The following is a 44,134-nucleotide window of genomic DNA, read 5'->3' on the forward strand; positions in this document are numbered from 1 at the left end:
CCACTAGGAGCGGAGCCATCAGTCAGATTTGTTTCAGAAAGGGTTACGCTTGGAATAACGTCAATCGTAGGGTTATCACCATCAGTAATCGTCAGCGTTACGGTAGAAGTCAGAGAATCGTTATCGAAGTCACTTGAAGTCACCACAATCGACTTCACGATGTCTTCGCTCGTTGTGTGGTCTAAATTACGATTTGGCTCAAAGCGTACTTCTCCTCCAAGAGTGATATATAGCTCGCCTTCCGTGAAGCTAAATTGCTGTTCGCCTGAAATGCTTTGATCCAGTGTGTTTACGACACCGTCATAAGTAAACTGAGTGATTGTCGCGCCGTCAGCACTTTGCGTTGGCATCACATCGATCATATTGGTCGTTACAATACCACCAGCCAAATCAGCAACATTCGGTTCAACGATATCTAATGTGCCGTCTTGCATGATTTGAACATCATCACCGATGGTCACATTCAGTTGCGAAACCAATGAATCATCGCCGTCTGTGTCAACCGCATAAACAGGTAGATCGAAGCTCAGATCGTTATTATCTAAACCATCCGCATGGTCTAACGCTTCAAGCAAAGTAAAGGTATATTCGCCCAAAGCACTTGTAGAGAAAGCAATCGTGAATACAGGAACTTCAGCGTTCAAGCCATCAGTAATAAAGCCTATGTAAGTACCTGGATTAGCCGAATCTTCTTTAATCTCTACCGTAAACCCATTGGACGTCAGAGCACCACCGACATTGAACTCGGCTGGTTCAATACGGAAACTCGCCACATCATCACTGCCTGCAGTAAAGCTAACCGTCTCGGTAGCGCTGACCGCACTTCCGCTTGGAGAAGATCCATCAGCAAGGTTGGTTTCTGAGAGAGTAACAGGCGGGATCAAATCAATGATTGGATCTTGGCCGTCAGTGATACTTAGCTCAAGCGATGAAGTGTCAGTGTCTCCATCACCATCTTCAGCTAAAAACGAGAACTGTTTGACGAGAGTTTCACTGCTTGAGTGGTCGATATCACGAGCGACTTCAAAACTAAAATCGCCATTTAGTGAGATGGTTACAACACCCTCAGTAAAACTGAATGTTTGAACAGCATCTGGCAGCAAGCTCTGATCTAGTGAGTAATCAACACCATCATAGTTAAACGATTGAATTGTCGAGCCATCAGCGCCTTCGAAGTTGAACAGATTATACGAAACAATGGTATCGCCCGCTAAAGTCGGTTCCGTGACTGACTCAACTTTATCAACTAGCTCAACAACATCATCTGTGACATTAACGAGAATCTCTGCGGCTTCTGGTGTACTCGAACCGCCAGATAGTGCAGAACGATCTCCATCTGCATCAACGGCATAAATAGGCAGAGCAAAGGTCAACAACGCGTCTTCAGCACCTTGGTGAGAAAGCTCTTCGTACAGAGTGAATTCATAGTTCCCCAATGACGGACTATCAACTTTAACGTCAAAGACCGTAATTCGAGAACCATTGACTTCAACATAGCCTTCGTAAGTTCTTACACCGTTAGTTTCACCAATAAGCTCAAGCAATACGGCTTCGCCACTAGACGTTAAAGAACCAGCAGTATTAAACTCCGTCGGCTCAAGCTCGTAATGATCGATGATGTCGCTTTCGAAAATATCGGCAGTGATACTTCCGCTCCCCGCTACAGGCGCTGTTCCCTCTTGTGAGCCACCAATGATGCCTGCTTCATCGACACTAATACTGTCGACATTGGTAATAACTGGGCTATCGCCATCAGTGATAACAATATTGATGTTATTGGTTACGACATCTTGGTCAAAATCGGTAATCGTGATCGGTAAATCGAACGTCAGTGAATCGGTACCCACTTGTTCGATTGGATTAAATTGCTCGAATTTATAAGTACCATCGGTATCTAGCGAGATAGTAAGAACAACCTCACCTCGGCCTTGAATGGACAAAGTGATCGTTGTCCCATCATCAGATAGCCTTGCAAGCGTATTTTGATTATCGCTGAGCAACCCATCAAACTTGTCCAGTGCACCAGCATCAAATACAGCTGATTGAAGATTATCACTACCAATATTGGAGAACGTTCCTTCAATTGCTGCACTGCTAGTTTCTACGTTACTGATATTCACACTTTCAGCAGACGGATCGCCCCCATCAACCACGGCAACTTGCGCATTAATTGGTGTTGCTAATGGGTTTCCGGCGGTGTCTTCACCTTGAATATCAAAAGTGATGTTAATTTGATCGCCTGTATAGGAAACCTGACCGCCACCAACAGACGTTACGTGATCAATTGGTTGAGAAATCGTTGTGGTCAATGAAAGCTCAGCGTTGTTTCCAACACTAACAACATCGATGTCGATGCGTAATACTTCATCGGTGCCTTGAACACCAATGATAGAGTTCGTCGCCGCATCATAAGTAAACGTAACGGGTTGACCACTTGAAGTAATATCACTGTTTAGCTCTGTGAGTAGCGAAGCGAGAGACAGTGCTTCTGGAACAAAAGAATCAGGGGAGAGCGCTAAACTACCAGCAATGATAGTTTCTGTCGTCGTGATAGATTGAGGATAAGTATTATCAGATATCGAGCCTTCAGTAAGAGCTTCACTGATTGATTGGTCGCCTGATGAACGAGTGATCGACCTGAACTCTTCTCTGTCTTCATCAACCGTTTGTTCTGCTAGACCAGCGGTTTCAAAGAATGTCGATGGCTGAGTCTGTGTGTAGTTGTAATCAATAGTGACAAAGCCGGAGTTTGCAGAACCTTGTCCAGCACCAGCGGCCGTTGCCTCTAGGATTTGAGTCGGATCGGCACCACCTAAAATGGCTTCTTGAATTGCAGCAAGGTCGTCTTCGGTGAAGGTTTCTGCGTCCGCTTGCTGTAAGTCAAAATTAACCTCACCGGCTATTGGGGCGTCTACCCATGCAGCATTTTCATCAATACAACCGACACAATTCTCTGCAACTGGAATTGAATCATTCTGCACACCTAATACAAGTTCTGACTTGTTGGCCGTAATCACGATCTCATTTTCACGGATGATATCGCCAATTGAAATTTTTCTTGCGCTGCCGTCTGGCTTAACGACCACAACATGTCCACTAACTGCCTCAACTACAGCAACCTGGCGTGAAACTTCGATATCCATATATCCCCCGTAGTCACAAAACACTGCTCTCGAGCGCTGTGAAAATTATTGGTAATAACAATTTCAGGTTTCACTTGAATACATACTTAGCTCTCATCAATGACAATCCATTGTTACGCCTAACTGGCCTGAAATGAGAAAGTATTTCACCTGTTTTTTTATAGTTTACTTACTCTTAAGACTAGTCTTCCCCATAAAAAATGCCATGTCTGTGCTAAGAGGCGCCTTTTCACAAACCGAGGGATTCTTGTTGGAGTTTGAATAACTTAGTTAAAAGTTAGTATGGTATTGATTTATATGCAAATAAATTCACAATGTAATTACACCTCATTATTTATAATATATACAGCAATAAAGTTGATAAATCATTAGCAAATATGGGGTATTGATTGAGGCTTTCTATACGTCCACAGTAAAGCAGAAGTAATTACCATTTGTGAGACAATAACCAGAGGATAGGTGGTGGAGTTTGTATCAAAAACAATAAAATAAGTTGCATAAAATGTATATGTCGGAATTTTAACCAACTGATAAACAACAGCTCCCCTCTTCAATTTGGTCACAGGTTGTTTTCTGGAAGTGACAAAAAAAGCCCACTAAGTTGAAACTTAGTGGGCTTTAAAATCAGTATGTAGCGTTACGCTTTTAACAATCAAACACTATGATTTAGCGAGGCGATTTGCCGTCCAAACATAAAGCAGCTCAAGTGCGATAGTTGCACCAGCCAGTGCTGTAATCTCGCTTTGGTCATACGCTGGAGAAACTTCTACAACGTCCATACCAACCATGTTGATGCCCTGCAAACCACGGATAATTTTCAGAACTTTATCTGAATTCAAACCGCCGCATACCGGAGTACCTGTACCCGGAGCAAAAGCAGGATCCAGACAATCGATATCAAACGTTAGGTAAACTGGCTTATCACCAACAATGCCTTTCACTTGAGCAATGATCTCGTCCACGCTCATGTCGTTCGCTTGCATCGCGTTAATAACGTTAAAGCCGTGTCCTTCCTGCTTGTACTCTGTACGAACACCAATTTGCACTGAATGTTCAGGCGAAATTAAACCTTCATTTGGCGCATGGTAGAACATAGTACCGTGATCGTAACGACTGCCCTGACTGTAAGTGTCAGTGTGCGCGTCGAAGTGAATCAGAGCCATCTCACCGAACTTCTTGCCGTATGCTCTTAACAAAGGCAGTGTAATGAAGTGATCGCCACCTAATCCAAGCAATGTTTTACCGCTATTTAAAATCGCATCAGCCGCCGCTTCTAAACGTTGAGTTAGGTCTTCTGCATCACCGCAATCAAACACAAGGTCGCCAGCATCAATGACCGAGGTGTGTTCAAATACATTGAAGTCCCAAGGGAATTTTTTACCTTCCCACGCCAAGTTTACTGACGCACGACGAATCGCATCAGGTCCCATACGAGCACCCGGACGACCAGACGTCGCCATATCTAACGGCGCGCCCAACACAACCACATCAGCATCGTTATCAATTGGGTTCTGTACCAATGGACGACGCATAAACGTCATCGCATTGGAATACAGCGAGTAATCTGGTTTGGTAAATAGATCGTTCATTAAAAATCCTCAAGATAGGTGTAACCCATCAAGCCTTGCTCTAACTCTTCAAGTACGCTTTGCTGCTCTTGCGCTGGTACTTTCGCCGTTACTAATTCTTTGTAGTTCTGACGAATTAGATCCATATCGATATGAACGTAACGCATCATGTCTTCTACTGTGTCGCCTTCGTTGATGTAGTCAATGTTCGCTTCTCCGCTTTCATCAACATTCACCACAACACTGTGCGTATCACCAAATAGGTTATGCATATCGCCCAAGATCTCTTGGTACGCGCCTACTAGGAAGAAGCCCATTAGGTATGGTTCATCTGGGTTCCACGCTGGCACTGGCAATGTTGTTTCAATGCCTTGACCATCAACATACTGGTCAATCGTACCGTCAGAGTCACAAGTGATGTCCAACACCACAGCACGACGCTCATCCGCATTATCTAAACCGCTCAGTGGCAATACAGGGAACACCTGATCAATACCCCAAGCATCTGGCAATGACTGGAATAGTGAAAAGTTCACGAAGAACTTGTCCGCTAAACGCTCGCTCAACTCATCCAAAATTGGACGGTGGTAACGGTTCTTTGTGCTCATGCGAGTGCTAAGCTCGTAGTTAATACGCAAAGACATTTGCTCTGCCCAAGCACGATGCTGAAGATTCAGCATACCGGTCGCAAATTGGTTGTGCGCTTCTGCAATATCGCTCTGAGTGTCGTTATAGATCTCAATCAACGCACGGTCATCATTGCCCGCATCTAGCTCTAAGAAGTTCTTCCACATGTTGTTGAGCAACATTGGCGCGTCAGCTTCTGGAGCCGCCATGTCTTCCGGAGAATAGCTTTCTGTACCAATAACATTGGTTACAAGCACAGCGTGATGCGCTGTCAGTGAGCGACCAGATTCTGAAATGATCACAGGTTGTGGCTGATTGTAGAGCTTACAGATATCCCCTACTGTCATCACAATATTGCGAGCGTACTCAAGCAAGCCGTAGTTCATTGAGTTTGAAGATTGACTGCGTGTGCCGTCGTAATCAACCGCCAAACCACCACCAACATCTAAGTACTTCAATTGAGCACCGGTATCGCGCAGTTCACAGTAGAAACGAGCTGCTTCACTCACACCATTTCGCACATCACGAATATTCGCCATTTGCGAGCCAAGGTGGAAGTGTACTAGCTCTAGAACATCCAGCTGGTCTTCTGCTTTCAAGCGTTCAATAACGGTCAATACTTGTGATGCAGACAAACCGAATTTCGACTTCTCGCCACCACTTGCTTGCCATTTACCTGCACCTTGAGATGCAAGACGAATGCGTAAACCTAAACGAGGTTTCACGCCAAGCGCTTTCGCTTCAGAAAGAACAAGATCAAGCTCAGATAGCTTCTCTAGAACGATAAATACTTTATGACCCAGCTTTTCGCCAATAAGAGCAAGACGGATGTATTCTCTGTCTTTGTAACCGTTACACACGATCACCGAGCTCGCTTTTTGAGCCAGTGCCAATACCGCTAATAGTTCAGGCTTGCTGCCCGCCTCTAAACCAAGCTGCTTCTGCTCTAATTGAGCTTGGCTCGCTAAGATCTCGTCAACCACTTCTTTCTGTTGGTTAACTTTAATCGGGTAAACAAGTAGGTAACGGTTATCGTACTGATATTCGTCGATCGCTTGGTTGAATGCGTTACAGATATTGTGCACACGTTGATGCACGATTTGAGGAAAACGCACAAGAGCAGGTAAACCAATATTTCTTTGCTCTAACTGTTTTACGATCTTACTTAGTGGGACTTGATGATCCGTCTCGCTCGGTGAAACATACACCTCACCGTTATCATCAATTCCATAAAAACCTTGGCTCCAGTGCTTTACATTATACTCAGCACGGATGCGTTCCAAATTAACCGAATTTTCCAATTCTAGAGACCTCACACTATAGGGCCATCGACAGAAGATACCTCTTTGGAATAGCGAGGTATAACCCAACAAAAAGCGTTCAAAAACGATTTGTTGGCTGCATTAACCGATATTATTAAGATCGAGTCCAACCATTGATATTTGTGGTGACGATTACGTTTTTTTATCGACAGATCGACTTAAAATGACAGGTAAGGAATTACAAGGTTTTAGGGTAAAAAACAGGCTGAAGCGCATTAAATATAAAGCAATTTCTCACATTAAATTAGGGAGAAAAAATGTGCAGAAACCAAAAGATTTTTAGTAAATTGAGTGAGGTTAAGTCAGAGTTGTGACAAATATAAGCACTTCACAATCTGAACTCTCGCTATCACCAACACAGCTTGTGTCCCGCGATTCGATGCCGATAAACACTTCATTCTTCCTACTAGAACTCGCTCACTTCAATGTTGTAACCGCTCAATTTTTGAACTTTTCTCGCGCATATCTTGTATTCGGTTCAATCTTCTTGTAATTTTAACTGACCAACCAATCGGTCAGCCTTCGAATTTAGGGGATACTATGAGCCATAATCTAGACCTTGAACCAAACACGTCGAGCACCAACGACATGGATCAAATGTTCAACCGACAAAAAGATCACTACCGCAATAACGTTAATCCTACGCTTGAGCAGAGAAGAGAAAACCTCTCAGTATTAAAAGCGTTGTTAATGCGCTATCAAGAGCAATTGATTGAGGCAGTATCTGAAGATTATGGCCATCGAGCAAAGCACGACAGCTTGATTGCTGATATCACCCCTTCTCTTCACCAGATCAATTACAGCGTGAAGAACCTTAAGAAGTGGTTGAAGCCATCGCGCCGCAAAGCTGGTTTGATGCTAACGCCAGCAAAGATCACGGTTCATTATCAACCTGTGGGCGTTGTGGGCATCATTGTTCCTTGGAACTTCCCAGTCATGCTCTCTTTAGGCCCTCTGATCACAGCGTTAGCAGCGGGCAACACGGCGATGCTCAAGATGTCGGAGTTTACTCCAGCGACCAACCGAGTTTTAAAAGCGATGTTGGCCGAAGGCTTTAGTGAAGATCAGGTTGCGATTATCGAAGGCGAAGCTGACGTTTCCGCTAAATTTAGCCAACTGCCGTTTGACCATATCCTTTTCACAGGCTCAACCGCTGTGGGTAAACACGTTATGAGAGCAGCGGCTAACAACTTAACACCAGTTACCTTGGAATTAGGCGGCAAATCTCCAACCATCATTGCCCCTGACTTTGATGTAGCTGACGCTGTTGAACGTATCTTGTTTGCCAAGAGTCTAAACGCTGGCCAGATATGTGTAGCGCCTGATTACATCTTATTGCCGCGAGAAAAATCAGACGAGTTCATCACAGCCTATAAGCGTTATTTCAAGAAGCTTTATAAAGCCGGTATTGAGAGCAAAGACTTAACCTCAGTGATCAACATGCGCCAATACAATCGCTTGAAAGGTGTCATTGAAGACGCACAAGCCAAAGGCGCGGTTATTCACACGGTAACCGAACAAGCACAAGACGATGTAAACCACAGAATGACGCCGCACCTTCTCACCGAAGTGAACGATGAGATGCTCGCGATGCAAGAAGAGCTGTTTGGTCCTGTTTTGCCTATCGTGCCTTATGATTCCATCGAAGAAGCAATCAATTACATCACAGAGAGAGAACGCCCACTGGCTCTGTACCTAATGAGCCATAATAAAGAAACCCAAGACAAGCTTTTATCAGACACGCACTCTGGCGGCGTGTGTATTAATGATTCTTTGGTGCATGTGGCTGCAGAAGACGCACCATTCGGTGGCATCGGCCCTTCAGGCATGGGACACTATCACGGCATTGAGGGCTTCAAGACCCTTAGCCATGCCAAAACCGTTCTAAGTAGAGGAAAAATCAACTTCACCAAGTTAATGCATCCTCCTTACAACAACCCAATCAAGAAACTGATGTTCAAAGTACTCAATAGATGATCACCAAAAGACAAAAAATCCTAGATGCTGCACTCTTGCTATTCTCTCAACAGGGGCTAGAGGGCACATCTACTGGACAAATAGCGAAAACAGCTGGTGTGGCGAAAGCGACGCTGTTCCACCACTTCGAAAACAAATCTCTATTGATTGATGAACTGTTTCGCGAGCTGAAGTTAGAGCTATTCTCGACCCTTCAACCGCACACTGATGTGGCAGTAGAAGATCGCTACCAAGCCTTTAAGTTCATGTGGTTCTCAGGGATTGAGTGGGCATTAGAGAATCCAGTTGCGATGAAGTTCTTCACCAATGTTCATTTCGACCCAACGACTCAAACTCGAGAAATGATTGTTTCACAGATGTTCGCATCGTTAGACGAGATCATTTTGAAAGGGCAACAAGATGGTGAATTGATGGTGTTGGACATTAACCTTGTTAGACACTTCATTCATAGCCACTTTCTGATTTGTGCAAACTGGCTGATTGAACAAAGCGAGTCTCCACCAGAGCAAACATCGAAGTACATCAACGATAGCTTTGATATGTGTTGGCGCGCCGTTGGTGGGCAAACCAAGTAGCTTTAAGCCCAAGGCCCTAAGCTCTAAGCTCTAAGCTCTAAGCTCTAAACCCAAAGATATAAGTTCTAGACTCAACTGATTTCCAATAATGATCACTAAAGCGCCACAAAGGCGCTTTAATTATTTGAACACAATTTAATCACTTGGACATCGACTCAAAGCAGATATTGGCGTCAGCTTTACGTGAATACCAAGGAGCTTTTATCTTAGTCAGTCATGACTTGGATTTTGTTGAGGAGGTCGGCGTTAGCCAAAATCGTATTCAGCTTTAACCTTGATATCAACAGCCACTGAGCGTAGATAGGCGAGTATTGTTGCGGATACTCGCCTTTCTCGGTTGAGACAAGTAAACTACGCGCCTCGAACATCTATTCATAAGGCTAAGGTTTGCATACTCTAGAACAATTAAAATCAGGGCAACTTAAAGGTATTAAGCGTCTAAAACTATCAGAAGGTCTCACAGAGTTCCCTCTAGAAATCATAGAGCTTGCAGATTCTCTTGAGATCCTAGACCTTTCAGGTAATCAGCTGTCAGACCTACCAGCCGAGTTATCAAAGCTAACTAACCTGCGTATTATCTTCGCGTCGAATAACCTGTTTACGCACCTGCCTGATGTTCTAGGGTCACTTCCTAAGCTCGAAATGGTTGGCTTCAAAACCAACCAAATCAAAACCGTTAGCGAACAATCTCTGCCGACTCAACTACGTTGGTTAATCCTGACCGACAATGAGATTGAGGCCCTGCCTAGCTCACTAGGTGAAAGACCGCGACTACAGAAACTGGCATTGGCGGGTAACAAGATTCGCGTGTTACCAGAAAGCATGGAAAACCTATCCAACCTTGAGCTAGTTCGCCTGTCTGCAAACCAGTTGACTGAATTCCCAGAGTTCCTTATCAAGCTACCAAAACTGGCTTGGTTAGCGTTTGCGGGTAACCCGTTTTGCAAACACCCTAGCAGCTTAGATAGCGTGCCTGCGGTTAGCTCTCAAAGCTATTCACTGAATCAAGTACTTGGCCAAGGCGCATCTGGCGTGATCTCGCATGCAAGCTGGCTAAACAGCGACTTCGATTTTCCACAGGAAGTGGCGGTTAAAGTGTTTAAAGGCGAAGTCACCAGTGACGGCTACCCACATGATGAACTGGAAGCGTGCTTGCAGGCTGGACACCATAACAACTTGGTAAAATCTATCGCCCAAGTAGAGGAACAAGATTACCTAGCTTTGGTGATGGAACTCATTCCAAACAGCTACTACAACCTAGGGCTACCACCAACACTCGAGACTTGCACGCGTGATACTTTCCCAGAAGGTTTCGAACTTTCAATTGCTCAAATCAATAGCATTACAGAGCAGATGATTGATGTGTTTGAACACCTTCATGCCAATAAAGTCTCTCATGGTGATCTATACGCTCACAACACTTTAGTGAACGAACAAGGTCAGATGATCTTTGGTGACTTTGGCGCTGCGACTATCTACGGCTACCTAACTGAAGAACATCAACAAGGTATTCGCCGAATTGAAGCACGTGCATTGAAGTACTTTATTGAAGACCTACTGACGATTTGTGCAAAGCAAGATCAAGACAGCGAGCTTTATACTCGATTGGCGAACTTCGAAGCTTAATAGAAGTATTCAGTCAGATTGAAGACAACAAAGCCAACATCACTGTTGGCTTTTTTATATGCTAATTAAACGAACCAGCGTTTAGCTTTCAACTTGAACAAGCTTCAAGTACGAATGCAGCTCTCCGCTCTTATACTCAACCGCAGAGTGAATATTAAGGTCAGCACGAGCCACAACAGCAAACTGGTAGCAGTTCTCACCCTTCAGAATCTCGACGTGTAACAAACCGTCTTTTAGTTGCCACTGCCCTGTTGTTTCAAATCGGTCGAACAAACGATATTCAATCAAAGAACCGTCAGCATTGAAGTGCACTTCAGTGATGTAACCGCCGGGACAGCTCTTCACCCAAACTCGATTCTCGATATCACTGACAATGAAGTCACGCTTGGTATCACGCCACGCTAGAAAGCCTTCGCTATCATAAAGAGCAATGTCGAGATCAGTTCTAGAGATTAACGGCTGCTCATTTTGCTCACGACAATAAAGTTGAAGCAAAATTTGCTGAACTGTTTCGCTCTGTAATTCACTCATTGTGGCTTCCCTTTATCATTGCTCTGCGTTAGACGCAGTATTGATCAACAAATTCTATTTAAAGCGGGCTACACAAGCTCGTAAGAAACCACATACAGTTGAGAGATACCCGGGTAGATATCTTGAATCACGTCTTTCAGTACTTGCAGCGTCATGTTCTCTTGCTGAGCATGGAACTCACCTAAGTCATCAAACAAAATTGGCTCAACGCTGATGATCTTAAGATTACAGAACACACGGTCTTGCTCTAGCGTCGATACTTCCACAACACTGCCTGGCTGGTAGTCTCGCTCAGATTCATCACGAATAGTAATCGTCTTCTTGCCAGATAGGATGTCAGTTTCAAAACGTTCGAAGAACGTCATAGTGGTCGGTGCGGTCATTTATTTCGGTCGCTTTACATTTAAAGGTTAGGTAAATGTTTATATACCAGAATGCGTGTTCAAGCGAATAAAAATTAGATGCGAGATGCGAGATGCGAGATGCGAGATGCGAGATGCGAGATGCGAGATGCGAGAGAGTATGGCAAAGCCAAATTACAGGCAATAAAAAAGGAGAACCGAAGTTCTCCTTTTCTTAAACCTTTAAGCTAACTCTAAATTATAGAGATGCTTTCGCTTTTTCAACTAGAACAGCAAATGCTGCTTTGTCGAATACTGCGATGTCAGCAAGAATCTTACGGTCGATCTCGATAGATGCTTTCTTTAGGCCATTGATGAAACGGCTGTAAGATAGACCATTTTGACGAGATGCCGCGTTGATACGTGCAATCCAAAGTTGACGGAATTGACGTTTCTTGTTGCGACGGTCACGGTAAGCGTATTGACCAGCTTTGGTAACTGCTTGGAAAGCTACGCGGTAAACACGTGAACGTGCTCCGTAGTAACCTTTAGCTTGTTTTAGAACTTTCTTATGACGTGCACGAGCTTGTACACCACGTTTTACGCGAGGCATTATGCTTCTCCTAAACTAAACGAATTTATAAACTAAAAAGAATTAAGCGTATGGCATCATACGTAGAACTTGAGCAACTTCACATTTAGGAAGGATCGAGTTCGGACGTAGCTGACGCTTGTTCTTAGTAGTACGCTTAGTCAGGATGTGACGTTTACCAGCGTGCTTAAACTTAATACCACCAGCAGTTTTCTGGAAACGCTTAGCAGCACCTTTGTTGGTTTTCATCTTAGGCATGATGAATAACTCCGCATTGTTGAGTTGTTAATAACATAGTAATTAGGGCGAATAAAACCCCGCAACCTGAGGCTGCAGGGTTCAATTACTTGCAAAGCCGTTAATTACTTCTTTTTAGGGGCCAACACCATGATCATCTGGCGACCTTCAATTCTCGTTGGGAAAGATTCGACTACTGCAAATTCTTCAGTATCCGCTTTCAAACGATTAAGAACGTCAACACCGATTTCTTGGTGAGCCATTTCGCGGCCACGGAAGCGAATTGTTACCTTCACTTTGTTGCCGTCTTCTAGGAAACCAGTCAGGTTGCGTAGTTTTACCTGATAGTCTCCAATATCAGTTCCAGGTCGGAATTTAATTTCCTTGATCTGAACCTGCTTTTGCTTCTTCTTCTGCTCTTTCGCAGCTTTGCTCTTCTCGAAGAGGAACTTACCGTAGTCCATCACACGACAAACTGGCGGCTCGGCGTTAGGGCTGATCTCTACAAGATCCATACCAGCTTCATTTGCAGCTTCCATCGCTTCAGCGATTGATACTACACCAACAGCTTCGCCGTCTGCGCCAGTTAGACGCACTTCACGAACGCCACGAATGTCACCGTTTAAACGGTGCTGGTTTTGTTTGGCCGGTTGTTGGCCACGTCTTCCGCCTTTAATAGCTATTCCTCCAGATTGAGCTTACGGCTTGAAACCTCGGCTTGGATGTATGAAATAAAGTCATCCACTTTAAATTTGCCAAGGTCCTTACCTTTACGTGTACGTACTGCAATTTCGCCGGCTTCCATTTCTTGGTCACCACACACAAGCATGAACGGTACACGTTTCAAAGTATGTTCGCGGATTTTAAAGCCAATCTTCTCATTTCTCAAGTCTGCTTTGACTCTAAATCCACTTTTTTGCAGTTTTTTCGTAATTTCTTGTACATATTCAGACTGTTTGTCTGTAATGCCCATTACAACTGCTTGTTCTGGCGCCAACCACGTTGGGAAGAAGCCAGCGTATTCTTCAATAAGAATACCAATGAAGCGTTCTAGTGAACCTAAAATCGCGCGGTGGATCATAACTGGCGTGTGACGCTCGTTATCTTCACCTACGTAAGTAGCACCTAAACGTTCTGGTAATGCAAAATCGAGCTGCACTGTACCACATTGCCAAGCGCGGTCCAAACAATCATGCAAAGTAAATTCAATCTTAGGTCCGTAGAACGCACCCTCGCCTTCTTGAATCTCGTATGCAATGTCCATTGCCTCTAGCGCTTGCTTAAGGTCAGCCTCTGCACGGTCCCACATTTCGTCTGAACCTACACGCTGTTCTGGACGAGTAGATAGCTTAACAACGATGCTTTCGAAGCCGAAAGTTGTGTAAGTATCGTAAACCATTTCAATACAAGCTTTAACTTCTTGTTGAACTTGGTCTTCAGTACAGAATACGTGAGCATCATCTTGAGTGAAGCCACGAACACGCATAATGCCGTGAAGTGCGCCAGACGGCTCGTTACGGTGACATGAGCCGAACTCAGCCATACGTAGCGGTAGATCACGGTAAGATTTCAAACCTTGGTTGAAGATTTGAACGTGACCAGGACAGTTCATTGGCTTGATAGCGTATTCACGGTTCTCTGAAGAAGTAGTGAACATCGCTTCAGCGTACTTATCCCAGTGACCAGAGCGTTCCCAGAGAACACGGTCCATCATTAATGGGCCTTTAACTTCTTGGTAATCGTACTCAGTCAGTTTTTGACGAATAAATACTTCTAGCTCACGGAAGACAGTCCAACCGTTGTGGTGCCAGAACACCATGCCTGGTGCTTCTTGCTGCATGTGGAATAGGTCAAGCGCTTTACCGATTTTACGGTGGTCACGTTTAGCCGCTTCTTCTAGGCGCACAAGGTGAGCTTTAAGTGCCTTCTTGTCGTGGAATGCAGTGCCGTAGATACGTTGAAGCATCTTGTTGTCACTGTTACCACGCCAGTATGCACCCGCTACGTTAAGTAGAGTGAAGTGCTGGCAGAAGCTCATGTTAGGCACGTGTGGACCACGACACATATCGATGTATTCTTCGTGATGGTACAGGCCTGGACGATCGTCTTTAGAGACGTTCTCGTCCAAGATTTCAATCTTGTAAGTCTCGCCGCGAGCTTCGAATGCGTCGCGCGCTTCCTGCCAGCTAACTTTCTTCTTAACAACCTGGTATTTGGTCTTCGCTAGATCTTTCATGCGCTTTTCGATCTTTTCTAGATCGTCTTGCGTTAGAGAGTGCTCAAGATCGATATCGTAGTAGAAACCGTTATCGATAGTAGGACCGATCGCCATTTTCGCTTCTGGAAAAAGCTGCTTAACCGCGTGGCCTAAAAGGTGAGCACAAGAGTGACGAACGATTTCAAGGCCATCAACTTCATCTTTAGCTGTGATGATTTCTAGGCTTGCATCGTTTTCGATAAGATCACAAGCATCAACACGCTCGCCGTCTACACGACCAGCAATGGTAGCTTTCGCAAGACCAGGACCGATTGATAGGGCAACATCTAGAGTTGATACAGGGTTGTCAAATTGACGCTGACTACCGTCAGGAAGAGTAATAATTGGCATTATTTGTCCTTTACAGTGGTGTTGCACACCAAGCAACACATGAAAATGTTTAATATATGTCTTTCAATCAACGAGTACGCTGATTGGGGATATATGCATAATAAATATACCCACATAGAAGCAAATACAGATGCCACATCTGTGAGTAGCCGAACATTGTAACGAAATTATATGAAATGACAATGTTAGTCCCACAGCGCCACAAAAACTACATAACTTAAATGTCTCTTCTATATAGGACCTTCTAACACCCTAAGCTAACGTTCAATGATTGGTTCTTTGTCTTTATTTACAAACAAAAAAGCCGAACGGTTAAGTTCGGCTATAGAAATCGTACTGTCTTGTCTCTATTAATAGAAAGAGTTACTACTAACAGAGAGAGCAACTACGCACTCATGATTCTTGAGACGGTGTTGCGAATGTCAGAGTCAGCCGCGTTCGCAGGCAGAGTGAACGAGATGTATTGGTCACCGCGGAAACTCAGTGAGCGGTCAATTTCAGCTAAGCAGTGAACCATAGAACCATCTACGATGAATGACAGCTCGATTTCTTTGTTATTCATGAAACCGCCGCTGCGAAATTCAATCTCTTGGTAACAACCCGAACGTGATGCGAAGGTGTTACCTTTCAAGTAGCCCTTCTCTACGTCTGCTTTCACCATTGCCATACCTGAAGCTTCAACACCTTGAATGATTTTCGCGACTGTTGGTAATGGGTGAACAGAGATAAAATCACGGTCTTTAGGGTCAATCGCGAAACCGATATCTAAGTTGGTTTCTACCCAAACATGGCACTGGTTCATTTTTGCGTTCAACGCAGTCACTGGCGTTTCATCATTAAGCTTAAGACGGAATGGCACCAACTTAGTTTCGCCGGGTTGAATCACAAACGGCTCTACGGCTTGAATACGACCGAGTGAAAAGGTTTCGTAACTGGTGCTATCTTCTGTTTCCACTTTAACTTCTGTGTTGAGAACCAAGTTGATCAGGTCGATTTGTTGCTCAACGTCACCACCAACAATGTGAACATTGCCAGACAACTCTCCACCTTGGAAAACTTCAATATTATCTAAGACAGTATCAACCTTTGCTGCACCGATGCCCAACGAGGCCTTTAATTTCTTAAACATATTATTTCCCTTTCTAATTATCTGATTTACGAATAGTTATTGCGTGACAATTTGCGACACTTGCCTCACAGAATCAAGCAATTTGCCCCATCTATGTTGAATAAGGTCACATTGCCCGAGGAAATGTTGAAATCGTGAAAAATTCCGTTACTCTATTTGTATAGTCAAATAAGGTTTCATTATGTCGAAAGCACCGCTCTACCTTCAGATAAAACAGTTCATAGATGACAAGATCAGCAGTGGTCATTGGCCGGTGGGTTATCAAATTACCACCGAACTCGAACTCACCGAGCAGTTCAATGTAAGTAGAATGACGGTCAATAAAGCCATTCGAGATCTTGTGTCTGAAGGTAAGCTCATCAGGAAGCCAAGACTGGGTACTTTTGTTTGTGAACCCGACGAAAAAGCGCAATCTCCGCTGCTTGATATCAACAACATAGCGCAAGAGATCAAAGACCGCGGCCAAACGTATACTAGTCAAGTTATCAAGCACGATAGCATCAAGGCTGATGAAAGCACGGCTACACGGTTAGGTGTGATGATTAACGCAGAAGTGTTCTATAGTGAAATCATACACTTTGCGGACAACGCACCGATTCAATTGGAAGCGCGCTGGGTGAACTCTCAAGCCGCTCCAAAATACCTAGAGCAAGACTTTTCAACCTCTACGCCCAACGAATACCTTTCAAAAAGCTGCCCGTTAAGTGCTATCGAGCACACGGTTGAAGCCATTATTCCAGATTCTCAAATCAGAACGTCACTAAAGCTATCTGAATCAGAACCTTGCCTTCTTTTGAATAGAAGAACATGGAGCAAAGAACGCCTCATCAGCTTTGCATTGCTCTACCATCCTGGCTCTAAGTACAAATTAAGCTCCAAGATACTTCTAGAATAAAGAACATCATCCTGATCGCCGATCACATTTTTGCAACATCAACTTGATTCGGGTCAGCGTTTAGCCTATTTATTTGTATATACATTTAATATTTAGCAAAGATCTAGGTGATTATGAATTTGATCCTCAAAAACGCACGAGTGGTCTCCATGAGTTCGGGAGCCGACGGTTATCAGCCCTCTTCCCCTCAAGATATCGTTATCGAAGACGGTAAGATCGTGTCTATCTCTTGTTCAAACCATGAGGCTCATGCTTATGAGGTAGAACAACCGAGCACTGATAACTCTGCGGATTACATCACCTATGATTGCAAGAACAAGCTCGTTACCCCAGGTCTGATTGATTGCCACACTCACCTCGTATTTGCAGGCAATCGCGCCAACGAATTTGAACAGCGTTTGAATGGTATCTCTTACACCGACATCGCCAAACAAGGCGGCGGGATTCTTGCGACAGTCACTGCAACACGCGCAGCACAAGAGTCAGAACTGGTTGAAATGGCACTACCTAGACTCGATGGCCTTCTAAGAAGTGGCGTAACCAGCATCGAAGTAAAATCGGGCTATGGTTTAACACTTGATGATGAACTCAAAATGTTACGTGCAGCTAAAGCGTTAGAAAATCATCGCCGAATTAAGATCACTACCACTCTCCTTGCAGCACACGCAGTACCGCCAGAATACAAAGAACAACCAGATCGTTACATAGATCTGGTTTGCCAAGAGATCATTCCTAAAGCTGCGGGGCAAGGGCTCGCCGATGCCGTTGACGTGTTCTGCGAATCTATCGGCTTCAACTTAGAACAAACCGAACGTGTATTTGCAGCTGCCAAAGCACATGGGCTAGCGATTAAAGGTCACACTGAACAACTTTCAAATATGGGCGGCAGTGCGCTCGCAGCTAAATACGGTGCACTCTCTGTCGACCATGTTGAATACCTTGATGAAACCGGAGTAAAAGCACTGGCAGAATCAGGCACAGTCGCCACCTTATTACCCGGGGCTTTCTACTTCTTGAAAGAGACTCAACAGCCACCTATTGCTTTACTTCGTGAACACAAAATCCTAATGGCGATCGCGACCGACCTAAACCCCGGCACATCTCCCTTTGCAGACTTAACGCTGATGATGAACATGAGCTGCACCCTGTTTGGTACGACGCCTGAAGAAGCGCTACGCGGTGTAACTTGTAACGCTGCCGCTGCCATTGGTGAGTCACAAACCAAAGGCAAAGTCGAAATCGGTTATGCCGCAGATTTGGCTATCTGGAACATCGACCACCCTGCAGATCTAAGCTATCAAGTCGGTGTTCCTCACCTGCATAAACGCATTGTTGATGGCGAGGTGTGTCATGACTCAATCTAAATCCAACGGTATCCAAGAGAACGCAACAACCGTGCATAACTTTGTGTGGACCGGACGTAATGATCTTGAAGATGGCCCACTCGGTACTCGCGTTCATCACATTACCAAGCAAGTGCAAAGTAGTGAGTTAAGTGACAAGCTGACTGACGGTGATATCGCCTTGGTAGGCTTTGCCAGCGATGCCGGTGTTGCAAGAAATAAAGGACGCGTGGGCGCGAAACAAGCACCTAACTTGATACGCCAAGCGTTGGCGAATATGGCTTGGCACAGTGACGCACACATCGCCGATCTTGGTGATCTCGAGTGCAATGATGGTCAATTAGAAGTCAGCCAAAAACAGTGTGCTTCTGTGATTGCCAATGCCTTAGCAACCAACAAAGTGATTACCCTTGGCGGTGGTCACGAGGTGGCTTGGGCAACGTTCCAAGGTCTCGCTGAGCACCTAAATAAAATTCAATCAGAACACAATCCTAAGATCGGCATCGTTAATTTTGATGCTCACTTTGATCTTCGTGAATTTGAAAGCGACATCACCGATGTTAAACCGAGCTCCGGCACGCCTTTTAACCAGATCAGTGATTACTGCCACGCACATCAATGGCCGTTTCATTACGCTTGTCTTGGTGTGAGTGCCGCCAGCAATACCAAAGCGCTGTTTAACAAAGCTGACCAACTGGGCGTGTGGTATGAACACGACCGCAACATGACCCAAGTGAATCAAGTCGCTCAACTGATCAAGTTACAAAAATTCATCGTTGAGTGTGATTATCTCTATCTCACCATTGATCTCGATGTTTTCCCCGCAGCTACTGCGCCGGGCGTAAGTGCACCAGCGGCAAGAGGCGTGAGCTATGAAGCGCTCGCGCCTTTCCTAGAACAGATTTTTAAACACAGTGAGAAACTCATTATCGCGGACATTGCGGAATATAACCCAGACTACGACGTCGACGGCCAAACGGCTCGATTGGCGGCTCGTTTGTGTTGGGATATTGCCAGTGCAATGGCCAGTGAATAAGCCAGCTATATAGATAAATACAACTACAACGATATAACGTGAAACAGAAGGAATTTCAAAATGACGGAACACCACAACAGTGACCCTCGTCTCGACACGACTCGCGAAATTCGCGCACCTCATGGCACCACTTTGCGCGCAAAATCTTGGTTAACAGAAGCACCCCTTCGTATGCTAATGAACAACCTAGATCCTGATGTAGCAGAACACCCACATGCACTGGTTGTGTATGGCGGTATTGGTCGTGCAGCACGTGATTGGAAATGTTACGACAAGATTGTTGAAGTATTAGAGCGTTTAGAAGACGACCAAACATTACTTGTTCAGTCTGGTAAACCTGTAGGCGTGTTCCCGACTCATAAAAACGCACCTCGCGTGTTAATCGCTAACTCGAACCTTGTTCCACACTGGGCAAACTGGGAACATTTCAACGAGCTCGATAAAGAAGGCTTGATGATGTACGGCCAAATGACCGCAGGTAGCTGGATCTACATCGGTTCACAAGGCATCGTTCAAGGTACTTACGAAACCTTTGTCGCTATCGCGAAGAAACACTTCCAAGGCGAAGCAAAAGGCAAATGGGTACTTACAGGTGGCCTTGGCGGCATGGGCGGCGCTCAACCTCTAGCAGCTACCATGGCTGGCTTCTCAATGATTGCGGTTGAATGCGATGAATCACGAATTGATTACCGCCTGCGTACTGGTTATGTAGACAAGAAAGCCACCAGCCTAGATGAAGCGATGGCTATTATTAAAGAGTCTGACACACCTATTTCTGTTGGCCTGCTAGGTAACGCTGCTGATGTTTTCCCTGAGTTAGTAGAGCGCAACATCACACCAGATGTCGTTACTGACCAAACCTCTGCCCATGACCCTCTGAACGGCTATTTGCCACAAGGTTGGACGATGGAGAAAGCCGCACAAGAGCGCACTATTGATGAAGCGAAAGTCGTTAAGGCAGCTAAGCAGTCCATGGCGATTCAAGTTCAAGCGATGCTAGACCTGCAATATCGCGGCGCTGCAACCGTGGACTACGGCAACAACATTCGCCAAATGGCACTGGAAGAAGGCGTAGAAAACGCGTTTGATTTCCCGGGTTTCGTTCCTGCTTATATTCGTCCACTGTTCTGCGAAGGCATCGGTCCATTCCGTTGGGCAGCCCTTTCTGGAGACCCAGAAGACATCTACAAAACAGACCAAAAAGTAAAAGAACTGATTCCAGACAACCCTCACCTGCACAACTGGCTAGATATGGCGCGTGAACGCATTCAGTTCCAAGGTCTACCTGCACGTATTTGTTGGGTTGGCTTGAAAGATCGTGAACGCTTAGGCCAAGCATTCAATGAAATGGTGAAAAATGGCGAACTGAAAGCACCAGTTGTTATCGGTCGTGACCACCTAGATTCAGGTTCAGTAGCAAGCCCGAACCGCGAAACAGAAGGCATGATGGATGGATCAGATGCCGTATCAGATTGGCCTCTATTGAATGCCCTTCTGAACACAGCGGGCGGCGCAACTTGGGTTTCTTTGCACCACGGTGGTGGCGTTGGTATGGGCTTCTCGCAACACTCAGGCATGGTGATTTGTTGTGACGGCAGTGAAGATGCATCACAGCGTATTGCTCGCGTACTTCACAATGACCCAGCAACCGGCGTTATGCGTCATGCTGATGCAGGTTACGATATTGCCAAGCAATGTGCCAAAGAGCAGAAGCTTGATTTACCTATGCTAAACGAAGAACTTCGTCGCCTTTAATGTCTGGAGAGAACATGTTGAACTTATTACTTAAGCCAGGACTTCTTGGCCTATCTGAACTTCGAAAAATCAGCCGTAGCCCTGTGAACTTATCACTCGATCCTGCAGCAATCCCGGATATCGAAGCGAGCATGCACGTTGTCGAGCAAGTGATTGCTGAAGATCGCACCGTGTATGGCATCAATACAGGTTTTGGCTTATTAGCGAATACCAAAATAGCCCCTGAAGATTTAGAAGTACTACAGAAAAGTATCGTGCTTTCTCACGCGGCGGGCATTGGTAAATTCATGTCTGATGAAACTGTGCGCTTGATGATGGTGTTAAAGATTAACAGCTTGTCTCGTGGTTACTCGGGTATCCGACTCAAGGTCATCAATGCTCTTATCGATCTAGTGAACGCGCAGGTTTATCCGTGTGTTCCACAAAAAGGATCTGTGGGTGCTTCAGGAGATCTTGCTCCCCTCGCCCACATGAGTACGGTACTTCTAGGTGAAGGCCAAGCGCACCACAACGGCAAAATCATCACTGGCTTAGAAGCAATGCAGATCGCTGGCTTGGAGCCAATCACACTTGCTCCGAAAGAAGGCTTAGCGCTGTTAAACGGCACACAAGCATCGACTGCCTTTGCATTAGAAGGTCTGTTTGCAGCTGAAGACTTATTCGCGTCTGCAACCGTATGTGGCGCGATGTCTGTAGAAGCAGCGCTGGGTAGTCGTCGTCCGTTTGACCCTCGAATTCATCGCGTTCGTGGTCATCGTGGTCAAATGGATGCCGCGCTTGCTTATCGCCATATGCTTGATCAAAAGAGTGAGATTGGTGAATCACACACTTGTTGTGAAAAGGTTCAAGACCCTTACTCGTTGCGCTGTCAGCCTCAAGTGATGGGTGCCTGTTTACAGCAAATTCGTAATTCAGCAGAAACGTTAAACGTTGAAGCGAACTCGGTATCGGATAACCCACTGGTATTTGCTGAAGACGGCGACATTATTTCAGGTGGTAACTTCCACGCAGAACCTGTGGCAATGGCAGCGGATAACCTAGCACTTGCGATTGCAGAAATTGGTAGCCTTTCTGAACGAAGAATGGCACTGCTGATTGATAGCGCACTAAGCAAACTTCCACCTTTCTTAGTCGATAACGGCGGCGTTAACTCAGGCTTTATGATTGCTCAAGTAACGTCTGCTGCTCTGGCAAGCGAGAATAAAACACTGGCACACCCAGCTTCAGTAGACAGCCTTCCAACATCGGCAAACCAAGAAGATCATGTATCTATGGCAACCTTTGCGGGTCGTCGACTGCGTGACATGGCAGAAAACACCCGTGGCATCTTGGCTGTTGAATACTTAGCAGCAGCACAAGGCTTGGATTTTAGAGCACCAAATCTCTCTTCTCCTCGAGTAGAAGAAGCAAAACAGATACTGCGCGAGAAAGTCAGCTTCTACGACAAAGACCGTTACTTCTCACCTGATATCGAGCAAGCAAATCTACTGCTCAAATTATCAGTGCATAACCATCTAATGCCAGAAGGCCTACTGTGTAGCTTCTAAGGTTTGGCGAAATAGCACGTCATATAAACAGGGGCTATTGATTAGCCCTTGTTGCATTGAATCCAAGCCCCTATTCCCCTCAAAATCGTCACATACCATCCAACGTATTTATCTAATCGACTGATATATAAGCAAAGTTAACTGGATAGACCATTAGAACGAAGTTAGTTAGCTATAATCCACCCCAGATTTGATGACTAATAGCGATACTATGTTTCTGACACCTTACTTTTCTACTGAAGACAATCAATTTCAATTCACTCGTGAACAAGCAAGCCACTTTGCTAAAAAAGTAGCTGGCGATTTCAACCCGATTCACGATGAAGACAACAAGCGCTTCTGTGTACCTGGCGATCTTTTATTTGCAGTACTTCTGCAAAAAGAAGGCATCAGCCAAAAAATGCGTTTTGATTTTTCAGGTATGGTTGGTAACGGTATTGCGTTAAGCGTTGACAACAAGTGTGAAAAAGAGAGCTCACTTATCGATGCAAATGGTAAAGAGTACCTACACATGTCTTGTGAAGGTGAGAAGAGCCATGATCAAGCATTCATCGAGCACGTAGTAACAAACTACGTTAAGTTCTCTGGCATGAACTTCCCACACATCATGGTTCCTCTTATGGAAGAACAACAAATGATGATCAACTGCCAACGTCCTCTAGTGATTTACGAGAGCATGGAAGTTGAATTTACTCGCCTAGACCTGTCTCACCCAGAAGTTGAATTCTCTGGCGCGACTTTTGATGTTGAAGGAAAACGTGGCATCGTGACCCTGAACTTCGATTTCAAAGAAGACGGCGAAGTAGTAGGTAAAGGCGTGAAGCGTATGGTAGCAAGTGGCCTTAAGCCATACGACCAAGCTTCTGTAGACGACCTAGTAAACCGCTTCAACGAACGCAAAGAGATGTTTCTAGCTCAGTTCACAGCCGCTGCTTAATCAGCTCTAGAACAAGATCAATAAAGCCCAGCTTGATAATCTCAAGCTGGGCTTTTTTATTTCGATTACTAAGCCAGCACTCAAATCATCACTAAATCCAGCGTCTAACCTTTTGTTTGTAATCAACATATTCTGCGCCGAATAATTGTTCTAGTGCTCGCTCTTCGGGTTTGATTTGGAAGTAATTCATGTAGATTACGAAGCCAAAGCTAAGTAGTACACTGAAGATATTCTGGAAGAAGTAGCCAAAGCAAAATAGCAGGATGAACAACCCTAAGTACATTGGGTTTCGCGTGTAACCAAAGATCCCACTATCCACGACGGCTGAAGCGGTTTCGACTTTGATCGGGTTAACGGTGGTTTTCTGTTTTCGAAATTCCAATATGCCGGATATTCCAATCACACCACTCAATGCGACTCCGATACCTAAAACAACCATTCCATAAGGTAATGCCAGTGTCCCTTGGCTCAACTGCTGAGCGCAGAAGTATGATGCTACGAATACAATAATGAACAGTGCAACGGGTGGTACTTTTAATTCTAGAAATTTCATACTTTTCCTTATTAACATTCCTCTGTTAGTTTAGAAAAAAGCCCAGCAATTGCTGGGCTAAATGTATTAGAGAATTTTTGCTAGCGCCTGTAATGGGTGAGCAAGCTTCTCACCTTCAAAACGCTTCACTTGGCTGCGGCAAGAATAGCCCGTCACCAAGCAACGATCTTTTGGTAAGTCCTGCATTTGAGGCTTCCAGCTTAAACCATATATGTCTTTCGACATTTGTAGCTTATCGACTTCGTGGCCGAAAGTTCCCGCCATACCACAACAGCCGACAGGAACGCTGGTTAACGTCGCCCCAAAGTGTTTGAAGATAGTACCCCACTCTTTTTCAGCGTTCGGCATTTTGGTTTTCTCAGTACAGTGAGCAAACAAGTACCACATATCTTCACTTGCTGAGCGTGCTTCGAACTCACCTAGCGATGGCATTAACCATTCATGCACAGTAAGTACATCAAAGTCGCCGCGCTTGTCACCTAAGATCTCGACGTATTCATCGCGGTAACAAAGCACAAGAGCAGGATCAACACCGACCAAAGGAATTCCGATATCCGCCACCATCGACAAGAAATCCGATGTTGATTTCGCCTCACGTGCAAAACGATTTAAGAAGCCCTTGATGTGCAGCGCTTTTCCATTGGGTTTAAACGGCAGTAGTACCGGTGTTTTACCAAGTTTCTGAGCCAAGGTAACGAAGTCTTCAACAACTTCTGCATCATAAAAGCTAGTAAACGGGTCTTGAACGATAAGTACATGCTGTTTCTTCTGCTCAGAAGACAAGCCTTCTAAGTACTGTAAGTCGAAGAGTTGCAGTTCTTTACTCGCCAGACGATTTTTTAGCGTAGGCACCGACATCAGTGGTGCATCAACATAACCAACCGTTTTAGCCGTTGCGGTTTGTATCCACTTTTGACCCAATGCTGCGTTCACGACTTTCGGCGCTTTCGCCATCAGCGGCAGCATGGTTTCAATGTTGGCAACTAAATAGTCTTTTGCTGGGCGCTGATAACGCGAGTAATAGATGTTTAAGAATCGGGAACGGAAACTCGGCACATCGACTTTAATCGGACACTGGCTCGCACACGCTTTACATGCAAGACAACCATTCATCGCTTCGTGAACTTCATGCGAGAAATCGTATTCATGGCGTTTGTTCATCGTGTTACGAACACGCTCAACCATGGTTTTAACCGGAGTATTGTCCTTCAGCGCTTCTTGCTCTAAATCGAGAATATCGACGCCTTGTTCCGTTAACTGACGCAACCACTCTCTTACCAAGCCTGCGCGGCCTTTGGGTGAGTGACGTCGGTCAGCCGTAACTTTCATTGAAGGACACATTGGCGAGCTAGTATCGTAGTTGAAACACAAGCCGTTACCGTTACATTCCATTGCTTGCTTGAAGCTGTCACGAACTTGTACGTCGATCTGACGGTCGTAGAAACCACGCTTGGTATCGGTGACTTTCACCAATTCAGCGTCACTTTCTAAAGGCGTACAGATCTTGCCTGGGTTCATCTTGTTGTGCGGGTCGAATGCTGCTTTAATACGTCTTAATTCGGTAAACAGCTCTTCACCAAAGAAGTCTGGGCCATACTCAGAACGGAAACCTTTACCGTGCTCGCCCCACATTAAACCGCCGTATTTCGCCACCAGCTTAACCACTTCATCAGAGACTTCATGCATCAATGCTTCTTGCATCGGGTCACACAGATCCAATGCTGGACGAACGTGTAATACGCCCGCGTCAACGTGACCAAACATGCCGTAATTCAACTCTTTTGAATCGAGTAACACTCTAAATTCAGAGATGAAATCCGCGAGGTTTTCTGGTGGTACACAAGTATCTTCAGCAAAAGCGACTGGCTTAGCTCGGCCTTTCGCCGCACCTAACAGACCCACTGCTTTCTTACGCATGTTGTAGATTCGGCCAATGCTCGCCAAATCGCTACAAACTTGAAAACCAATCACGCCGGCTTCTTCGCTTTCAACCATGGTTTCAAGGCGTGCAGTCAGCGCTTGAACTTGCTGTTCAACTTCCGCTTCATCTTGGCCTGCAAACTCAACCATGTTGATGCCAAGCATCTCTTTGTTCGGAACATCAGTCAGCAAATCGCTCACGGTGTGCCAAACGATGTCTTGCTTCGCTAGGTTCAATACTCTTGAATCTACCGTTTCAACAGACAGTGCTTTCGCTTCCACCATGAACGGCGCATTACGCAGCGCAGAATCAAACGTGTTGTATTTCACGTTAACCAGTGTGCGCGCTTTTGGAATCTTGGTTAGGTTTAACTTTGCTTCCGTGATGAATGCTAAAGAACCTTCAGCGCCACATAGAACGCGAGTTAGGTCAAAGCTGTCATCTTGTTCGTTGATTGCATTCTTTAGGTCATAGCCTGTTAAGAAGCGATTCAGCGGAGGGAATTTATCTAAGATTTGAGCGCGTTTGTCTCGACAAACCGCCTCTGTCACCGCAAGTGCATGGTGAGCGAATTCACCCTCTACAGGTAAGCCGTGTGATAAATCAGATTCTAGACATGAACCATCTGCGAACACCGCTTGCAGCGACAATACATGGTCAGACGTTTTGCCGTACTTCAATGACCCTTGGCCCGAAGCATCGGTATTGATCATGCCACCCAAGGTTGCTCGGTTACTGGTAGAAAGGTCTGGAGAGAAAAAGTAACCATAAGGGCGAACAGCGTCGTTCAATTGATCTTTAACGACACCAGACTGAACTCTTACCCAGCCCTCTTTCTCGTTAATCTCAAGAACCTTATTCATGTATCGCGACAGGTCAACCACGACACCTTTTGTTAAAGATTGTCCGTTGGTTCCGGTACCGCCGCCACGAGGGGAAAAAGTCACGCGTTCGTAAGCGGATTTAGAAACCACTTTACCGATAAGCACAACGTCTTGCGTTGTTTTAGGAAGGATGACCGCCTGCGGCAATTGCTGATAGACACTATTATCAGTCGCCACAGCCAAACGGCTAGAATATTGAGATTCAATGTCGCCAGTAAAGCCCGCTGTTTTTAGTTCATCTAAAAAGCGTACAACAACTGGATCGACATCAGCATTGAGTTGAAGTCTTGGTAACATTTGCTTCCTGCCCCTACTTCGCTGATCCTATCAGCATTGGGTTATCTGAGATTTTTAATAATTTTCTTTGAATTTCGTCACTTTACTACTATTAAGATCATATAAAAAGGTGATCAAATCAGAATCTCAGTGCAAGAATGGAGAAATAGTCACTTTCGTCTTAATTCAGTAACAATATACTGAATAACATTTTGTTTAAGACATCTCCACGAGCACATCACAATGAAAAAAAACAAAACAGTCACAACTGAAGATATCCTTCTTAAACTATGCCAATCAGTCTCAAGCGTACTGACTTCAGCGACGGCTTCTCAGGTGTCCTATTCAGCCATGGTTCAAAAGATCAACAAGACAAGCCTAAAGCCAGATTTTGGTTGCTTCGTTCTGTTTGACGGCGGCTTTTCTGGTCTCGTTGTTATTAATTTTACGTCCAAAGCAGCGCTAGAGATCTACACCAATTACATGCGCAATATGGGCATGCCTGAAAACGAGCTTGCTGTGCTTCATACTTCAGACGAAGTGGGTGATGTATTGGGTGAGTTGATGAACCAATTAGTTGGCGATTTCACCAATAAAATCCGCAAAGAGCTGCAAACCAACATCACACAAAACCAACCGAAAATGCTGGCTCTGAACAAGCAAGTTAACCTTTCTGTTGATACCAATCTCGACCGTCCACAAGCTCGTCGTGTGACCTTCTCTACCGCTAATAACAACATCTTCTACCTTGAGCTTGCGATGGATAAGACTGAGTTCATTCAATTAGAAGAATTTGAAATCGCAGAAGACGAATGTCCAGATAGCATTCTTGAGGCGACTCAGAAAAAAATGCAAGAAGCGAACAAGCCAGCTCAAAGCTCTGGCAATGATTCTGCGGCAGATCTACTCGATGAACTGGGTATCTAGTTTACGAATGCTCTAGACATATTGAAAAAACGTGTCACTAACGCCATCAATACGCTTGATGGCGTTTTTGTTTTTACCGCCAACTGGGCTCATGCAGTTCAATGTTCACCGCCTTCCTTGTTCATCAAACCAGTTTTGCCTTTCTGTTACCCGCGAAAACATGTAAAATGTTGGACTTTTAAAAATTTGCGGTACTGATTAAATTGTCGATGGATAAGAAAAAAGCCCTAAAGAAAATTGCCAAGTGTCTTGAGCTTGGAAATTCTGCGAACGTCAATGAAGCTGCCAATGCGATAAAAATGGCGCATAACTTGATGCTGAAATATGGTCTCGAAAAAGACGATATTGAATTTATCAAGATGGGGAAAACTCAGTCCAGTCACCTGTTACCTGCAAATATCAGTTCTACACTGCTGCGTGTTATTCGCGGTATCAACACCAAATTTGGCGTAGAAGCCGTATTGCTGAATCATAAAGGCCTCAAGCGTGTTGAGTTCATTGGTGAAGCCGACCGCGCGATCTTCGCAGCGTTCGCTTTCGATATCATTTATCGTGAACTGAATGAACACACCGGCCAATTCAGAAATAGCTTTGCTGGCTCTGGCACAGGGTCCTTAGAAGTGACACGCCGCGTGAACTCGTTTGTTTCAGGCTGGGTTGAAGGTGCGCTTGAAAAGCTACCAACCATTACTCCCGACGACGAATCAAACAACAAGATCAATAACTACATTGATAAAGAATTCAAAAATATCGACCGTGAAACGTTCAAGCAGCAACTGAGAGAAGCGATGAAAAACCTCACCGCCGATTATGAAGTTGGTTTGAAGAAAGGTCGTAAATTGTCTGTTAATCGACCAGTTGGCGGTACCCAGGCAGCTAAAAAGATAACTAAATCATAGAGCCACTTTACATTGCTTCGACGTATTGATAAAAACCATCAATAAGATTTACAGGACTATGTTTGTCACTCGGATTCATTCGTTTGACAGAAGTACATGATGGAGAAATACGTTAAAAAAATCACACTAGCCCTAGCGCTTACTATCGCTTTAACGGGTTGTCAGGCAACTCAACGCCAAAACGCGACAACTGGCGAATCTGAGGCTAACTCTGCAACTCAAGGCGCTCTAATTGGTGCACTCGCTGGTGCCGTTGCTGGTGCTGCAACTGGTGACTCTAAAGACCGTGGTAAACGTGCACTTATTGGTGCTGCCGGTGGCGCCGCTGTTGGTGGTGGTATTGGTTACTACTTTGACCGACAAGAAGCTGCCCTTCGTGAAGAGCTAATGAATTCAGGCGTTCAAGTTGAACGTGTCGGTGAGAACCAACTTCTACTTCGCCTAGAAAACGGCATCGGTTTTGATTCTGGCTCTTACGCTTTGGAATCAAGCATTCACAATACCCTTCGCGGCGTTGCTCGCATCCTAGTTGAATACCCAGACACTAGCCTAGTGATTGAAGGTCACACTGACAGTGAATCGACGAACCAAATCCTTTCTGAGCGTCGAGCTGAATCTGTTCGTGCATTCTTGATCTCTCAAGACGTTGCTGCAGGTCGTGCTATTGCTCGTGGTAACGGTGAGCGCTACCCTCTATGTGACAATAACACCTCTCAAGGTCGTGCTTGTAACCGTCGCGTAGAAATTCAAATCTTGCCGCTTAAGTAGCACGATTAAAGCCCAGTCCATCTTTATCTATTGAATTAACCTCTATATAGTTGTTTATCAGTTATGTTACTCATTTAACGTGATAATAATAATCAACGACCATAAAGCGTATTCATACTGACATATCGATTCTGGGCTTTTTTACGAGACTTATCTTTTGCTGATCCTATCCAACATTCTGTCATCATCATTTCTTAGAACACTATTTCTAGCCCTCATCTTTTCCACGATTCAACTGTCCACCACACATTTCGTGCACGCAGCAAGCAGTGATGAATTTTCATTAGCTCCACAATCTCAAGAATCACAACCTCAAGATCCAGTTTCTCAATACCAATTGGCTCAAGCTTATGAATCGGGTGTCGACGTTCCTGTTAGCACCAGTGATGCATTGTATTGGTACACGCAGTCAGCAGAAAACGGCAACCCAAACGCGCAATTTAGACTGGGTGAATGGTACTTGGCAGGTACAGGTGTTGAACAAAGTAACAAGCTTGCTTTGGAATGGTTTATTAAAGCGGCGTTGCAAGGTAACCAGCGCGCACCTATCGAGGTAGCAAAACTCTACGAATCCTCGCTAGAACAAGACCTCCTTCAACCATTAGATAAAGCGCAGCTATGGTATGAAGCAGCCTTAAAAGATAGTCCACAAGCAGAAGAGGGCTACAACCGCATTTTGGAAGCACAATTCAACCAGCAACGTGCAAAACAGATCTCTTCAATAGAACAGCTCGATGACAGCATCGACTCTGAAATAGACACCAGTCAGGGGGTATCTAAGCACGTTCAATCTAACCAAGCATCACGCTCTAACCTCTCCAGTTCTAACCTAACTAGCTCTGACTATATGATTGGTGCTGCGTTGGCCGTGTTGATTTCAATCATCAGCATTATTGCGACGCTCGTTATCTCAAGAAAAAGACAAGCTCTAAAGTCGGGTGATTCGCGACAGCAACAACAATCACTTGAAGCGCAGCTTAGCTCGAAGGACCTTACGATTAAGCAGCAAAAACGCCAGCTGCACACTATGTTCCACGAATTGAAGAAGCAGAAAAACAGCAAAGGTCTGAGTAATTTGCAGGTGGCCTGCGCGCTATTTGGCTACACACCTAGCTCAATCCCCGACCAGAAAAGCATCAAGATCCGATACAAACAGCTATCAAAGATCTACCATCCAGATGGTCACGGATGTGACGAAGAAATGAAACGTTTGAACAATGCGCTAAAAACCATTTTACAAAATGTTACAAAACCGTAAACAAACACACATCTTCATTTTCCTAGATCTCAAAGATATCGATTTTATTGGTGTTGCAATCGATCCCCCTCTCAAAAACGGGTAACAAACTATTAACTAATGGGTCTTACTTGTGTCATAATTTGCGCCGAAAATACACCTGACTTAAACAGGTGAGGAGAGAATATGTTCACAATAGAAGGCGTTTGTGATTGGTGCAAAAAGCCAAGCCTAGTTAAAAAGCACGACTACCTAGATGGTAAGTGTCATCATGCATGTAACGAGTGCAATGATATTGCAACCATTGATGTTCGCCAGTTCAATATTGGTGAAATTGAAATGAGAGCAAAACTCTCCCAAGCGACATTGAGATAAGCAACACCGTGAAATATAAGAAAGCGCCTAAGGCGCTTTTTTTGTGCCTGTGGTTTTAGATCTTCTTTCTTCTTTCTTCTTTCTTCTTTGTTCTCTCTTCTATACAGGTATATACAGTACTTTTCTGCAAAAACCAGTGTATACACCTGTATAAAGCTCACATTTATTCAACTTATGATACAAAACAGCAGATTCATTCAAATTTAATTTATCGAATACTTTCAATGATTTAATCATTTACCATCCATAACCTCAGACGAAATCGTCCAATAATCCCGCAAAAAACGCTTGATCTTATAAGTAACTAAAACTACTGTATACACATACAGCATGTATATAAGGACAGCAAAATGATTCAAGCACACGTTAAAGCACAACACTCTAGCCCGCTAGTTCACTGCGCATTTACATCAGTTTCTCGTAAAAGCAAAAATTCAAACGAGGGAGCGTTGTTTGCAAGAATGGCGTTGCTGTCCAATCAACATCAGTGGTTACTGTTTACGGCTCAAACACCAAGACCATCGGCTAAGCAGCTTAAGCAACATAATGTTTGCTGCGACCGCGTTATTCATATGAAAGCCTCTCATCAAATGACTGAGGTAGAGACTGTCGAGAAAGCAATCCGCTCTAAGAATGCGAGCGCGATTGTTGCAAGTGCATCGATTGATCAGTTCAGCCAACAGTACCTAAGAACATTAGGGTTACGCTTTCAATGTGAAGTCTTCTTTATGGATGCAAATTCAGAGCGTATTCACTAAGCCACCTTGCTTAATAACATGTTGGCTTAATAACATTTTGGCTCAAAAACATGGTCCACAAACATAGCTTAATCTTTTAGCTAACAAACTTAATTTAACTTAAGAAACAATTCGCCAAAACACAGTCCAAACATACTGCCTTCCCCTGCCCTACAATTCGCCCATTTTTTAGCGGATTGTTAGGCGGGGGTTTTTATTTAAACAACAGATTTAGCAATCGTTTGCTTTTTCTCTGGAAGCAAATAGTAGATTGGGTATAATGCCCGTCTAATCATGTGCACACCGCACTTCTCTGTATGACGTTTGATAAAAGATAGGAATGTCTAAATGAGCCTTGCTGATCAAGTTCTTGCCGTAAATGATGACCTACCAATCCGTACTGATAAACCTGTCCACAGTGGCAAGGTTCGTTCGGTCTACTGGTTAACTGAAGAAGATAGCCAACGACTAATTAAAGAGAAAGGCTACGATGTAGCACCCGATGCGCCTTTAGCAATCATGGTGATCAGTGACCGTATCTCTGCATTTGATTGTATCTGGCGTGGTGAAGGGAATCTTAAAGGTGTTCCAGGTAAGGGAGCGGCTCTGAATGCTATCTCTAACCACTGGTTCAAATTGTTTAAAGACAACGGACTTGCTGACAGTCATATTCTTGATATCCCTCACCCGTTCGTATGGATTGTACAAAAAGCTCGCCCAGTCATGATCGAAGCGATTTGTCGTCAATACATCACTGGTTCAATGTGGCGTGCATACGCAAACGGCGAACGTGAATTCTGTGGTATCGAGATGCCTGAAGGCCTTGAGAAAGACAAGAAGTTGCCTGAGCTACTGATCACGCCTTCAACAAAAGGGATTCTGAAAGGTATTCCTGGCGTTCCAGAAGCTGACGATGTGAACATCACACGCAACAACATCGAAGATAACTTCGCAGCATTCAACTTTACTCAAGCAAGCGACATCGCGCATTACGAAAAACTTCTTAAAGAAGGCTTCAACGTAATCAGCCAAGCGCTAGCAAAAGTAGACCAAACCTTTGTTGATACCAAATTTGAGTTTGGCTACGTCAACGATGCTCAAGGCAAAGAAAAGCTTATCTACATGGACGAAGTCGGTACTCCAGATTCATCTCGCATTTGGGATACTCAGGAATATAACAACGGCAACATCGTAGAGAATTCAAAAGAAGGCTTCCGTCAGTTCTTGCTTAACTACTTCCCTGATGCCGACATTCTTTTGAATAAAGAGCGTATGCCAGAACGTGAAGCATTGGCTCGTGACAATGAACTTCCACTGGATTCTCTAATGTCTCTGTCTCGCACTTACCTTGATATCGCAGCGAAAATCACAGGTGCGGAGATCGTACTGAGCGAAAATCCTAAGCAAGAGATCATCGATGTACTGCGCGCTGACTATGGTCTAATCGACTAGTCGCTTAATTGCTAATTGCTTAATCGCTTAATCTCAAAATAAAAAGCTCGAAAGCTAATAAGCTCGTAGACTCAAGTTTTAGATACTAAAAGGGCCTCAATATTTGAGGCCCTTTTTACGTGTACGTTTTTACTATTCCTCGAGAGAGATTATAGGCGAGCTGAAGTTACAGCTTAATCGTGAACTCTTCTCCAGAATTACCCGCAATCAGTAAATGACTGCGCGATTCAATATACTCGATCTGCTCTTCTTCAAGTGAATATGGCATCACCACTTTGAGCTCATTGATCCCTTCCAGCTTAGCGAGCTTGAGTAAGGTAACAATGTTCGACTCATCACTTTTACGCGTCGACATTGATTTCAATGCCATCTGCCATAAACGATCCTCTGGGGTGCCCAACTCTTTAATGCTATCTCGCCAGACGGTACTGAACACTGGCGCAATTGTGGTGAGTGCTTCCAGAAAAGTCCATTTTTTACTGCATGAGGCGCCAAGAAATGTTGTGTAATCGAACTCTACACGCGTCTCTTCCTGTTTATCCATGATGTCCCCCGACACTTTGGCAACACAATATACTCAATATCTATCAACTCTTTCTTTATAGCAATAGGATATAGAAGAATAGTCTTTTATGACCTTTTGATTGGTTAAAAAGGAATATAAAAATCAAACTTGTAACAAAATAAGCACTGAAAAATCATATATGCATCTATTTGATTAATATTTTAGAGATAAAACTTATCCATCTATTTGATATCAATTATTCGACTCGCTTTTTTGAACTGAATACGCCAACCAGACCATGTCGGTAGCTCCCAACGTTTTGGCGATAACTTTCGGCTACCCGACTGATAATGGACGTAAATCAGCTTTCTTGCGGGCAAGTATTCAACATCGAGTTGCAAGTCGGCAAGGCTCAATGCAAACGGGTATTTTTCCGAAAATTCTGAGTAGAGCCAAGTTGGAATGCCATCGAACGGTATGTCTGCATGATCGAACATTTCCAATTCGCTGACATCAGTAACACCTAGTACTTCAAGCTGCTCTATAAACCATAGCTCAAAGTTAATGTTCTCAATTTCTGGTGTGTATTTAGTTTGTTCATCGAGACCAAGTTTCACATACAACTGCCAGTGTTTGATTTCTTGAGTGCGAGCCTTTGCAAAACCGGGAAGCTGCTCTCCATTTAACACAAGGTCGACGATAGGTTTTAACGATAGTTGCCCTTCAGCGGCGACGAGTTTGGTTGTAATCGTGCGGCCTGCGTACACCAATGCCATCTCGGTAAAAACACCATCATCATTCACAACGGTTTCGCCTTGCTCCCACTCTCCTAGTTCAGCATCAATGAGAAGCTCAAGAGGAATGGGGGTCGTGACCGTCGCTAAGGTCAGTGTTTGCTTAACGCCTCTTCCCGGCAAGCTGTGAGTATCCAACACCAACATCGCTTGTGCATTATCAGGGAAACGGTTCTGACGACCGAGCACCACTTCTAAAACACCATTGGCAAAGGCTTCTTTCCTTTTCAGTCGGCGCACAAACACCAGTTCAGGATGCAGATTCACAATGGTCTTGAGCAATTCAATGCGTTGGAAACGTGACGTGACTTCTAGCTGAGGAAGTTCAAATACCTCCCGCATTTGCTTCGCCAATCCTTGAGCTTCATTCAGAGCCTGTTGGTCGATGTCTAAATGCGGATATTCTCGACCGCGCACAATCTGAATCAACAGGCTTAAATCACACCCTTCCTTCTCTTGTTGCGCGAGCGCTTCAAGATGTTCTGCATTGTTTGGTAACTGATACAAGCGAGCAGGAACGGACAGCGCCGCAGTGAGATCAACCATCGCCTCTTTTAATGCTTTGGTTTTGATTCGAGTAACGATATCGGCATACAAAGCATCAATCGGCAACGGATACAGTTTTTTACCATGCTCGGTAACTTGATGGTCGGCGTTAATCGCTTCCATCGTCAGCAAGGTTTGAGTTGCACTGTTGAGTGATTTCTCTGGAATAGGGTCAAGGAAGGACAAGCTCTCAAGCGGAGATCCACAACATGCTGCGGCCAACATAGGTTCAGTCAGCTCTTCACGCTGCAATTCAGGCGGTGTGACTAACTCTAACGCCGCATGTTCACCATATAGACGCACGCAAACGCCATCCATTACCCTACCCGCGCGGCCAGCTCGCTGTTTGGCACTCGCTCGTGATATGGATTTAAGCATCAGTGTGGTTCTACCATTACGCTGAACGGTGCGTCTCTCTAATCCTGAATCTATCACCACGCCAATGTCAGGAATGGTTAATGAGGTTTCTGCAACGTTGGTCGCAAGGATGACCTTTCTCAAACCATTACCTTCAGTATTGATATTACGACCCGATAACGCTGAATCTCGCTCTTTATCACTGACCGACGCATGCAATTTAACAACTTGGATATCTGGATTTTTCGCTAAGGCTTGTTCGCATTGCACGATCTCTTTTTTACCCGGTAGAAAAACCAACATATCGCCAGAAGAAGCGATCAACTGATGATTAACTTCTTCCACGATGCGCTGCCCTAGATGTCGACTATCAGGCAGTGTTCTGGATTCATTCGCTCTGTGCTCAATCTCAACTTGATAGGTTCGCCCTTCACAGCTTATGCGATTCGCATCCAAATAATGAGCAAGGCGTTCACCCTCAATGGTTGCTGAAGTGATCACCAAGCGATGGCTCTCTTTTTGTTTCAGAATCGCCACCAGCAGATCAATGTCCCAGCGCCTCTCGTGAAACTCATCCACCACAATCACATCAAAACTGGCTAATCCGTCTTCTGATAACCAACGCAGCGCGATACCGGGCGTCACAAAAACAACGTTAGTTTGCTCGTTATACTCTGACTCAAGCTTAATCGCATAGCCCACTTTGCTACCAAGCTTCTCACCCGATTGCTGCGCGAGATATTTAGCCAATGACGTACACGCGATACGTCTTGGTTCCACCACCAGCACTCGTCCATGCTGAGAAGCCCAAAGTGGCAGGCGCGTTGATTTACCTGATCCGGTTTCCGCCTCTACGACAAGGTGAGAATTAGCGATTTGTTCGTGGAATACGTTTTGATAAGCATCGATGGGAAGTAATGACATAAAATGGCGAGTAGCGAAAAAGTGTGAGCAAAGTATAACGAATTATCGTGTTGAAATTCGATAAGTGTGGGACAGAGGTAAGAATATCATTTTGTTTGCTCAGATCGCGGAGAAACTATTTACAATTGAATAACTAAACCGTTATCATTTTTTAGTTACCCTTTCTCCCATATTAGGCATCCAATGAACAACGATAAACGCCCTCTATATATCCCTTATGCTGGTCCTGCTCTACTAAGTACACCTCTTCTAAACAAAGGCAGCGCATTCTCTGCTGAAGAGCGCAGTTCTTTCAACCTTGAAGGTTTGTTACCGGAAACAACCGAAACAATCCAAGAGCAAGTAGGACGTGCATACAAACAATATTGTAACTTCGAAAGTGATATGGATAAGCATATCTACCTTCGTAACATCCAAGACACTAATGAAACGCTTTTTTATCGTTTAGTTCAAAACCACATCTCTGAAATGATGCCTATCATTTATACGCCAACAGTTGGCGCAGCATGTGAGAACTTCTCAAATATTTACCGTCGTGGCCGTGGTCTGTTTATCTCATACCCGAACCGCGATCGTATCGATGACCTACTGAACAATGCGACAAACCACAACGTTAAAGTTATCGTGGTTACGGATGGTGAGCGTATTCTTGGTTTGGGAGACCAAGGCATCGGTGGTATGGGTATTCCAATTGGTAAGCTAGCACTTTATACAGCTTGTGGCGGTATCAGCCCAGCTTACATGCTACCAATCGTGCTCGATGTGGGTACTAACAACCCTCAACGTCTTGCTGACCCAATGTACATGGGCTGGCGTCATCCTCGTATTACGGGTGCTGACTACGATGCATTCGTTGAAGAGTTCATCCAAGCGGTTCAACGCCGTTGGCCTGATGCATTAGTTCAGTTCGAAGATTTCGCACAAAAGAACGCAATGCCACTGCTTGAGCGCTACAAAGATCGCATCTGTTGTTTCAACGATGATATCCAAGGCACAGCAGCCGTAACGGTTGGTTCTCTACTTGCAGCATGTAAAGCAGCAAACAGCAAACTTTCAGATCAACGCATCACCTTCTTAGGTGCGGGTTCTGCAGGTTGTGGTATTGCTGAAGCTATCATTGCCCAAATGGTGTCTGAAGGTATCAGCGATGCACAAGCTCGCTCTCAAGTTTACATGGTTGACCGTTGGGGTCTGCTACAAGAAGGCATGCAAAACCTGCTTGATTTCCAACAGCGTCTGGTTCAAACCAACGAAAACACCAAAGACTGGGAAAGCGATGGCACTGGTTTCTCTCTACTAGACGTAGTTCGCCACGCGAAACCAACCGTATTGGTTGGTGTGTCTGGTGCTCCAGGTCTATTCAGCAAAGAAGTCATCAAAGAGATGAACCTACACAGTGAACGCCCTATCGTGTTCCCACTGTCGAACCCAACAAGCCGTGTTGAAGCGACGCCAAACGACATTATTCGTTGGACTGATGGCCAAGCACTTGTTGCGACAGGTAGCCCATTTGAGCCAGTCGTTCACAACGGCACAACTTACCCAATCGCTCAGTGTAACAACAGCTACATCTTCCCAGGTATTGGCCTTGGTGTATTGGCTGTGAATGCTTCACGCATCACTGACGAAATGCTAATGGAATCAAGCCGTGCACTTGCTACGTGTTCTCCACTAGCAATCAATGGCACAGGTGCTCTACTTCCACCATTGGAAGAGATCCACACGGTATCTAAGAAAATTGCTCTTGCGGTAGGTAAAAAGGCGATTGAACAGGGCGTTGCTCTAGAGATCACTGAAGAAGCTCTTCAACAAGCGATTGACCAACACTTCTGGCAGCCGGTTTACCGTCGCTACAAGCGTACTGCATTCTAATAAATCGTGCTGCGCTCTGAATAAAAGCGTACTGCGCTTGGAATAAAGAGCGTTAACGACTCTTATATGAGCCTCTGCAATTGCAGGGGCTTTTTTCTTTAAACTGTCTTGTCTTTTTAACTGATTTTTCTCATTTTTATTTGGTATTATCGAGCACTCAAAAATTAATGCTCAGTGAAAGGACCATACCGAGAGTGAAATTTGATTCTCACATTATCCGTAGCTACATAAAAAAAGCTTACAAAAAACTGCAAGGTTTTCTGTTTGGCGCTTTCCTCGTGTTCTTAGTAGGCAGCGCTGCGGTTATTGCGATCGATTATTGGGTTTCATGGCAAGCGGAAGATCGCATCATCTACGATATAGATGAAGTGCCCGAGCTTGAGGTCGCCGTTGTGCTTGGCACGAGCAAATATTTGGGTCGAACACTCAACGACTATTATAAGCACCGAATCGAAGCCGCGATTGAGCTGTTCGACCGTGAAAAAGTCGACCAGTTTCTGTTAAGTGGTGATAACGCTCATCGCTCTTACAATGAGCCGTGGACGATGAAACGCGACTTGCTGAAAGCGGGTGTACCCGATGAACGCATTAACCTCGATTACGCAGGCTTTAGAACCTTAGACTCGATTGTTCGCGCTAAAAAGATCTTCGACACCGACAACTTCCTGATCATTACTCAGAAATTCCACTGTGAAAGAGCACTATTTATCGCTAATTCTTACGATATTCATGCACAATGTTTAGCGGTTTCAGGCCCTACTCATCATTCAGGCACCTCTATCCGTTTGCGTGAAGTTTTTGCGCGTACCAAAGCCTTCTTAGATTTGTATATTATGGGGACAACGCCAAAGTTCCTTGGACCTAAAGAGCCCATTCAATCGAGTCCAAAACCGGAATCATTTCCGATTCCAAACCCTATGACTGACCCCTCTGTAAACCCTGTTGTAGATCCTACAACAAACCCTATTGCAGACCCAGCAGAGACAGATGTGTAGAAAACTACACATTTTGAATTTGTTGCCTCACATTTCCCCAATGTTACACAAAAACACACCAACACGCCTTTATTAACTTAAGTAACATTCTCCCAACAAAGTCTGACCCTACATCAAGCTATATACCTCGAAAATAATAAGCACGACTCAATGAAGTCGTGCACCAATAAAACGAGGATAACAAAAGGAGCGTCTTATGACGGCACTTGTTACTACACTGAAACACTGGTTGTTCACCCGCAACAGCATGATATTAATTGGTAATTTCACGCTATTCGCACTCTTGCTCAACACTCTTCCTTTCGAATCACAAGTCAATACTGGTTTGAGTATTCTCGTGTTCGTTGCGGTTCTATGGTTAACCGAAGCTATTCATGTCAGCATCACCGCTCTGCTCGTTCCACTCTTGGCTGTCTTGTTTGGTGTATTCAACACGCCCGCAGCGCTGGCTAACTTTTCAAACCCAATCATCTTCTTATTCATGGGTGGCTTCGCATTGGCAGCCGCACTGAACAAGCAAGAGCTAGATAAAGCGATAGCTGACAAAGTACTGCTGATAGCAAAAGGCAGAATGTCGGTCGCTGTGTTCATGTTGTTCGGTGTGAGTGCAGGTCTATCAATGTGGATCTCAAACACAGCAACGACTGCAATGATGCTTCCCCTTGTTCTTGGCATCATGAACAAAGTTGACCAAAGTGAAGACCGCAACACCTACGTGTTCGTGCTACTGGGTATTGCTTACTGTGCTTCAATCGGTGGCATCGCAACCTTAGTTGGTAGCCCACCAAACGCAATTGCGGCGGCAGAAGTTGGCTTAAGCTTCACAGAGTGGATGGCACTTGGCCTACCTATCTCAATGATCTTACTTCCAATCGCGATGATTATTCTTTACGTGATGACTAAGCCGAAGCTTGACCACAAATTCGAGCTAGACCATGCCCCAGTTGAGTGGACAAACAGCAAGAAAATCACACTGTCTATCTTCCTTCTAACCGTAACGCTTTGGATATTCGGTAAACCAATCAACGCAATGATTGGCGGATTCTCTAAATTTGATAGCTTAGTAGCGATTGGCGCAATTGTACTGCTTGGCGCTTCTAGAGCGGTGGAATGGAAAGACGTTGAGAAGACAACGGACTGGGGTGTTCTTATCCTATTCGGTGGTGGTATCTGCTTAAGTAACATTCTAAAAGCGACAGGAACCAGCGTATTCTTAGCACACTCACTAAGCGGATTTTTAGAAACAGCTGGCGTACTGCTTACGATTCTAGCCGTGGTAGCGTTCGTGGTATTCCTAACGGAATTTGCGAGTAACACAGCGAGTGCAGCACTTCTGGTGCCAGTATTCGCAACCATCGCTGAAGCACTTGGTATGTCGCCAGTTATTTTGTCTGCACTGATCGCTGTTGCTGCGTCTTGTGCCTTCATGCTTCCTGTTGCAACACCACCTAACGCAATCGTGTTTGGCTCGGGTCACATCAAGCAGAAAGAGATGATGCGAATCGGTATGGTGTTGAACCTAGTTTGTATCCTAGTTCTGACTCTGTTCGCTTGGATCTTCTGGTAAGCACTAACGTCCTATAAGCGCATGCTTACAGGAATGCTCCCCTAAACTGGTTGAACTTCCCCCAGTTCAACCAGTACAAAAATGCCCGCTCAGTTTGAAACTATCAGTCAACAGAACGGGCGCATAAAAACAAGAAACGCTTTTCCCTTTTGGTGGCCCCGCGCCACCTTTTTTGTTTTTGGCTTTTGGGAGAAGAACCATAAAAACGCCACACGTCACATATGCACGTGTGGCTTATAAACTCATCAAAACAATTTTCAGATTAGTGACTCAAGATCACCTGGTTTCGACCTGAATGCTTTGCTTGATATAAAGCTTCATCAGCGCGAGCAATGGTCTCTGTCACTCGCTCTTGCTTCATCTCGGCAACACCGATACTGCATGTCAGCGGATCGCCATGAACCCAAAGGTGCTGGCTAACCAATAATCGAATGCGTTCAGCTTTTATCTGCGCCTCTCCGGCTTCGGTCTCAGGGCAAAAAACAATGAACTCTTCACCACCCCATCTTACCAACTTGTCGGTAGCGCTGATCGAACTGCCCACCACCATGCTGAACTCGCGTAAAATATGGTCACCCATTTGATGTCCGTACTTGTCATTTACACTCTTGAAGTAGTCGATATCGAGATACAACATACCCAGCTTGCCATGTCCTTGCTTCACATGTTGTGACTGCATTTTCAACCAATCACGAATCGCGTGGCGGTTTAGTATTCCGGTTAACTCATCACGATGGGCCATCTCTGAAAATTCAAAATTCTGTTCTCTCAGTGCGCGATTGACGTTCTTTAAGTGGTGATGTCTTTTCTCTGCGATCACCATGCGTTTTCTTGAACGGTTTAACTCTGACAGCAAGAATACGGTGCCCGTCCCCACCCACACAAACAGTAGGATCATGAACAAGCTTTCTGCGGTGATATACGAACCTTCGAACTCAATACTGCGGATGACGATTCTGTGGTGACCGAGTTTCGCTCCAGACGCAGTAGCAAACTCAACCATATTCACATTCGAAAATTCAGGGGCCGAATGCTCTAACGCAATGTCGTTGTCAGCCAGCCACCATGTCATCACTTGCAGATTTTTGATCGGGATTTCAATCACACCACCATCGACTCCTGGAGAAAACTCCATCCCGTTGTACTTATGTGTGTACTCGTCATCGGGAACAGAATAAGCAGGATTGTAGTTGCGTAGGTAAGTTCTCAAACGGCCACGAGAGTCCGCTTCCGCATGGTAATCAATATTCACTCTAAAGGTGTGATACTGGGAGAGATCAAGGCCTTCGGTAATGTCTGGATTGATACGAATCGATAGGCCGCAATAAGGCCAAGGATACTCCGACTCTTTAAGTTCACAGTCGAGAATATACTGCCCATTTTCGTAGGATAATTGGGATGTACTGACGCCCCTATCAACTTGATCACTGGTCGCGATAAATTCATATTTATCAGGGGTAATTGCCGTTATCACACGATTTCCGCTCACACGGTAATACTGCACAATGGCAAGCGTTGCGATAACTAGAAAGATAACAATCTTATGGATCCACTTCACGTCTAAGCTTCCTGCTTAATATCCCTATAGTTGGGATTTCACGATAAAAAACAAGTTAGATAAATTAGTGATCTTAATACCAATAAATCACTAAAAAACGTTATATCACGCCCGAAAAAAATGTCATACTATATTTTAATGCATGTATTTGCTTTTGATTATTCACGGCGAGAATCAAGTAATATTGCGTATAAAAACAGGCTCTATTTGTTATACTCATCGCATAATCATCGTTAACCGTACTGCCTGCTCACAGCGCAATCGAGTCGACGAAATAATAATCAAAATACAACGAGTAATGTCATGTCTTTATTAGCAAAAGGAACACTCAAAAAGATGAGTGCTTCCCTTGATGGCGCGGTTACCTACCGTTTGCCTGTAGGCGAAGAGTTTGTAGAGCTAAACCCTCTGATTGGTAAAACCATCAACCTCACTCACACCGGCAATATTTTTTGCTGCTCATGTGGTAAGAAAACTAAGAAGAGCTACTCTCAAGGCCACTGTTTTGTGTGCATGAAAAAGCTAGCAAGCTGTGACATGTGCATCATGAAGCCAGAGACTTGTCACTACGATGAAGGCACGTGTCGCGAGCCTCAATGGGGTGAAGAGAACTGCATGGTTGATCACTTCGTTTACCTATCGAACACATCTAGCCTTAAGGTTGGTATCACGCGTCATACTCAAATCCCTACCCGTTGGATTGACCAAGGCGCGACTCAAGGTTTGCCTATCTTGAAGGTAAAAACACGTCAGATTTCTGGCCTGATCGAAGTTGAGTTAGCAAAGCACATTGCTGACAAAACCAACTGGCGCACGCTGCTTAAAGGCGACGGCGACGATATGGAATTGGTAGAAAAAGCCAAAGAACTGTTGCCGTTGGTTGAGGATAAAATCCAAGAGATCAGAGCGAAGTTTGGTGATGATGCTATCGAGATTCTGAGCGAAAACATCACTTCATTGAGCTACCCAGTTGAACAGCACCCAGTGAAGATTGTGTCGCACAACTTTGACAAGAACCCTGAAGTATCTGGTGTGCTGCAAGGTATTAAAGGCCAATACCTAATCCTAGATACTGGTGTGATTAACATCCGTAAATTTGGTTCTTACGAAGTGGAAGTGTCGGCATAACTTGTAGAACTTAAACGTTTCTTATAGTTAGAAGCGCTTAGTGAATAGCCAAAATCGAGTAGGAGGAGGC

General features: G+C 44.7%; 35 protein-coding genes. 20 read left to right on the plus strand and 15 right to left on the minus strand.

The features are described 5' to 3' along the window. The 3 genes from AB4375_RS02545 to speA form a co-directional block, all read right to left on the minus strand. The coding region (locus tag AB4375_RS02545) for a retention module-containing protein (RefSeq protein WP_372050964.1) at positions 1-3,143 on the minus strand (3,143 nt) is incomplete at its 3' end. Positions 3,144-3,802: 659 nt separating this feature from the next. Further along, a complete protein-coding gene (gene speB, locus AB4375_RS02550) occupies positions 3,803-4,732 on the minus strand; it encodes an agmatinase (RefSeq protein WP_017070225.1) in 930 nt (309 codons plus the stop codon). Next, positions 4,732-6,639, minus strand: a complete 1,908-nt coding sequence (gene speA, locus AB4375_RS02555; RefSeq protein ID WP_372050966.1) for an arginine decarboxylase — start codon at positions 6,637-6,639, stop codon at positions 4,732-4,734. Before speA ends, speB begins: the two co-directional genes overlap by 1 nt. Positions 6,640-7,200: 561 nt before the next feature. Between speA and AB4375_RS02560 the strand changes: the two genes are divergently transcribed. The 3 genes from AB4375_RS02560 (at position 7,201) to AB4375_RS02570 (ending at position 10,838) form a co-directional block, all read left to right on the plus strand. Continuing rightward, positions 7,201-8,637: a coniferyl aldehyde dehydrogenase gene (locus tag AB4375_RS02560; RefSeq protein WP_372050967.1), complete on the plus strand. Its 1,437-nt coding sequence runs from the start codon at positions 7,201-7,203 to the stop codon at positions 8,635-8,637. After that, positions 8,634-9,212, plus strand: a complete 579-nt coding sequence (locus AB4375_RS02565; protein WP_017070228.1) for a TetR/AcrR family transcriptional regulator — start codon at positions 8,634-8,636, stop codon at positions 9,210-9,212. The genes AB4375_RS02560 and AB4375_RS02565 overlap by 4 nt, the downstream gene beginning before the upstream one ends. 387 nt (positions 9,213-9,599) lie before the next feature. Further along, positions 9,600-10,838 (plus strand): leucine-rich repeat-containing protein kinase family protein, encoded by a 1,239-nt coding sequence (locus AB4375_RS02570; protein WP_372050968.1) that lies wholly within the window; start codon positions 9,600-9,602, stop codon positions 10,836-10,838. Between the two features lie 81 nt (positions 10,839-10,919). On the opposite strand, the gene AB4375_RS02575 is transcribed toward AB4375_RS02570, so the two are convergent. From AB4375_RS02575 to AB4375_RS02605, 7 genes are all read right to left on the minus strand, one after another. Next, entirely contained in the window at positions 10,920-11,369 is a 450-nt protein-coding gene (locus AB4375_RS02575; RefSeq protein WP_372050969.1) for a hypothetical protein, read from the minus strand. Positions 11,370-11,437: 68 nt separating this feature from the next. Then, the gene (gene yqfB, locus AB4375_RS02580) at positions 11,438-11,752 is read right to left on the minus strand and encodes a N(4)-acetylcytidine aminohydrolase (protein ID WP_017063603.1); all 315 of its coding nucleotides are present in this window, start codon (positions 11,750-11,752) and stop codon (positions 11,438-11,440) included. Positions 11,753-11,969: 217 nt separating this feature from the next. Then, on the minus strand, positions 11,970-12,323 hold the full coding sequence (rplT, locus tag AB4375_RS02585) for a 50S ribosomal protein L20 (protein ID WP_004733517.1): 354 nt from the start codon (positions 12,321-12,323) through the stop codon (positions 11,970-11,972). 42 nt (positions 12,324-12,365) lie between these two features. After that, the gene (gene rpmI, locus AB4375_RS02590; RefSeq protein WP_004738430.1) at positions 12,366-12,560 is read right to left on the minus strand and encodes a 50S ribosomal protein L35; all 195 of its coding nucleotides are present in this window, start codon (positions 12,558-12,560) and stop codon (positions 12,366-12,368) included. A 104-nt stretch (positions 12,561-12,664) separates the two neighbouring features. Further along, entirely contained in the window at positions 12,665-13,216 is a 552-nt protein-coding gene (gene infC, locus AB4375_RS02595; protein ID WP_076654893.1) for a translation initiation factor IF-3, read from the minus strand. Between the two features lie 2 nt (positions 13,217-13,218). After that, the gene (thrS, locus tag AB4375_RS02600; protein WP_372050970.1) at positions 13,219-15,147 is read right to left on the minus strand and encodes a threonine--tRNA ligase; all 1,929 of its coding nucleotides are present in this window, start codon (positions 15,145-15,147) and stop codon (positions 13,219-13,221) included. 385 nt (positions 15,148-15,532) lie between these two features. Next, positions 15,533-16,276, minus strand: a complete 744-nt coding sequence (locus tag AB4375_RS02605; protein WP_372050971.1) for a sporulation protein — start codon at positions 16,274-16,276, stop codon at positions 15,533-15,535. 181 nt (positions 16,277-16,457) lie between these two features. On the opposite strand from AB4375_RS02605, the gene hutC reads away from it, so the two are divergent. The 6 genes from hutC (at position 16,458) to AB4375_RS02635 (ending at position 23,789) form a co-directional block, all read left to right on the plus strand. Further along, positions 16,458-17,171 carry a histidine utilization repressor gene (gene hutC, locus AB4375_RS02610; protein ID WP_372050972.1) on the plus strand — a complete coding sequence of 238 codons (714 nt, stop codon included), beginning with the start codon at positions 16,458-16,460 and terminating at the stop codon, positions 17,169-17,171. A gap of 113 nt (positions 17,172-17,284) precedes the next feature. Further along, complete coding sequence (gene hutI / locus AB4375_RS02615; protein ID WP_372050973.1) at positions 17,285-18,535, plus strand: imidazolonepropionase; 1,251 nt, start codon at positions 17,285-17,287, stop codon at positions 18,533-18,535. Continuing rightward, positions 18,522-19,550 carry a formimidoylglutamase gene (gene hutG / locus AB4375_RS02620; RefSeq protein ID WP_372050974.1) on the plus strand — a complete coding sequence of 343 codons (1,029 nt, stop codon included), beginning with the start codon at positions 18,522-18,524 and terminating at the stop codon, positions 19,548-19,550. The genes hutI and hutG overlap by 14 nt, the downstream gene beginning before the upstream one ends. 60 nt (positions 19,551-19,610) lie before the next feature. After that, on the plus strand, positions 19,611-21,305 hold the full coding sequence (gene hutU / locus AB4375_RS02625) for a urocanate hydratase (protein ID WP_105024766.1): 1,695 nt from the start codon (positions 19,611-19,613) through the stop codon (positions 21,303-21,305). Positions 21,306-21,319: 14 nt separating this feature from the next. Then, positions 21,320-22,852 carry a histidine ammonia-lyase gene (gene hutH, locus AB4375_RS02630; protein WP_372050975.1) on the plus strand — a complete coding sequence of 511 codons (1,533 nt, stop codon included), beginning with the start codon at positions 21,320-21,322 and terminating at the stop codon, positions 22,850-22,852. 211 nt (positions 22,853-23,063) lie between these two features. Then, complete coding sequence (locus AB4375_RS02635; protein ID WP_017067089.1) at positions 23,064-23,789, plus strand: DUF3581 domain-containing protein; 726 nt, start codon at positions 23,064-23,066, stop codon at positions 23,787-23,789. Positions 23,790-23,880: 91 nt separating this feature from the next. Here the strand turns inward: AB4375_RS02635 and AB4375_RS02640 are convergent, their stop codons facing one another. Both AB4375_RS02640 and AB4375_RS02645 read right to left on the minus strand, forming a co-directional pair. After that, complete coding sequence (locus AB4375_RS02640) at positions 23,881-24,342, minus strand: isoprenylcysteine carboxylmethyltransferase family protein (protein WP_048607122.1); 462 nt, start codon at positions 24,340-24,342, stop codon at positions 23,881-23,883. A 66-nt stretch (positions 24,343-24,408) separates the two neighbouring features. Further along, on the minus strand, positions 24,409-27,444 hold the full coding sequence (locus tag AB4375_RS02645; protein WP_372050976.1) for an FAD-binding and (Fe-S)-binding domain-containing protein: 3,036 nt from the start codon (positions 27,442-27,444) through the stop codon (positions 24,409-24,411). A 222-nt stretch (positions 27,445-27,666) separates the two neighbouring features. On the opposite strand from AB4375_RS02645, the gene AB4375_RS02650 reads away from it, so the two are divergent. The 7 genes from AB4375_RS02650 (at position 27,667) to AB4375_RS02680 (ending at position 33,818) form a co-directional block, all read left to right on the plus strand. After that, positions 27,667-28,350, plus strand: a complete 684-nt coding sequence (locus tag AB4375_RS02650; RefSeq protein ID WP_017059770.1) for a DUF3334 family protein — start codon at positions 27,667-27,669, stop codon at positions 28,348-28,350. Between the two features lie 209 nt (positions 28,351-28,559). After that, positions 28,560-29,249 carry a DUF2786 domain-containing protein gene (locus AB4375_RS02655; protein ID WP_017059769.1) on the plus strand — a complete coding sequence of 230 codons (690 nt, stop codon included), beginning with the start codon at positions 28,560-28,562 and terminating at the stop codon, positions 29,247-29,249. A gap of 99 nt (positions 29,250-29,348) precedes the next feature. Further along, positions 29,349-30,017: an OmpA family protein gene (locus AB4375_RS02660; protein ID WP_372050980.1), complete on the plus strand. Its 669-nt coding sequence runs from the start codon at positions 29,349-29,351 to the stop codon at positions 30,015-30,017. 235 nt (positions 30,018-30,252) lie between these two features. Beyond that, complete coding sequence (locus AB4375_RS02665; protein ID WP_372050981.1) at positions 30,253-31,275, plus strand: hypothetical protein; 1,023 nt, start codon at positions 30,253-30,255, stop codon at positions 31,273-31,275. A 165-nt stretch (positions 31,276-31,440) separates the two neighbouring features. Continuing rightward, positions 31,441-31,629: a hypothetical protein gene (locus tag AB4375_RS02670; RefSeq protein ID WP_017070242.1), complete on the plus strand. Its 189-nt coding sequence runs from the start codon at positions 31,441-31,443 to the stop codon at positions 31,627-31,629. Positions 31,630-31,979: 350 nt separating this feature from the next. Continuing rightward, positions 31,980-32,387: a SulA-like leucine-rich domain-containing protein gene (locus AB4375_RS02675; protein ID WP_372050977.1), complete on the plus strand. Its 408-nt coding sequence runs from the start codon at positions 31,980-31,982 to the stop codon at positions 32,385-32,387. 327 nt (positions 32,388-32,714) lie between these two features. Next, positions 32,715-33,818, plus strand: coding sequence for a phosphoribosylaminoimidazolesuccinocarboxamide synthase (locus AB4375_RS02680; RefSeq protein ID WP_017055177.1), 1,104 nt, complete (start codon positions 32,715-32,717; stop codon positions 33,816-33,818). 166 nt (positions 33,819-33,984) lie between these two features. Here AB4375_RS02680 and AB4375_RS02685 read toward each other — a convergent pair whose 3' ends face one another. Together AB4375_RS02685 and AB4375_RS02690 are read right to left on the minus strand one after the other, a co-directional pair. Further along, entirely contained in the window at positions 33,985-34,362 is a 378-nt protein-coding gene (locus AB4375_RS02685) for a transporter (protein ID WP_372050978.1), read from the minus strand. Between the two features lie 203 nt (positions 34,363-34,565). After that, on the minus strand, positions 34,566-36,944 hold the full coding sequence (locus tag AB4375_RS02690; protein ID WP_372050979.1) for a helicase-related protein: 2,379 nt from the start codon (positions 36,942-36,944) through the stop codon (positions 34,566-34,568). A gap of 183 nt (positions 36,945-37,127) precedes the next feature. On the opposite strand from AB4375_RS02690, the gene AB4375_RS02695 reads away from it, so the two are divergent. The 3 genes from AB4375_RS02695 to AB4375_RS02705 all read left to right on the plus strand — a co-directional run bounded on the left by AB4375_RS02695 (position 37,128) and on the right by AB4375_RS02705 (position 41,378). Further along, positions 37,128-38,816, plus strand: a complete 1,689-nt coding sequence (locus AB4375_RS02695; RefSeq protein ID WP_017059764.1) for an NAD-dependent malic enzyme — start codon at positions 37,128-37,130, stop codon at positions 38,814-38,816. A 194-nt stretch (positions 38,817-39,010) separates the two neighbouring features. Then, entirely contained in the window at positions 39,011-39,811 is an 801-nt protein-coding gene (locus AB4375_RS02700) for a vancomycin high temperature exclusion protein (RefSeq protein WP_017063589.1), read from the plus strand. 196 nt (positions 39,812-40,007) lie between these two features. Then, entirely contained in the window at positions 40,008-41,378 is a 1,371-nt protein-coding gene (locus AB4375_RS02705) for a DASS family sodium-coupled anion symporter (RefSeq protein WP_017059762.1), read from the plus strand. Positions 41,379-41,640: 262 nt separating this feature from the next. Here the strand turns inward: AB4375_RS02705 and AB4375_RS02710 are convergent, their stop codons facing one another. Then, positions 41,641-42,936 (minus strand): GGDEF domain-containing protein, encoded by a 1,296-nt coding sequence (locus AB4375_RS02710; RefSeq protein WP_017066188.1) that lies wholly within the window; start codon positions 42,934-42,936, stop codon positions 41,641-41,643. 303 nt (positions 42,937-43,239) lie between these two features. Here AB4375_RS02710 and AB4375_RS02715 point away from each other — a divergent pair, with 303 nt between their 5' ends. Continuing rightward, positions 43,240-44,064, plus strand: coding sequence for a DUF2797 domain-containing protein (locus tag AB4375_RS02715; protein ID WP_029235797.1), 825 nt, complete (start codon positions 43,240-43,242; stop codon positions 44,062-44,064). The last annotated feature ends 70 nt before the right edge of the window (positions 44,065-44,134 follow it).

Origin of the sequence: Vibrio sp. 10N.261.51.C6 (assembly GCF_041471785.1) — a bacterium.
In the GTDB taxonomy this organism is placed as follows: Bacteria; Pseudomonadota; Gammaproteobacteria; order Enterobacterales; family Vibrionaceae; genus Vibrio; species Vibrio crassostreae_C.

Bases quoted from the DNA above. Each gene is read 5' to 3' on its own strand.
- speB (WP_017070225.1), bottom strand. From the start codon at position 4,732: ATGAACGATCTATTTACCAAACCAGATTACTCGCTGTATTCCAATGCG.
- AB4375_RS02560 (WP_372050967.1), top strand. From the start codon at position 7,201: ATGAGCCATAATCTAGACCTTGAACCAAACACGTCGAGCACCAACGAC.
- AB4375_RS02565 (WP_017070228.1), top strand. From the start codon at position 8,634: ATGATCACCAAAAGACAAAAAATCCTAGATGCTGCACTCTTGCTATTC.
- AB4375_RS02575 (WP_372050969.1), bottom strand. From the start codon at position 11,369: ATGAGTGAATTACAGAGCGAAACAGTTCAGCAAATTTTGCTTCAACTT.
- yqfB (WP_017063603.1), bottom strand. From the start codon at position 11,752: ATGACCGCACCGACCACTATGACGTTCTTCGAACGTTTTGAAACTGAC.
- rplT (WP_004733517.1), bottom strand. From the start codon at position 12,323: ATGCCTCGCGTAAAACGTGGTGTACAAGCTCGTGCACGTCATAAGAAA.
- rpmI (WP_004738430.1), bottom strand. From the start codon at position 12,560: ATGCCTAAGATGAAAACCAACAAAGGTGCTGCTAAGCGTTTCCAGAAA.
- thrS (WP_372050970.1), bottom strand. From the start codon at position 15,147: ATGCCAATTATTACTCTTCCTGACGGTAGTCAGCGTCAATTTGACAAC.
- AB4375_RS02605 (WP_372050971.1), bottom strand. From the start codon at position 16,276: ATGTTTAAGAAATTAAAGGCCTCGTTGGGCATCGGTGCAGCAAAGGTT.
- hutC (WP_372050972.1), top strand. From the start codon at position 16,458: ATGTCGAAAGCACCGCTCTACCTTCAGATAAAACAGTTCATAGATGAC.
- hutI (WP_372050973.1), top strand. From the start codon at position 17,285: ATGAATTTGATCCTCAAAAACGCACGAGTGGTCTCCATGAGTTCGGGA.
- hutG (WP_372050974.1), top strand. From the start codon at position 18,522: ATGACTCAATCTAAATCCAACGGTATCCAAGAGAACGCAACAACCGTG.
- hutU (WP_105024766.1), top strand. From the start codon at position 19,611: ATGACGGAACACCACAACAGTGACCCTCGTCTCGACACGACTCGCGAA.
- hutH (WP_372050975.1), top strand. From the start codon at position 21,320: ATGTTGAACTTATTACTTAAGCCAGGACTTCTTGGCCTATCTGAACTT.
- AB4375_RS02635 (WP_017067089.1), top strand. From the start codon at position 23,064: ATGTTTCTGACACCTTACTTTTCTACTGAAGACAATCAATTTCAATTC.
- AB4375_RS02640 (WP_048607122.1), bottom strand. From the start codon at position 24,342: ATGAAATTTCTAGAATTAAAAGTACCACCCGTTGCACTGTTCATTATT.
- AB4375_RS02645 (WP_372050976.1), bottom strand. From the start codon at position 27,444: ATGTTACCAAGACTTCAACTCAATGCTGATGTCGATCCAGTTGTTGTA.
- AB4375_RS02650 (WP_017059770.1), top strand. From the start codon at position 27,667: ATGAAAAAAAACAAAACAGTCACAACTGAAGATATCCTTCTTAAACTA.
- AB4375_RS02655 (WP_017059769.1), top strand. From the start codon at position 28,560: ATGGATAAGAAAAAAGCCCTAAAGAAAATTGCCAAGTGTCTTGAGCTT.
- AB4375_RS02660 (WP_372050980.1), top strand. From the start codon at position 29,349: ATGGAGAAATACGTTAAAAAAATCACACTAGCCCTAGCGCTTACTATC.
- AB4375_RS02670 (WP_017070242.1), top strand. From the start codon at position 31,441: ATGTTCACAATAGAAGGCGTTTGTGATTGGTGCAAAAAGCCAAGCCTA.
- AB4375_RS02675 (WP_372050977.1), top strand. From the start codon at position 31,980: ATGATTCAAGCACACGTTAAAGCACAACACTCTAGCCCGCTAGTTCAC.
- AB4375_RS02680 (WP_017055177.1), top strand. From the start codon at position 32,715: ATGAGCCTTGCTGATCAAGTTCTTGCCGTAAATGATGACCTACCAATC.
- AB4375_RS02685 (WP_372050978.1), bottom strand. From the start codon at position 34,362: ATGGATAAACAGGAAGAGACGCGTGTAGAGTTCGATTACACAACATTT.
- AB4375_RS02690 (WP_372050979.1), bottom strand. From the start codon at position 36,944: ATGTCATTACTTCCCATCGATGCTTATCAAAACGTATTCCACGAACAA.
- AB4375_RS02695 (WP_017059764.1), top strand. From the start codon at position 37,128: ATGAACAACGATAAACGCCCTCTATATATCCCTTATGCTGGTCCTGCT.
- AB4375_RS02705 (WP_017059762.1), top strand. From the start codon at position 40,008: ATGACGGCACTTGTTACTACACTGAAACACTGGTTGTTCACCCGCAAC.
- AB4375_RS02715 (WP_029235797.1), top strand. From the start codon at position 43,240: ATGTCTTTATTAGCAAAAGGAACACTCAAAAAGATGAGTGCTTCCCTT.